Source organism: Chromohalobacter beijerinckii (assembly GCF_023061185.1).
Lineage (GTDB): Bacteria > Pseudomonadota > Gammaproteobacteria > Pseudomonadales > Halomonadaceae > Chromohalobacter > Chromohalobacter beijerinckii.
Window position 1 is genome coordinate 1 of sequence record NZ_JAKGAK010000002.1, and the last position, 57,671, is coordinate 57,671.

A 57,671-nucleotide genomic window follows, 5' to 3' on the forward strand; every position below is an offset into this window, starting at 1 on the left:
ATCCTTGATCCGGTTCTCCATGTCACCCCGGGCACAGTACTGCTCGTAGTAAAGCTTGAAGCCATCATCGTAACGGGAACTGATGATAAACCGGGGATTAGAGCCTAACTCGCCTTCTTCTAGGCGGGCCACCACCCAGCGTGAGTATTTCCAGGAGTGGGCTTGATACTGGAAGCGGAACGTCCCCGCTACTTTCCCTCCCACCTGCCATTGGGTCTTGCGCACCAGCATCATGGGGACGTCCACTTCCTTGAGCAGCCGGCTGTTCTTGGCGATTCCCACGATGTAGTCGACGTGATGCCGATCACACCAGTTCAGCATCCGGGGACGACAAAAGTGGCTATCACCTCGTAACACGATGCGCGTATCGGGCCAGTATTGACGGATAAAGCGTACCAGTAAGGCGAGGATCGCCCAGCTATGGCGGCTGTCGCTGCGGTCACTGGTGCGCAGATAGCTCACCAGTAAGTGGCGCCCACAGAAGACATACAGTGGGAAGTAGCAGTGGTGATCGTAATAACGGTTAAAGAACTTGCCGGGTTGCTCGCCATGCACGGGGATGTCGGTGCCATCAAAGTCCAGCACGATCTCCTTTGGTGGTTCGTCATGCTGTTCAATGAAGTGATGCCACAGCAACTCATGGGCCTTCACTATTGCTTGCCGATCGGCGTTCTGCTCCACCCGGCACAGCGTCGACTTGCCTGCCAGCGTATCCTCTTCACCGAGCGCTGTCTGAAGGGCCTGATCATAGCGCAGGGCCTCATGGTCGTTGAAATCTTCATAGCCAGCGGCGACACCGAACACCCGCTGACGAACCAAAGTGTCGAGCTTATGACGAACCTGTTCCGGTGCGCGGGGATCATGAAGCACGGCGGCCAAGCGGCGTGTCAGGCGATGCTGTTTATCGACTTCACGAAGCAGGAGTAATCCGGCGTCCGACGTAATGTGGCCCCCGGAGAAGTCGGCTTCAATTTGGCGGCGTGAGAGTGGCGAGAAGGTCAGCTTTTCAGGTACCATTTTGGAAGCGGCTGTTGGTGCTTGATGGATTGGTTAGGTTCTTGAAATCATAGCACTTTCAGCCGCTTTCTTTTATACCCTGTGAGAAATCCGGGCTAGCGTCAATGAACCAGTTTTCATGACAGAAGTTAAAGGTCTTGGCGTGCCCGCAATTGCTGCTCTACGATATCGACGAACGCACGTGTTCGTGTCGAAATGCTTTGCCTATTCGAATGGATCGCGACGATTTATAAACGGCTAGCTGTGGAAAGCGCGATGCGGGCCGAAGGTATAACTACAATTTAGTGATCGCTCAGTTTTGTACATAGCAAGCATTCGGCCGCATGTTTGTTGAAAAGCAAAACCTCAGTCGTTTAGTGTATCGATAATGCTTGACGGGGTGCCGGGCGACCGGCTGAGAGATGCAAGTCCGTGAGTCGGGCTAGCGCATTAACCCGTTGAACCTGATCCGGCGAATGCCTGCGCGTGCAGGCGGGTACTGGCGTAGGGAATCAAGCGGGCCTGTGGCAACACATCTGCCTGTCCCCTGTGGCCTGCCTCCGGATCCTACTTGCCAACGACCGGAGACGATCATGGCCTACAGTTTCGACGATCTAAAAAATACGTGTGCGGCCGATTGGCAGGCGTACATCCAGCACGAGTTCGTGCGCCGATTGGGCGCCGGTACGCTCGAGTCGGATGCTTTTCGCTATTATCTTCAGCAGGACTATCTGTTTATTCAGCATTTCGCGCGGGCGTATGCGCTGGCGATCTATAAAAGCCGCAACATGGCGGATCTGCGCCAAGCCTTTGATGGTCTCAAGGCCATCGTCGATACCGAGCTGACGCTGCATGTCGACTACTGCCGGCAATGGGGCATCAGTGACCATGACTTGGCTCGATTACCAGAAGACCGGGCCACCATGGCCTACACGCGCTATGTGCTCGATGCCGGCAATCGGGGCGATTTACTCGATATGCACGTGGCGCTTGCCCCGTGTCTGGTGGGCTACGGCGAAATCGCCAATATGCTAAACAGCGAGTCCACGACGGTACGCGCCGATAACCCCTACGATGCCTGGATCGCGATGTATGAAAGCGATGCATTCCAAAGCGCCATGCACAGTGAAATCGAATGGCTAGACGAACGACTGGCCGGTGTGACCGAGCAGCGCTTTGAAGAACTCGTGGGTATTTTTCGAGATGCAACCCGTCTTGAGATCGACTTCTGGCAAATGGGGCTCGATTGGCGATCTCGTAGTCACTAATTAGATCAACCCGTATTACGGCTCGTGTTGGCGATAGGTCTCTTGCGGTTGAAGATATAAGCGCTGTCGGCGCTGTTGGATCAGCATGATAGCCCCGATCAGGGCGGCGATGACGCCGGCACTGGCGCCGACGCTCATCGCCCAGCGTGGCCCAGCGTGGTCGGCGAGCCAGCCGACGATGGGGGCGCCAAGCGGCGTGCCACCCATGGTGATCGCCATGCGCAACGCCATTACTCGGCCACGCATCATCGGTTCCGTCGAGAGCTGAATCAGTGCGTTGGACGCGGTCATGAAGGTCAGCGCGGCCAAGCCCGTCAGCATCAGGGCGGAGGCGAAGAGGTATGCGTTGGGGGCAAGAGCTGCCAGGCCGCAGCAGACACCGAATCCCAGAGTAGAGAAGCACAGTAGCCGCATGTGTGGGCGCTCGCGCTTGGCTGCCAATAGCGCACCCGTGACCGAGCCGACGGCTAAGGATGAGGTTAGGAACCCGTACTGCCCCGCCTCGCCATGAAAGGCGCGTACCGACATGGTGGAAATATAGACCGCGAAGTTGAAGCCGAAGGTGCCGATCATGAAGAGCATCAGCAAAATGGCTTTCAACTCGGGGCGCTGCCAGACATAACGGAAACCTTCCGTCAGTCCGCCAGTGTTATGCCTTGGCCGGGCGACGGGGAGCAGTTCATCTAGCCGCAGTAAACATAGCGACCCGAGCACGGCGGCGAAAGACGCTGCGTTGATCATGAAGACCCAACCGCTGCCGAAGGCAGCGATCAACAACCCGGCAACGGCAGGGCCGATCATCCGTGCAGCGTTGAAGGAGGTCGAGTTGAGGGCCACTGCGTTGGAGAGATACTTTTCGCCGACCAGATCGTTGACGAAGGTCTGTCGTGCGGGGGCATCGAAGGCCGTGACGCAGCCGAGCCCCAAAGCGAAGAGGTAAACCTGCCAAAGTGTCACCACGCCGGTGAGGGTGACCAGTCCCAGCCCTACTGCCAATAGCCCCAGCAATGCCTGAGTGAGAAGGATTAGCCGGCGGCGGTCGAAATGGTCGGCGGCGTAGCCGGTCAGCGGAAGCAGCAGCAACTGTGGGCCGAACTGTAAGGCGATGGTAATGCCCACGGCGCTGGCATCGTGGTCGGTGAGCACGGTTAGTACCAACCAGTCCTGAGCGATGCGCTGCATCCAAGTGCCGATATTGGAGACCAGGGCGCCGATGGCCCATACGCGGTAATTGTAAAAACGTAGCGAGCGAAAAAGGCGGGTATCGCTCATGCCGTGCATAGCAGTTGACGGGAGAAGGAGGTCGTACGGTTTGAGTTGTTGTGCATAAGCGTTTTGGACTGGTTGAAGGATCGGAGTGACAGCGTTAATCCGCTAACGACCGTTGTACCACGGCCTGGCCTCGCGCATGATTCAGACCATGGTGGCAACGCCCCGATTCGATATTTCTGAGACGAGAGAACATCATGCCGCAATATGCCGTAGTGGCCTACGATTACACTGATGCCGAGGCGTTGGATCGCCGCCTGGCCAACCGCGAGGCGCATTTGGCGGGCGTGCGCGCGCTTGCCCAAGAGGGATGTTTCCTGAGTGGCGGGGCGATCCTGGATGACAACGGCAAGATGGTTGGCTCTAGCGCGCACTTCCAGTTCGCCGACCGCCAGGCGTTGGAAGCATGGCTTGAGATAGAACCCTACATGACCGGTCGCGTATGGGAGCGAGTCGATATTCGCGAAGTGAAACTGTTTGACCCGAGCACCTGAGCGAGACCATGTCCGATAGTCCGTTACCACTGGCAGCCACCGTGCGCGAAACGCTTGAAGCGGCGCCGCGAGAGAAGCTCCCCATGACCTACCAGGACGTCGCCGACGCGCTCGGCTTGCAGCCACCGCGTACCATCCAGCGTGTCGCCCAGGCGTTGGAGATTTTGATGCGTGAAGACGCCGCTCAAGGACGTTCCTTCATCGCCGCGCTGGTGGTTAGCCGCCGTGCGCCGCACATGCCGGCACGTGGCTTCTTCGAGTTAGCCGTCGAACTGGAGCGGTTTCCCGCCGATAGCTCCTTGCATGCTCAGGCATGGCGAGACGAGTACCAGCGAGCGATGACGCGGCGTGAATAAGTGCTTGCTTGTTCTGGCTTATACCAGGATCTACGTTTAGAGGGCTAAACACGTTTTGCCGTACAAGGACGTCTTACACACCACATGGAGGTGAGCATGGTTCGCAAGGTCGCGATTCACGCACAGTCCCAGACACTGCCGGGTAGCGAAGCCGAGATGGACCCGCCGGCCGAGATGATCCGTCCCGGCTACCGGGGGGCGTCGAAGCTGGAAGGCAAGATCGCCTTGATCACCGGCGGCGACAGCGGCATCGGTCGCTCGGTGGCGATCCACTTCGCGCGCGAGGGCGCCGATGTAGCGGTGGTCTACCTGAGCGAGCGCGAGGATGCCGCCGAGACGCAGCGCTTGGTGGAAGCCGAAGGGCGTCGCTGTCATCTGATCGAGGGCGACCTGGCGGAGGCCGAGTTCTGCCGTCGCTGCATCGACGAGACGGTGCAGGTCTACGGAGGGCTCAACATCTTGGTCAACAATGCCGGTACCCAGTGGGTGTGCCAGGACCTGACCGAGCTTTCCGACGAGCAATGGCGCTCGGTGTTCGAGACCAACATGCACAGTCAGTTCTATCTCGCCAAGGCAGCGCTGCCGCACCTGGGCGAGGACGATGCCATCATCAACAATGCCTCGGTCAATGCCTATATCGGGCCGGACTTCCTGGTCGACTACTCGGCCACCAAGGGGGCCATCGTCAGCTTCACGCGCAGCCTCTCGAACCAGGTGGTGGGGCGCGGCATTCGCGTCAACGCCGTGGCGCCCGGGCCGGTGTGGACGCCGTTGCAGCCGGCGACACTGGGCGCCCATGACCCGCAATGGCTGGAAGGCTTCGGTGAGGAAACCCCGATGGGGCGTGCCGGGCAACCCAGCGAACTCGGACCGGTATTCGTCTTCCTGGCGAGTCTCGATGCTTCCTTCATCAGCGGCCAGACGATTCATCCCAATGGTGGTACCGTCGTCAATGGCTAATGAAAGCCAACGTTTTCGTCACTCGAGGCGCGCAAGGCATGGCAGATAATACGCATTCACCGGCACGGCGCTGGCTGGACGCCGAAACGCATCACCACTGGCTGACCCGGGAAGGACTGAGACTGCTCGAGTTCCACCGTCAGGCACGGCTGCCGAGCGGTGGGTTCGCGCCGCTGGATGGCGATGGGCGAATTCCCGAGGGTGCGGGTGCGGACACCATGATCACCGGTCGCATGGCGCACAGTTACGGGTTGGCGGCGATGCAGGGTGTGCCCGGTGCAGCGTCGTTGGCCGAGCATGCCATACGCGCCTTGAGCGGTTTGCTGCGCGATGAAAAAGATGGCGGTTGGCTGGCGGGCGACCCCGCCATGACGGCGGACCGTACCAAGCAGTGTTACCTGCATCATTTCGTCGCCCTGGGCGCCGCCACGGCTCGTCAGTCGGGCATCCCCGGCTCAGCGGCGCTGCTCGACGAGGTGGTCGAGGTCATCGAGACGCGCTTCTGGTCGGAGGACGAGCAAGCCTTCGTCGAGAGTTATGCACAAGGCTGGCGCGAGTTGGCGGATTATCGTGGCGGCAACAGCAACATGCATGGCGTGGAGTTGTGCCTGGCATTGGCCGATGTACGCGATGAGCCACATTGGCTGGATCGGGCGTTGGCCATCGTCGAGCGGTTGATACATCGACACGCGGCGCCGCGCGACCATCGCATTCTCGAGCATTTTCACGGCGACTGGGCCGAGTGGCCGGACTACAACGTCGAGCAGCCGCATCACGACTTCTATCCGTATGGCGCCACGCCCGGACACGGTTTCGAATGGTCGCGCCTGATGTTGCATCTGGAGGCGGCGTTAGAGGCGCGTGGGCGTGATGCGCCCACCTGGCTGTTTGCGGATGCCGCTGCGCTGTTCGAGGCCAGCCTGCGTGACGGCTGGGCCAGTGACGGTGCGCCTGGGTTGGTATACACCGTGGATTGGCAGGGCCAGCCCAGCTCCAGGCGGCGCCGCCACTGGACGCATGCTGAAGCGTTGGCAGCGGCTGGGGCCTTCCTGCAGTGCACCGGCGAGGCGCACTACGAGCATTGGTATCGCCATGTGTGGGACTTCATCGACACCACCTTCATCGACCGGACGCGTGGCGGTTGGTATCAGGAACTGGATCATCGTCTCGCTACCGACCCGGCCGAAGGCGACGTCAAACCCGACCTTTATCACGCCTACCAAGCCACCTTGCTGCCGCGTCTACCGCTGGCGCCCGCGTTGGCCGTGGCGATCGAGCGCTTGTAAAAGCGTCTTGTTCTTTTGGCCGGCGGACACATGAGTTCGCCGGCCAGCTTGAACCACCCACCTCGCGTCCCAATGATTATCAGACTACCTTTTCAGGCGACTGGATACGTCCCGCCGCTTGGCGAGGCGTGATCCGACGCACAGACCAGGAGGCTTCATGAGCCAAGAGACCGAGTACACCCCACCCCGTGTTTGGATCTGGAAGAGTGAAAGCGGTGGCAAGTTCGCTAGCATCAACCGCCCGATTGCGGGGCCGACCCATGAGAAAGACCTGCCGGTGGGCGAGCATCCGTTCCAGCTTTATTCGCTGGCCACGCCCAATGGCGTCAAGGCAGGGATCATGTTCGAGGAGCTGCTGGCGCTGGGCCATCAGGGCGCCGAATACGATGCGTGGTTGATTAACATCGGAGAGGGCGATCAGTTCGGCAGTGGCTTCGTCGAGGCCAATCCCAATTCGAAGATACCGGCGCTGATGGACCACAGCACCGATACGCCGACGCGTGTCTTCGAATCGGGCTCGATTCTTCTGTATCTCGCCGAGAAGTTCGGGGAGTTCCTGCCCAAGGAGCATGTGGCGCGCACCGAGGCGCTCAACTGGCTGTTCTGGCAGATGGGCAGTGCGCCGTTCCTCGGCGGCGGTTTCGGGCATTTCTACAGCTATGCGCCGGTCAAGCTCGAGTACGCCATCGACCGCTATGCCATGGAGACCAAGCGTCAGCTCGATGTGTTGAACCGGCACCTGGCGGAGAACCGCTATCTGGCCGGCGACGCATACAGCATCGCCGATATCGCCACCTGGGCGTGGTACGGGCAGTTGGTGCTGGGGCGTCTCTACGATGCTGCCGAGTTCCTGCAAGTGCAGGAATACACCCATGTCGTGCGCTGGGCCGAGGAAATCGACGCACGCCCGGCGGTGCTGCGTGGGCGGATGGTCAATCGCACCTTCGGGGAGCCGGAACTCCAGCTCCACGAGCGCCACGATGCCAGTGATTTCGAGACTCGGACCGAGGACAAGCGTTAAGCTCTGCCTGACAAGTGTCTGCGCTCAGCCATACGGCGTTAAAAATTGGCTCAAAATACTCATTTACACCTCGTAAACTCCGTTTTTTCGCCAATTTTTGCCTTGTCTGGCTATCGCTCGCCGACTTTTCAGAAGAGCTTAGGCATAACGCTCGCGCCGTCAACGAGCGCTACTTCTCCAGCAGTTCCGCGACCGAGTTGAGCACTTCGCGGGGGCGGAAGGGGTAGCGCTCGATTTCCTCCCGCGTGGCGATGCCGGTCATTACCAGCACCGTGTGCAGACCGGCCTCGATGCCGGCGATGACGTCGGTATCCATTCGGTCGCCGATCATGCCGGTGCGCTCGGAATGCGTGCCGAGTTTGTTCATGGCCGAGCGAAACATCATCGGGTTGGGCTTGCCGACGTAATAAGGTTCGCGCTTGGTGGCGGCGGTGATCAAAGCCGCGACCGCGCCTGTAGCGGGCAACGGCCCTTCGGGACTGGGGCCGGTGACATCGGGGTTGGTGGCGATGAAACGTGCACCGCCGTTGATCAAACGAATCGCGCGGGTGATCGCTTCGAACGAATAGCTGCGGGTTTCACCGAGCACGACGAAGTCGGGCGCGATATCGGTCATCACGAACCCAGCTTCGTGAAGGGCGGTGGTCAGGCCGGCTTCGCCGATCACGAAGGCCGAACCGCCAGGGGCTTGGTCGCGCAAGAAAGCGGCAGTCGCCAGGGCGGATGTCCACAGCCGGTCTTCGGGGACATCGATGCCTAGGCGTGTCAGCCGGGCGCTGAGGTCGCGCGGCGTGTAGATGGAGTTATTGGTGAGTACAAGAAAGGGCGTGCCATTGGCGCGCCATTGGTCGATTAGCTCGACCGCGCCGGGTAGGGCCCGATCTTCGCCGATCAGTACGCCATCCATGTCCGTTAACCAGCAGTCGATCGCGCGTTCGCTCATCGCTTTGATGTCCTGTTGCTGAATCGATGCGACCAGCATAATGGTAATGTAGCGCCGCCGCAGCCTCCATGTCGGGTATTTTGCCTAACATGAGGCGAAACGCGGTGTCGGCCAAACAAGGAGGAGCGGGAGCGGTGAAAGCAATGTGGCAGGCCTATACGAAGAGCTCATTGATCCTGAGGGTCACGATTGCGCTGGTGCTTGGCGTCGCCGTGGGCCTAGTGGGTGGCCAGGATGTCGCGGATTGGCTGGCGCCATTCGGTGATTTGCTACTGAGGCTGTTGAGGTTTCTGATCGTGCCCATCGTGCTGTTCACGCTGATGGTGGGCATCAACCAAGCCAGCGCCGGCAGCATGGGGCGCGTCGGACGCAAAGTGTTCGTCTACTATATCGGCACCTCGGCGCTGGCGATCGCCGTGGGGTTGACGGTGGCTTCGCTGTTTTCCCCGGGTAGCGGGATGACGCTGGATAGCAGTGCCGAGGTGTCGGTGCCGGAGAACCCCGGTATTGCCCAGGTACTGCTTGGCGTGGTGCCGGATAACATCATTGGGGCGTTCGCCGAGTTGAACTTGCTGGGTATCATCTTTACCGCCATTGTCTTCGGCATCGCCCTGTTGAAGCTGCGGACGTCCGAATCGCATGGAGCGCTGGCCGAGCAACTGTACCGTATTATCGAGGCGCTCAACGAACTCACGCTCAAGGTGATGTCGGGCGTTTTGCATTACGTGCCGATCGGCGTGTTTGCCATCGTTGCCGGCACGGTGGCTGAGCAGGGGATGGAAACATTGCTGTCGCTGGGCGACATGGTGCTAGTGCTTTATATCGCACTTGGTGTGCATTTGCTGCTCTATTGCGCCTTGATGGGGGCCTTCGGAGTCAAACTGCGGCATTTTTTCCGCGAGGCCCGCACGCCGATGGCGACCGCCTTCGCCACCCAGAGTAGTTCCGGGACGTTGCCACTGACGTTGGATGCCGCGCGCCGCATGGGGCTGTCGCGGAGCACTTACGGCTTCAGTCTGCCGCTGGGGGCGACCATCAACATGGATGGTGCGGCGATTCGCATCGCGATTTCTGCGGTGTTCGCGGCCAATGTGATCGGCGCGCCGCTAGACTTCATCAGCATGCTGGAGATCGTGCTGATCGGCACGCTGGTGTCCATCGGCACGGCGGGCGTGCCGGGCGCCGGCATCATCATGATCGCCACGGTGTTCTCTCAGGTAGGATTGCCCATCGAGACGGTGGCGTTGCTGACCGCCATCGATGCCCTGGTGGGCATGGGCTGCACGGCGCTCAACGTCACCGGAGATATGGTCGGTGCTTCGATCATCTCCCGCAGCGAAGAAGACGAACAGCGCAGCACCTGCGTCGATGCGTCGCGCTCGTGAAAGCGCGCGGCGATGACATTGCCCGCTATGCTGGGCATCTGAATTCGTCCTGCGCGCCTGATCGAATGGCATGCGACGGTGTAATTTGTCACGGGAGATGTCATGCAGTGTGAAGCACAATCCGACGCTTCGGCTCTTGAGATGCGCGACGTGGTGGTCGTCGGCGGTGGCGCCAGCGGCTTGACGGCCGCACGCGCGGCGGCCAGGCGAGGGCTAAACGTCACCTTGCTTGAACGCACGCCACAGGTCGGCGGTAATCTGCGTACCCGCCGCGACGGCGACTGGCAGATCGAGCTCGGCCCCAACACCCTGATGATGAAACCGCCGCTGCATGCGTTGCTCGATGAGCTCGGCCTGCTCGACGAGGCGCAGCCTGCCAATCCGACTGCGCGGCGGCGTTACATTGCCTATCGAGGCGCACCGGTGGCGCTGCCGTCCCATTGGCTCAAGGCGCCGATCAATTCGCTGATCGGTCCGCGAGGCGTGGGCGCGTTGCTGCGCGAACCGTTTCAACGGCGTGCACCGCAGGCCGAGGAAAGTCTGGCCGATTTCGTCACGCGTCGCTTGGGGCGTCGCGCGCTCGATCATCTGGTCGATCCTTTCGTTTCCGGTGTTTACGCCGGTGATCCCGAGCGGCTCTCGGCGCAGGCGGCGATGCCCCGGCTGGTGGCGTTGGAGCGCGAGTATGGCTCACTGGTTCGCGGGGGGTTGGTGCGGCTGCGCCAAGCGCGCCGTGCGGCACCCGCCTTGCCGCGCGAGTGGCGTGGCCAGTTGGTGAGCTTTCCCTCTGGTCTGCAACGCCTCGCCGAGCGTTTGGCCGAGGACATCACCGCTCAGTCCAGCGCGGCGATCCACTGCGAGTGTGAGGTTAGTGCCGTGTATCGCGAGGGTGAATACTGGCGTGTGGAGACGGCCTCGGGGCAGGGTTTTCGTGCGCGAGAGCTGGTGCTGGCGGTCCCGGCGCCCACGGCCGCCGCGCTACTGGCACCGCTCGACCAGGACATGGCCGCGCCACTGGAGGCGATCGCCTATCCGCCGGTCAACGCCGTGTCAGTAGGGTTTCGTCGTGCCGATATCGCCCATCCGCTGGATGGTTTCGGCATGCTGATTCCCGGTGTCGAGCATCGCCAGACCCTGGGCGCGCTATTTTCTTCGACGCTATTTCCCGGGCGCGCGCCTTCCGAGCATGTATTGCTCACCGCGTTTCTCGGTGGCCGTCGCCAGCCTGAAGCTGCCGAAAGCGATGATGACGCTCAGGTGGCGCAGGTCGTCGCCGATCTTCGTGACCTACTGGGTATCAGCGGCGAGCCGGTGTGGCAGAGCGTAAGCCGCTGGCCACAGGCGATTCCTCAGTACGAGCTGGGGCATTTTGAGCGTATCGCCGCCCTCGAAACGGCACTCGAGCGTCATCCAGGCCTCTCGCTCATTGGCAACTGGCGCGATGGTATCGCGGTGGGAGATTGCTTGGAGAACGGGCGGCGTCTCGGCGAGCGGATCGCCGAGACGCTCGGCACCTAGCCGACGGCGTTTTACAGCCGGACCAGCATCTTGCCGGTGTTGCCGCCTTCGAAGAGCTTGAGGAACGCGTCGGGTGTGCGTTCGAGGCCTTCCTCGACGGTTTCCCGATAGTCGATCTCGCCACGCGCTACGAGCGGGCCGATCTCTTGCAGGAACTCGGGGTAGTGTTCCCAGTTTTCGGCGTCGAGGATGATGAAGCCTTCCATCCGTGCGCGACGGATCAGCAACCGGGACAGATTGCTGGGGCCGGGCGTGGGCGTTTCCGCGTTATAGCTGTCGATCAAGCCACATACCGCGATACGCGCTCCGACGCGAATGTTGTCTAGCGCGGCTTCGAGACAATCGCCGCCGACGTTTTCGTAGTAGACATCGAACCCATCGGGGCTGGCAGCCTTGAGGTCGGCGCTGAGCTGTTGCGCGTCTTTGCCGCGATAGGTGACCGCGCTCACGCCGAGCGATTCCAGCCATTCGAGTTTTTCTGGTGCGCCGGCGATACCCACGACATGACAGCCCTTGGCCTTGGCCAATTGCACGGCCAGGGAGCCGACGGCACCGCTCGCTGCGCTGACCAGCACGCGCTCGCCTTCCTTGAGCTGGGCAATGCGGTTGAGCCCCGTCCAGGCGGTCATGCCCGGCATGCCGAGCACGCCGAGAAAGGCTTGTGGTGGCACGTCGAGATCGGGCAATGCCTGCAAGCTATCGCCGGGGACCTGGGCGATATCGCGCCAGCCGCCCATGTGCACGACGCGGTCTCCGGGGGTGAAGCGTTCGTCGCGCGATTCGAGCACCTCGCCGATGGCGGCGCCTTCGAGCGGCTCGCCCAAGGTGAAAGGCGGTACGTAAGTCGTTACGCCGTCCATTCGCCCGCGCATGTAGGGATCGACCGACAACCAGAGGTTTCTCAAGCGAACCTCGCCTGCCGCAAGCTCGGGCAGTTCTTGGGATTCCAAAGTGAAAAAATCCCGAGACGGCAGGCCTTGCGGATGGGAATGAATGGTGAAGTAGCGTGATTCCATGATGTCTCCCGCTGTGATGACAGGCACGTTGGATGTTGCACACTCGGATGTGTGTGCACGTATTCATGAGATGGGCATGATGGTGGCCGTACGCAAGGGACGTTTCAGGGTGACAGTCTGATAGTCTGTCGATGATGCTCTTCATTTAAGGATATTGCATGAAACGAGTAGTTGCTGGCTTGAGTGTGTTGCTCGCCGTTATCGTCATTGCCGGTTGCGCCATGCAGAAAGAACCCGACTCCGCACGACCGGACGAGCCTCTGGTGAACACGTATTGGAAGCTGACGGAGCTGGAGGGCGCGCCGGTCGAGGTCGTTGCCAATCAGCGTGAGCCGCATTTCGTCTTGCATGCCGATCCGGCTCGCGTCATGGGATCGACGGGATGCAATCGCATGATGGGCAATTATCGTGTAGAGGAAGACAGGCTGTATTTTTCATCTCTGGCCACTACACGTATGGCATGTGAGCAGGGCGTCCACACCGAGCAGCGCTTTCTCGATGTGTTGAACGCTACCGACGAATGGCGCGTCACGGGCGAGCATTTGACACTGTTGGATGCGCAGCACGAGACGCTCGCGCGCTTCAAGGCAGTGCATTTGCAGTAGTGTGTCAACAGAGGAACAAACGATGAATCGACGTTGGTCTAGCATGGGGCGCCGCGGCCGGTAGCGAGAGCGCTGCCAATAGCGTGGCCTGCGTTGTGGCGATATCCATTAGGACATGAGGATGTCGTCACTCGGTTATTGGTGAGGGAGGATCGGCCCGGCTAGCGTGAAATGGTGAAGCGTCGCATTGGGTGGCGCTGAGATGCGTTATCGAGGGGCCGAGGATGACACGATTTCAGACGATTCCGCGATTGGCGTTGGGCATGGGAATGACATGCTTGGCATTAAGTGCGGCACAGGCAGACGAGATGACTACACAGACTCTTTCCGTCGAAAAACAGAGTTTCGGCCAACTTCCCGATGGCCGTGAGGTCGAGGCGTATCACCTAAGCAACGGCAATGGCATCGACATGCAGGTGATTACCTACGGCGGCATCATTACCTCTCTGAGCACCCCGGACGCGCAGGGCAATGTCGACGACATCGTGCTGGGGTTCGATTCCCTGGAAGATTATCGTTCCGAGGCATACCGTAAATCCAATCCCTACTTTGGCGCCCTGATCGGTCGTTACGGCAATCGTATTGCCGAGGGGCGCTTCACGCTCGATGGCACGACCTACGAGCTGGCAACCAACGATGGCCCCAATCATCTCCACGGGGGCGATAAAGGGTTCGATAAGCGACTTTGGCAGGCGCATTCCTTCGAGAACGACACTGGCGTCGGCGTCGAGTTGCGCTATACCAGCGAAGATGGCGAGGAAGGCTATCCCGGCACGTTGGAAACTCGCGTGCGGTATACGCTGACCCCTGACGACAAAATGATCATCGACTATCACGCCACCACCGACAAGGCGACGCCGGTCAATTTGACCCAGCACAGCTACTTCAATCTCGAGGGCGAAGGCAGCGGGCCGATCACCGACCATCGGTTGATGCTCAATGCCGATGCTTTTACCCCGATTGGGGACACGTTGATTCCGACGGGGGAGATTCGAGACGTGGCGGGTACGCCGTTCGATTTCCGCGAGGCCACGGCGATCGGGGCACGCTTAGGCGATGACAATACCCAGCTCGAATACGGCCAGGGCTACGATCACAATTTCGTTTTAGTGCGTGACGAAGCGGCTGCAGGAGAACTGGTAACGGCTGCCCGCGTCGTAGCGCCGGACAGTGGCCGCGTGCTGGAGATCGCCACTACCGAGCCAGGGATTCAATTCTATTCGGGGAATTTTCTCGATGGCACGCTGACCGGCAAGGGGGGCGAAGCCTACGAAAAGCGTGGCGGTTTCGCACTGGAAACTCAGCACTTTCCGGATTCTCCCAACCAGGCGGATTTTCCGTCGACGATCCTCAAGCCTGGCGATACGTATGAGTCGCGCACGGTATGGCGCTTTGCCACGCAGGGCGACGACAGCTGAACGAGGTCAGGGGTGCGCGTAGCACGCCGCCCAGTCCAAGGCTTCACCGAGGGGCAAGGCAGGGCTGTAAAGAAAGCCTTGCCCCATGTCGCAACCCATGGCGATGAGTTTTTCCTCGGTGGCGCGATGCTCGACGCCCTCGGCGATCACGCGGCGGTTGAAACTTCTGGAAAGCGCGATGATCGCCTCGACGATCATTTCATCCTCTGGGTCATCCAACATGCCGAGGATGAACGAGCGATCGATCTTGATCTCGTTGGTGGAGAATTTGCGCAGGTAACTCAATGAGGCGAAACCGGTGCCGAAGTCATCGAGAGAGAGCTGCACACCCAGTGCCTGACATGCCTTGATGTTCGATGCTGCAAGACCAGCGTCATCGAGTGCCGTGCTTTCGAGAATTTCGAGCGTCAGGCGTTTGCGAAACGCCATGTCATATCGGCTTAGTGTGTTGTTCAGATGGTCGAGAAACTCGTCGTTGAGAAAATGGGACGGGCTCAAGTTGATGCTGATGGTGTAAGGCAGGCCTTGTGCCTGGAACGTTTCGAGGGTCGATACTGCCTGGTTGATGACATGCTTGCCGAGTTCGATGTCAAGCTTAGTATGTTCGATATAGGGCAGGAAACGCCCCGGATATACGAGCTTGCCGGATGGATGATGCCAGCGTATCAAGCACTCGAACCCCGAGACGACCCCGGTCTTGTAATGTAACTTGGGTTGATAGAAAAGTTCGAGTTGATCGTTGTCCAGGGCATGCTGCACTTGCTCTCCGATGGCGAAGCGCTCTTGCTGGGAATGATGACTCTCAAGGTCGAAGAAGTGATAACGGTTCTTGCCCGTTTCCTTGGCGGTATACATGGCTTGGTCGGCATGACGTAGCAGTAAATCGCTATCCGAGTCATCGCTTGGAAAGCGTGTTATCCCCATGCTGGCGGACAACTCGATAACGTGCCCTTGAAGATGCATGGGGTGGCGCAGTTGATCGAGGATATGCCGGTAGGTTGTTGGGTGGTCTACATCACGGAGAATGATCACGAACTCGTCACCACTCAGTCGGGCGATGACATCGTGATGGCGTACGGCGCCGCGGAGTCGATCTGCAACGCATCTGAGCACCTCGTCGCCGACGGCGTGGCCTTGGCGGTCGTTGATCGCCTTGAAGTCATCCAGGTCGAGAAAACACACTGAAATCGAACCGCGCCGGTGTCTTGCAGCAGTGAGCTCATCCTGGAACAGTTCATTGAGAAGATAACGGTTGGGCAGGCCCGTGAGGCCATCGATATTGACGGCTTCATGCAACCATTGCTTTTTCTCCTGATTGATAGCGTTGAGACGCTCGCGCTCGAACAGGGTTTCCACGGTCTGTAAGAGCGGTGACAGCAAGGCAATCAATGACGGTGGATATCCCTCGCTGCGGTTGGCAATGCCGATCAGTCCTATCTGTTCGTTCCCGGTATGTAAGGGAATGCCCATGTAAGTGTGGATGTCGGGATAATGGCCTGGAAAAAGAAAGGGCAATTTTAGAGGCGACTCGAATGTCCGACTGACGGTATATCGAGTGCGGATGGGAAGGCCTAGAAGTTCATCGAGTCCGTCGATAGGTACGTACGTATCGGCGTCGATTCTCGCGCTGACGTTGGCCGATTGGCACCGTACAATACCGGATTGGGCCGTAATACGAAGATGAGATTTCTCATGCGCTTTATCGTCAATCTCCCCGACGAAGCCCACTTGACTACCCGTTAAATGCAATAACTCTGAGAGTAACGCTTCATGAGCCGTCGTTTTCTCTTCGCTGGATAAGAAAGCGTCTTGTACACGTTGAATGGCGTACGCCATTTTTTGTGTGTAAACGTCATAGTATGTGTCGGTATCAGTGCATACGCGCTCGATTTCCTCCTCCAATATCGCTGCCAGACTGCGCAGGATGCTGAAGTCCATGCGAGATGCATCACGTGGAGTAGAGTCAATAAGGCATAAGGTTCCGATCTTGAAGCCTGTGGGGTCGCGCACGGGTATGCCGGCATAGAATCGAATGAAGGGCGTGCCGGTAACGAGTGGGTTTTTACAGAAAAGAGGATCGTTGGCTGCATTTTCAACGACATAAATACTATTTTGTTGGATAGTATGATCGCAAAAGGCATGTCGTCGAGGGGTCGTTTCTATGCCAAGATTTTGCTTGGACTTGAACCATTGACGCTTGGCATCGACGAGCGTGAAGAGCGTGGTATTGACTTGATAGTGCTGCTTTGCAATACGCGTCAGACGGTCGAAGCGTTCCTCCGGGAGGGTGTCCAGAAGCCCGGTTTCATGCAGTGCATGAAGTCGACGTTGCTCATGTCGTTTTAGCGCCACAATGCCATCTCCCGATGTCTAGAATGCGCAACCGTTTGTTTGAATTCAGTGAGACGTCGTACGAGACGCTTAGCCGATCCACCTTCCCCCTGTATCATGGTTGGTCCACCCGGAAGCACCAGGGCATATAGGGGCTGAATCATGAACCGTCCAATCAGCGCACTGAATGGATAATTCAATATTAAAGTGAACAACGATTCAACGCGAATTGAATCATTGATTCAAATTCAGCGTATGAATGAAAAAACCATGTTCGCCGAACGCCTTCAAAAGGCCCTTGTTGCCGCAGGCTATGAGCCTCGCCCCTCGGTACTTGAACGCGAGTTCAATCTCCGCTACTGGGGAAAGCCGATTACATTCCAAGCGGTACGGCGTTGGCTTCGTGGTGACTCCATTCCTGCCCAGGATAAACTTCAGGTGCTTGCCGAGTGGCTGCGTATCGAACCGCATGTGTTGCGCTATGGAGATGAGAGTGAGCGAACGCTTTACGCTACGCCCAATGAATTGGATGTCGTGCCGGTCTGCGGAGACGAAGCTGAAGTGCTGAAAATTTATCGTAGCTTGCCTAGCGAGCAACGTAAGGTGCTTCGCCATGTCATCGCCACATTCGGTAAGGCGAATACGTCCAACGATAACGAGGAGACGTCGTGAGTGAAACCGTCAAGGTGTCTAGCCTCATTCTCCACGGTGGAGGCAGGGGCGCTTTGAGGGTGTCAGTGAAATCGCAAGTTTTGGACCGCGCCGTGTGTTAAGCGCTATGAAACTTCTTGATGACGAAGATACTTGCAGGCTATCGAGCGGGGCGGTGTGATTGAGTGTTGCCCATGGCGATCCCTTGCCATGCGGGGCTTGGCGGGCTTCTTTGCCACGTTCTAGATGGCTGAGAAGAGGCTGGCAATGGCCTTTCTAGCCGTCTGGGCAACTCGGTGTAGGTAGACAGTCACTGCGGTTATTTCCTATACATGAAGCGGGGGACGGGAGGTCCTCCAGCCAGATTGCACTATCGCGCCAGCGGTTCGATCCCAAGGCCAGCGGTTCGATTCCAGGGAAAGGGCGTAGCGGCATGCTGTGCCACATACGAAAATGATGGGGAGATATTATCGTGACGCAAGACAATCGCAAGCCGACGACGACAGATGCCGGAATTCCAGTGGCCAGTGATGAGCATTCGCTGTCCGTGGGGCCTGACGGTCCGCTCGTTCTGCACGATCACTATCTCATCGAGCAGATGGCGAACTTCAATCGCGAACGGATTCCCGAGCGCCAGCCGCACGCCAAGGGCAGTGGGGCATTCGGTCATTTCGAGGTGACCGACGATGTCAGCAAGTACACCAAGGCGGCCGTCTTCCAGCCTGGCACCAAGACCGACGTACTGATCCGTTTCTCCACGGTAGCCGGTGAGCGCGGGAGCCCCGATACGTGGCGCGATCCGCGCGGGTTCTCGATCAAGTTCTACACCAGTGAAGCGATGACTGTCAAGCTTGTTGGAACCTGGAATCAGGCGGCTTCTAATCGCTGATCCTGTTGAACCAGCGGGTCTTCCTGGTCGGGGTTCAGCCAGACTGTCCGGCGCGGTGTCCAGTTGCGGGTGGCACTGCTCCACCGCCCGGGATGTTGCCGTTTCGCCTCGGCATAGATGGCGCCTCGCCTTGCCAGCACCTCGTTATCCAGGCCGGCATGCCGCTCACCCGGGGTGACGAACCGTATGGCGCTGTGGCGGTGTTCGTGGTTGTACCAGTGCACGAAGCGCGTCACCCACTGCTGCGCCGCTAACAGGCTCTCGTAGCCGTCCATCGGGTAGTCGGGCCGGTACTTGCAGGTCCTGAACAGCGACTCCGAGAAGGCGTTGTCATTGGAGACCCGAGGGCGGCTGTACGATGGGGTGATGTTTAACCGCTGCAGCGTCGCCTGAAGCGTCGAGCCTTTCATGGCGGAGCCATTATCGGCGTGCAATACCAGTGGCTGGTTGATGCAGCCTTCCCGCAGTACGGCACGCTGGATTACCTCGCTGCTGTTGGCCATGGATTCCTGGTCGAAGACCTCGGCATCGACGATTTTGCGGCTGTAGATGTCGATGATCATGTACAGGTAGTAGAACTGCCCACGCACCTGGGTCGGTAAGTAGGTCACGTCCCAGCTCCAGCAAGCATTGGGGCGTGTCACCCGGTGTCGCTGTGGGTCGCCCTTGGGACGTGGAGCGCGAGCGCGGCCACGGTGGTGCTGCTCACCATGCTCCCGGAGGATGCGGTAGTAGCTGGACTCTGACGCCACGTAGCGGCCTTCTTCGTCCAGCAGCCGCGGCACGATCTGTCCGGGCGGCAGGCTGGCGAACTCAGGACGATGGCAAATCTCCAGCACCTGCTGACGTTCCTCCGGCGATAGGGCATGGCGCGGGACAGGCCTCACCGCTTTAGGCCGGCGATCCTGATCACCCCGCACCCAGCGGCGATACGTGTTGGTACCGATGCCGAGCTCTGCACACGCGGCTTGCAGGCGGGCTCCTTCGGCGAGGGCCTCATCGATCAGCTGTATGGCGTCCTGGCGATCTGAAGTGCTGATCATTCGTCCTCGTCCCCCCAGATCGCTCGTGCCTTTTTTCGCAATGTCAGTAGTGCAGCGGTTTCCGCCAGCGCGGCCTCCTTGCGGCGGAGCTCGCGCTTGAGTGCTTTGTTCTCCTGGCGCTCCGCCTTGCGTGCCTCACTCTGCTGCTTGGTGGCGGCATCGCTTCGGTCGTTAGCGCCTTCACAGCTCGCACGCCAGCGCTGGACCTGCTCGGGATAGAGGCCACGCTGCCGGCAGTATTCGGCACGCTCAGCCTCGCTGAGGGCCGCCGTCTCCAGAACGGCGTGGAACTTGTCCTGCGAGCTCCAGCCTTCGGGATCATCGCTCTGGTCAGGTAGCAAACGGCCTGCTTGTCGAGCCTTCTTGCGCCAGTTGTACAGTGTCGCAGCGGAGATGCCTTCTTCCTGGGCCACTTCTGCCACCGTGCGGTTGTGCGGTGGGAGCAGCTTCTTGAGGATGGCTTCCCGGCGCTCGTCGGAGTACTTCATCGGAACCTCATCACGCCCCATATGGTTCAGAGTCTAACAGCCGCTGAAACTCCAACTAGCGTGACAGTGGGGGGAAGGCAACTACGACATGGTGGGGAACAACACGCCGGTGTTCTTCATCCGTGACCCGATGAAGTTTCAGCACTTCATCCGCTCCCAGAAGCGTCGCGCCGACAACAATCTGCGCGACCACGACATGCAATGGGATTTCTGGACGCTGTCGCCGGAGTCCGCGCACCAGGTCACCTGGTTGATGGGTGATCGAGGCATTCCCAAGACATGGCGGCACATGAACGGCTATTCCAGCCACACTTACATGTGGGCCAATGCTCAGGGCGAGAAGTTCTGGGTCAAGTACCACTTCAAGACCGATCAGGGCATCGAGTGCCTGACCCAGGAAGAAGCCGATCGCCTGGCCGGTGAAGACGGTGACTATCACACCCGCGATCTGTACGACGCCATCGGGCGCGGCGATTACCCGAGCTGGACGCTCTACATGCAGATCATGCCGTTCGCGGATGCCGATACCTATCGCATCAATCCGTTCGACCTGACCAAGGTCTGGCCGCATGACGATTATCCGCTGATCAAGGTCGGCAAGCTTCAGCTGAATCGCAACCCGACCGACAACCATGCCGAAATCGAGCAGGCCGCCTTCGAGCCCAACAACCTCGTGCCCGGCATCGGCATCAGCCCGGACAAGATGCTCATCGGTCGCGTGTTCTCCTATGCCGATGCGCACCGCGCACGTCTCGGGGTCAACTACAAGCAGATCCCGGTCAACGCGCCCCAGGCGCCCGTGCATAGCTACAGCAAGGACGGGGCGATGCGCATCAACAAGGTATCCGATCCGGTGTATGCGCCCAACTCCAAGGGCGGTCCGGCGGCGGATGGCGAGCGTTATCCCACCGATTCCACCTGGGAAGCCAATGGGCAGATGGTGCGCGCACCCTATGCCTTGCGCAAGGATGACGATGACTACAGCCAGGCCAACGACCTGATCAACAAGGTCATGGACGATGCCGCTCGCGATCGTCTGGTCAACAACGTGGTCGGCCATGTCTCCGACGGCGTCGAGGAACCGGTGCTGTCGCGCGTGTTCGAGTACTGGAAGAACATCGATGCCGAGATCGGTCGCCGCATCGAAGCAGGGGTGAAAGCGAACAAGGCCGGATAACGACGTACCGCGCCTGATTCGTTGGATCGACCGCACGGCCCGCTTCTTTTCAGGGAAGCGGGCCGTGCTTTTGTTAAGCTCGTGGTTAGTGCCGGGATTGGCTCGTAATGGCGTGGGGTGTCGTGTCAGCGCTTGGCATCGGCCAGCTGTTGACGGCGATAGTCGCCCTGACGTTCGAACATCCAGCCTGGATACTCGGCGGGGAGCGCGCTGACGGCATCGAGCTCGGCGAGTTCCTCGGTGCTCAGTGTGACCTGTGTGGCGGCGATGTTGTCGTCGAGTTGGTCGACGCGCTTGGCGCCCACGATGACACTCGTCACCGCTGACTGATGCAGCAACCAGGCTAGCGCGACCTGGGCCACGGATACGCTGTGTACCTTGGCGATCTTGGCCATGACATCGATGCAGTCAAAGGCACGCTCTTTATCGACTGGGGGGAAGTCGAAGTTAAGGCGACGGCTGCCCGCTTCGCCCTGGCTGTCGCGCGTGTACTTGCCACTCAAGAAGCCACCCGCGAGTGGGCTCCAGACCATCAGCCCGAGGTTTTCGCTCTGCAGCATGGGGATCAGCTCACGCTCGAGATCACGCCCGGCAAGGGTGTAATACGCCTGCAGCGACTCGAAGCGAGCCAGGCCGTGACGTTCGGCGATGCCGAGTGCCTTCATGATCTGCCAGGCCGCCCAGTTGGAGACCCCGACGTAACGCACGTGACCGTGCTGCACGAGGGTATCGAGTGCGCGAACGGCTTCCTCGATGGGGGTGGCGGGATCGAAGCCGTGGATCTGATAAACGTCGAGGTGGTCGAGCTGCAGGCGTTTCAGGCTGGCTTTGATACCTTCCATGATGTGATAACGCGACATGCCACGTGCGTTGACGCCCTTGCCGGTTTCGCCGAACACCTTGGACGCGACGACGATCTCATCGCGCGGGACATCCAGATTCTTGAGCGCCTGGCCGATGATGATTTCAGACTGGCCCTGGGAATATACATCGGCGGTGTCGATGAAGTTGATGCCAGCATCCAGCGCGCGGCCGATCAAGCGCTCGGCATCGCTTTGCTGCAAGTCGCCGATCTGACTCCAGAGCTCACCCTGGCCACCGAAGGTCATGGTGCCGAGGCACAGTTCTGAGACGAACAAACCGGTATTGCCAAATGGTTGATAACGCATGAAAAACTCCTGACGGTGGTGAAATCGACCCTCGTAGGTAACCGCCGTTGTAGCCCGTGGCGCTGATAAGCGGCATGGGACAAGACGACTTCCCTCAGTATGGACGCTATGAAGACAGACAAAATGCGCGATTCTGTCGAGTTCATGCCCGATTCTGTAATCGGCTCATCGGCCCTTTCATCATGTTTTCCCGCCCGAGAGGGTAAGAGCGTCCAGCGCAGACCCACGCTTCCATTACTGGTTATCGTCTATAGTGGGTCATGCGCAACACGATGGAATCGTGTCAGGAAGGACAGCCGGGCTAACCTCGGCCTATCAGGGAGGAAGGATCTTGTTCTGTGAGGCGAATGTATCGATCGCACGCCGTCTGGCGGGCGGTGGCGTCATGTTGGGCGTTCTGGCGGTGCTTGGCGGTTGCCAAGCATGGTCGCCGGCGCCGGAAGGGCTGGATGTCGAGCGCGTGGAGAAAAGCTTCGTCGAGGGTGATTGCCCGGCAGGACGTTGTGCGACCATCGAGATCGAATCGCTGCGTTTACCCGGAGCACTGGGCCTGAGCGAGCGGCTGCGAGATGCGCTGCTGAGCATGGGCTCGGGTATCACTAATGGTGAAAGCGAAGTGGTGGCTGCGTCCTGGGAAGAGTATGCGCAGACGTTCTTCGACGAGGCCAAGGCGGCGCGGAAACGCGTGCCTGAATTGCCCGGCTACCAGGCGGTCTTCAAGGCGGAGGTCTATGACCGGCATGCCGATCTGACTACCATCAAGCTCGATAGCTACGTGTTCACCGGCGGGGCGCACGGTATGCCGCTGACGCAGTTCATGGTCATCGACGAACGCGAGCGACGCGTGGTGACACTCGATGACATGCTGCGCGAGGGCCAGACGTCCGCGTATCGCAAGGCACTGTCGCGCGCGCATCTACGTTGGCTGGAAGAACAACAGGCGGGTGCCGACTTTGTCGAATCCTGGCCGCTGAGCATGAACCGCAACGTGGCACCGTTTGCCGATGAATGGCGGGTGCGTTACAACGCCTATGACATCGCGCCTTATTCTTATGGGCAGCCGGAGCTACGCATTCCTGCCCAGGCGCTCGAAGGAATCGTCAAGCCGCGCTATCTGGAGCGCTGACGGCATGCGTTAACCGGGAGGGTGTCGCTGACGGTCGTGTCTCGTGAGGGCGATCGTCGCAGGCGGTGATCGTACGATCAGGCGTTCGAGTCGTGCTCGGGCTTGCCTTTTTGCTGGGCCGAGGCCATGGCTTCCAGCTCCTCTTCGCTCATCGAGTCGTACATCGACTTCGCGGCTCCCTCTAGCTCACTGGCCTTTTTCTCGCCGCGTTTGGCGGCGAGCGCGGCACCGGCAGCCATTTGTTGGGCCTGAGACTTGGCGGGCATATCGTCACCTCTTCCGTGATGGCGCTTCAATAAGCGTGGCTATCTTAAGCCAAGATAGACGCTGCCACGGGCATCGCAATATCACGATGGTGACCGTATGTGTCCCGACCGACACGAGCCAGGCATCTAGTGCTCTTTTATTATTCCTTGCGCTGCTTGAGCTGTTCCTTCAGGGGGCCAGGCACCTTCTTGATGATCAAGCGATCATGCTCGGCGTCGAATTCGATACTGTTGCCGAGCAAGTGAGAGTCGAAGCTGATCGAGACACCGCTGGCGCGCCCTGTGAAGCGCCGGAATTGATTGAGCGCACGCTTGTCTGGCGGGATCTCTTCGGAGAGCCCGTAATCCTGATGGCGAATGTAGTCATAAAACGCCTTGGGATGTTGCTCGTCGATGAGTTCGGACAGCTCGTCGAGGGTTACCTTTTCGCCGTGCTTGGCCTGGGTGCTGGCGTAGTCGATCACGGCATCGGTCTTCTCGCGGCTGGCGTCGTCGGGCAAGTCCTCGCGCTCGACATAGTCACTGAAGGCCTTGAGCAGGGTCCGGGTTTCACCGCTGGCATCCACGCCTTCCTCGACGCCGAGTAGTTCGCGGAAGCCTTCGGCGAACTTCTTGCCGCCACGATCCTTGATGAAAGATACATACTGCTGTGAATGGCCGCCTTGCCATTGGGCGAGGTCGATGCGCACGGCGAGCATCAATTGGCCAAGATTGAGCTGAGGCGTTTCGGTCACTTCGAGGGCATTGTCGATGGCAAAGCCCTGGCGATGATGGAGAAGCGCTACGCTGACGTACTGCGTTTCGCCGTGCTGATAATGCACGAATAGCAGATGGCCACCCACCGAGAGGTGGGCGTCGATCAAGGCATTGATGCGCTCCGCCATCCGCGCGCTCCAGGTGACGAAATCGATCGATCCGGCTAGATACTCCGAGAGTCCCGCGGCGAAGGCGCTGCTGCCGGTCTCGCCGAAGTGACCCCACGCCTTGGGCTTGGCATGAAAGCTGTCATTGACACTCGTCAGCAGTGCCTCGAGAGATGCCGTCGATGACGGTGCGTGCTCGGCGCAGGTCAGCATGGCGGGCGTCTCGGTATCGGGCTTGTCGATGCGATGGATGGTGCTGGTCAGAATCGGCATGGTGGCATCTTGGTGAAAACGAAAACGGGCATGATAACGCGCAGCACGGGCCAGCTTCTAAGGCCTGTCTAGGGCTTGATGTTGTAACCGGTCTTGAAGATCCAGCCGACCAGCGCCAGGCACAGGCCCAGAAACACCAGGATCATGAGCAGGCTGGCGCCGACACTCACATCACTGATGCCATAGAAGCTCCAGCGAAAGCCACTGACCAAATAAACGACTGGGTTGAACAGCGTCACCGTCTGCCACACAGGGGGCAGCATGTCGATGGAGTAGAAGCTTCCTCCCAAGAAGGTCAGCGGCGTAATGATCAACAACGGCACCAGTTGTAGTTTCTCGAAGCCCTCCGCCCAGATACCGATGATAAAGCCCAGCAGGCTGAAGGTAAGGGCGGTGAGCGCCAGGAACAGCAACATCCAGAATGGGTGGTCGATACGCAAGGGCACGAAGAAGCTGGCGGTGACGAGAATGATCAAGCCCAGAATGAGCGACTTGGTGGCCGCCGCGCCCACGTACCCGAGAACGATTTCGAGATAAGAGACCGGCGCCGAGAGTACCTCGTAGATGGTGCCGGTGAACTTGGGAAAGAAGATCCCGAACGAGGCGTTGGAGACGCTCTGCGTGAGAAGCATCAACATGATCAGCCCGGGCACGATGAAGGCGCCGTAGCTGACGCCTTCGACTTCCTGAATGCGCGAGCCGATGGCGGCGCCGAAGACCACGAAATAAAGCGATGTGGAGATCACTGGCGAGACCAGGCTTTGCAGCAACGTGCGCCACGCGCGTGCCAATTCGAAATGGTAAATGGTGCCGACCGCGCGGAAATTCATGCGTCCTTCCTCACCAGATTGACGAAAATTTCCTCCAGCGAACTTTGCTCGGTGTGGAGGTCCTTGAATCGAACGCCCGCCGCTTCGATATCGTTGAGCAGGGCGCTGATGCTTGCTGGCGTCGAGTGTTCGTCAGGTGACGCGGCGTAGGTATAGACCAGTACGTGGCCGTCGTCGGCGAGGCTCAGAGGATAGTGCGCCAGCGTCTCGGGAATGGACGCCAGTGGCGTCTGCAGATCGAGCCGCAGCTGCTTGCGGCCCAACTGGCGCATCAGGGCGGCTTTCTCTTCGACGAGCACGATCTCCCCATCGTTGATCACGCCGATGCGGTCGGCCATCTCCTCGGCCTCTTCGATGTAGTGCGTAGTCAGGATGACGGTGACGCCTTGGTCGCGTAGCGACCGCACCACGTCCCACATGTCGCGACGCAGCTCGACATCGACCCCGGCGGTAGGCTCGTCGAGAAACAGGATCTGCGGCTCGTGCGCCAGCGCCTTGGCGATCAGTACCCGGCGTTTCATGCCGCCCGAGAGCGTGATCATCTTGTTGCGACGCTTGTCCCACAACGACAACGACCTGAGCACACGCTCGATGTGCGCAGAGTCGGCGCGCTTGCCGAACAGGCCACGGCTGAAGCTGACCGTGTTCCAGACCGTGGCAAAGGCGTCGCTGGTCAATTCCTGCGGGACTAAGCCGATCTGCGCGCGCGCGGCACGGTAGTCGGTGACGATGTCGTGGCCGTTGACACGGACCTGACCGTCGCTGGCATTGACCAGCCCGCAGATGATGCTGATCAGGGTGGTCTTGCCGGCACCATTGGGCCCCAGCAGAGCGAAGATTTCGCCATGCTGGATATCCAGGTCGATGCGTTTGAGCGCCTCGAAGCCCGAGGCGTAACGCTTGGTCAGCCCCTGAACGGCGATCACCGAGGGCGTGGCTTGCAGGGTGTGGGCGCGTTCGGCGGGGCGAGTTTCGGTGGCAGTGGCGTCTGCGATGTCATGACTCATGCGATACCGGGCTCCCGTGGAGAATGGGACGATCAGTATAGGCGTGCGCCGGCATGCCGTGGCCGGCGCTCACCTGATCGGTAAGTACGTCGTCGGCGAGTGCATCGTCGACGAGGCCGGGTCAGTCTTGCCGCTCGGCGCTGTGGTAGATGTTCTGAACGTCATCGAGATCGTTGAGGGTAGCGAGCAGCTTGTCGAGCATGGCCACGTCATCGCCGACGACGGGGGTCGTGGTCTGCGGCAGGAACTGGATCTCGTCGGCTTCGAAATCGAGCTCACCGAAGGCCTCGGCGAGGGCCTGCTTGGTCTTGGCATATTCGGTATGAGGCGCGAACACGGTAATACGATCGGTTTCGCTCTCGATGTCGGTGACATCGACATCGGCCTCCATCAAGGCTTCCAACACCGCTTCCTCGTCGCTACCCTCGAAGGCGAGGATCGCGCAGTGATCGAACATGTGGCTGACGCTGCCCGGGGTGCCGAGTTTGCTCTTGGCCTTGTTGAAGCAGGCGCGTACGTCGCCGAAGGTGCGATTGGGGTTGTCGGTCAGGCATTCGACGATGACCATGCAACTGCCCGGACCGAAGCCTTCGTAGCGCGCGAGGGAGTAGTCCTCGCCGCCACCGCCCTTGGCCTTGTCCAGTGCCTTGTCGATGACGTGCGACGGGACTTGGTCTTTCTTGGCGCGTTCGATCAAGCCACGCAGGGCGAGATTGCCTTCGGGGTCGATTCCGCCGGCTTTGGCGCAGACGTAAATCTCGCGCCCGTATTTGCTGTACACCTTGGTCTTGGCGTCGGCCGTCTTGGCCATGGATTCCTTGCGGTTCTGGAAAGCCCTACCCATGTCATGCCCTATCAAATGATTCGCAACGCACAAGATTCTACGCAACATCGCCGGTCGAGGCAGGTTTAATTTTGCGTAGCCTGCGTTTGGCCTTCGACGATACGCCGTCCCCTACAGTCGACGCTATGCTTAATGCGCGCTCACCTGTAGCTTAGGGAGTCTCTATTTGCCACCTTCATCGGAAATGCGTATGTCGATGCGATCCTTGCCAATGCCGTTTACCGCTCGCTCCGTCTGGCACGTCATGCTGTTGCTGTGCCTTGCCGTCTCACTGACGGGCTGCGGTATCAACAATATTCCCACGCTCGACGAGCAGGTGAAGTCGGCCTGGTCGCAGGTCGAGAACCAATATCAGCGGCGTGCGGACCTGGTGCCCAATTTGGTGGAAACCGTCAAAGGCTTCGCCGATCAGGAACAGGAAACGCTGACGGCCGTGATCGAAGCGCGCTCCAAGGCGACCTCGATCAACATCGACGCCGACTCGTTGGACGATCCCGAGAAGCTGAAGCAATTCCAGCAAGCTCAGGGCCAACTGACCGGGGCACTGAGTCGCCTGATGGCGGTTTCCGAACGCTATCCGGAGTTGAAGTCGAACCAGAACTTCCTGGCGCTGCAATCACAACTGGAAGGCACCGAGAATCGCATCGCCGTGGCGCGTCGCGATTTCATCCAGGCGGTCGAGCAATACAATACCGAAATTCGTACTTTCCCCGGGCGACTCTGGCATGGCCTTTTGTATAGCGACATGCCGATTCGCGAAAACTTCGAAGCGACTGCCGAGAACGCCGATCAGGCGCCTGAGGTGGAGTTCTAATGAGGCATTGCATCCGTCTGACATGCTTGATGCTGCTGTGGGCCTGTGCCCTCAGCGTTCAGGCGCAGGACATCGAGTTTCCCGAGCTGACCGGGCGCGTGGTCGATCAGGCCGATCTGCTGGATGCGTCGACTCGAGATGAGTTGAGCGGCATGCTCGCGGCGCACGAGGAAGACACCGGCGAACAGGTCGTCGTGGTCACGCTGCCTGATTTACAGGGTGCGCCGATCGAGGAATACGGTTACCAGCTGGGCCGTCACTGGGGCATCGGCCAGGAGGGCGAGGACAACGGCGCTCTGCTGATCGTCTCCATGGAAGAGCAGGCCATCCGCATCGAGGTTGGGTATGGCCTCGAGGGTCGCCTGACCGACGCACAGTCCTCGGCAATCATCACACAGCAGATCGCCCCGGCGTTTCGTGAGGGCGATTACGCGACCGGTATTACCCAAGGTACGGAAGCGATCATTCAGGTCCTGGGCGGCGACCCGATGGCCGATGCGCCTCCTGCCGGATCGGCTTCCGGGCAAGATAAATCGCGCGATGTCGGCGGCGCATCCGTGGCGTTTTTCGTCATGTTGATGATCGTCATGGGTATCGTACGCGGCATCGGTGGTGGCGGACGCGGCGGGCGTCGTCGCGGACGCGGCGGTGGCTTGCTCGGCGGTCTTCTGCTTGGCGGCGCCATGGGCGGCGGTTTCGGAGGCGGCGGTGGCGGCCTCGGAGGCGGCGGCTTCGGCGGCGGCGGTGGTGGTTTCGGCGGGGGCGGTGCCTCCGGTGGCTGGTAGATCAACGCAAGGGACATCACCATGGCATTATTGAGCGACAGCGAGCAGCAGCAGGTGCGTGATGCGATTACGCACATCGAGCGCGATACCGACGCCGAACTAGTCACCGTACTCGCGCCGCAGGCCGACGATTACACTTACATCCCATTGCTCTGGGCAGGGATTCTGTCCCTGTTGATCCCGGGGGCGATCAATTATTTCCCCCAATGGCTGGGTACTTCGGAGCTGTTGATCGTGCAGTGGGCGTGTTTCGCGGTGCTCGCGATTGTGTTTCGGCTGCCGGCGGTGACGACGCGTCTGATCCCGCGACGTGTGCGCTTCTGGCGGGCCGCCAATCTGGCAAGGCGGCAGTTTCTCGAACAGAACCTGCATCACACCCAAGCCGGCACCGGCATGCTGATCTTCGTCTCCGAGGCTGAGCGCTACGTGGAGATCCTGGTCGATCGCGGGATTTCCAGCCGCCTCGACGACGAAACCTGGCAGGGCATTGTCTCGACCTTCACCCAGCAGGTAAAGCAAGGCCAGACGCTGCAGGGCTTTCTCTCCTGTATCGAAGCATGCGGTGAGCACCTCCGAGAGCATGTGCCCGCCACGCACGAGCGCAACGAACTTCCCAATCGTCTGGTCGTTCTGGAGTAAACGCCCCTTGCCTCGCGGCGATTCGTCACCATCATCTAAGTAGGACGCTTGCGGGGCGCCTCATGTCGGATGCGTCCCGCAAGCACAGGATGACAGCATAGGAGAGCACGATGAACGTCGTCACATTGCGTAGTCCGGGTGGGCTGGATCAGCTCGATGTTCACGAACGCGAAGCGCCGGGCGAGCCGGGGCCGGGCGAGGTGCGCGTGCGAGTGCATGCCAGCTCGCTCAACTACCATGATTACGGGGTTGTCGCCGGGGCCATGCCCACCGAAGACGGCCGTATTCCCATGTCGGATGGGGCCGGTGTCGTCGAAGCCGTGGGTGAAGGCGTTGAGGAATTCACCGTGGGTGACCGCGTGGTATCGACGTTCTTCCCAGGTTGGCTCGAAGGGCCGGCACGGATCGGCGACTTCACCACCACGCCTGGCGATGGCGTCGATGGCTACGCCCGTGAGCAGGTCGTGCGTCCGACGACGTGGTTTACCCACGCACCGCGCGATTACGACCACGCCGAAGCGGCTACCTTGACTACAGCCGGATTGACCGCATGGCGCGCACTCGTGGTGGATGGCAAGCTCAAGGCGGGTGACACGGTGCTGGTGCTGGGCACCGGCGGTGTCTCGATCTTTGCCTTGCAGTTCGCCAAGCTGATGGGCGCCACGGTGATAGCGACCTCGTCCTCGGACGAGAAGATCGCACGGCTTAAGGAACTGGGTGCCGATCACACGCTCAACTACAAGACCGAGCCGGAGTGGGGCAAGCGCGTTAAGGCACTTACCGGTGGCCGGGGCGTCGACCATGTCATCGAAGTCGGTGGCCCTGGCACGCTGCCGCAATCCATCGACGCCGTGCGCATCGGCGGACACATCTCATTGATTGGCGTGCTCACCGGACGCGGCGGCGAAATTCCTACCGCCAAGCTGATGGCCAAGCAGGCGCGTCTGCAGGGCTTGATCGTAGGTAGCCGGCGCGATCAGATTGAGATGATCCGTGCCATCGACGCCAGCGATCTACATCCGGTCATCGACCGCCGGTTCGCCCTCGACGAGATCGCCGAGGCGTTTCGTCACCAAGAGGCAGGGCGTCACTTCGGCAAGATCTGCTTGGAGTTCTGATCTTTGCTACCCGAGCAGCAGCGCGCCGTAGCCGAGCCCGAAACACACGACGAACGCCGGGTGAACCCGGGTCGCCAGGAGTAATACGCCGGCCACGCCGCCGATGATCGCGGTGTGCACCGCGCCGGCGGTCTCCAGCCCTTCGGCGAGAAAGCGCCACGTCAGATAGGCCATTAGCGTCATCACCACAGGGCGGACCCACTGGCTCATCGACTTGACCTTGATCGAGTCGCGGTAGCGATACAGCGTGCCCAGCGCGATTAGCATCAGCAGCAGCGACGGCGCGACGGTGGCGAAGGTGGCGATCAGAGATCCGGGTACGCCGGCGACATCGTAGCCGATGTAGCCGGCCATCTTGGTAGCGATCGGGCTGGGCAGCGCGTTGCCTAGCGCCAAGGTCTCGGCGAAAGCCTGTGAACTCATCCACCCATAGCGGCCGACCACCTCGTTCTCGATCAGCGGGATGATCGCCGGGCCGCCGCCGTAACCGACGATGTTGGGGATGAAGAACGCCAGGAACAGGTGCCAATAGATCATTTGTTCGTCTCGCTGGTCGCTTGCTGCGATTCGGGGCGCAGTAACGCTGCGATCAAGATCGCGCCGATGACCAGCCCCGGGTGCACATCGAGCCAGTAGATCAGCCCACCGGCGATGGCCCCCATCACCAGCGTCACAAGCCAGCCAAGGCTGGCCCGCGACTTGGTGAAAAAATCCCAGGTCAACTTGGCCATCATCACCATGACGACGGGGACCACGCCCTGGCCCATGCCCTGCACCCAGCGCTGGTCGCCGTGACGGGCGTAGAGTCCGAGTAGCGCGATCATTGCAATGATTATTGGCCCGATTACCGCGATGACGGCATTGAGCGCGCCCAGACTGCCTCCGACTCGGTAACCGATGTAGCCGGCCATCTTGGTGGCGATTGGGCCGGGCAGTGTATTGCCGATTGCCAGCACGTCGGCGAATGCCTCGTCGTCCATCCAGGCGTGGCGTTTGACTACTTCTTGATGAACGAGAGGGATCATCGACGGACCGCCACCGAAGCCGAACAGGCCGATGCGCAGGAAGGCCATGAATAGCTGGGCTTGAGTACGCAGCATGATCACAGCACCGCGATGCTGGCGTCGGTGCGCGGCTCGGTGCCGCCGCAGTAGATGCCGCTGTCTGGGTCGCGGATGATCATCTGCCCGCGGCCGAAGCCGCGTGGATCGTGGTCGATCTGCATGTCGTGACCGCGCTCAGCCATGGCTCGTATGAGTGGGGCCGGGTAGTCGTGCTCGATGCCGATGCGCTTGCCACCCATCCACTGCCAGCGTGGTGCGTCCAACGCGGCTTGAGGGTTGAGGCCGAAGTCGATCAGGTTCATCACTACCTGGACGTGGCCCTGGGGCTGCATGAAGCCGCCCATCACGCCGAACGGCCCGAGCGGCGTGCCGTCGTCGCGGGTCAAAAAGCCGGGAATGATGGTGTGGAAGGTCTTCTTGCCCGGCGCGAGCACGTTGTCGTGGTTCGGGTCGAGGCTGAAGTTGTGGCCGCGGTTCTGCAGCGCGATGCCGGTACCCGGTACCACTACACCGGAGCCGAAGCCGTGGTAGTTGCTCTGTATGAACGAGACCATATTGCCGTCGCTGTCGGCGGTCGCCAGGTAGACGGTGCCGCCGGCCTGCGGGGTGCCTGGGGTCGGGTCCAGCGCCGATTCGCCAATCAGTGCGCGGCGCTCTCGCGTATAGGCGTCGCCGAGTAGCGATTCGACGCTATGGGTCATGTGCTCGGGTTGGGTGATATAGGCCTGCCCATCGCTGAAGGCCAGCTTCATCGCCTCGAGTTGGCGGTGCATTACTTCGGGATTGTCGCGGCTGTCGATCTTGAAGCCCTCGAGTATGCGCAGCGCCATCAGCGCGACCAGCCCCTGGCCGTTGGGCGGAATCTCCCAGACTTTATGACCACGGTAGTCTGCCGCGATCGGCTTGACCCATTCCGGCTGATAACCGGCAAGATCTTCTGCACGCAGATAGCCACCGGTCTCGCGGGAGAAGGCGTCGATGCGCTCGGCCAGCTCGCCGCGATAAAAACTCTCGCTGTGGCTTGCGGCGATGGCTTCCAGGGTTTTCGCCTGCTCCTCGCAGCGGTGCCACTCGCCGGCGCGCGGGGCATGCCCGGTCGGCGCGAAGGTCTCGAACCAGCCTGAGGTAGCGGTATCCGTTAGATGTTTGCGGAAGGTCTCCTCGGCGCGTTGCCAGAGACTGGCGATGACCGGCGAGACTGGAAAGCCCTCTCGGGCTAGGCGGATCGCCGGGGCGAGCAGCGCCTGAAAATCGAGCTTGCCGAAGCGCTGCGATAGTTCGGCCCATGCGGCGGGAATGCCGGGCACAGTCACCGGCGTCCATCCGTAAAGCGGCATGGACTCGAATCCGGCCTCGGCGACCGCCTGTGGGGTCAATGCGGCGGGGGCGGTGCCGCTGGCGTTTAGACCGTGAAGTTCCCCGTTGCCTGCATTGTCATCGGCTATCCAGACCAGCGCGAAAGCGTCACCGCCGATCCCGCAACCGGTGGGTTCGACCACGGTGAGCGCCGCTGCGGTGGCGATGGCGGCGTCCACTGCGTTGCCGCCCTGAGCGAGAATGTCACGGCCAACCTGGCTGGCTTGTGGTTGGGACGCGGCGACCATTCCGTGTTTGGCATAGGTAGCGCTGCGCTGGGAAGTGTAGGGCGTTGCCTGGGAAAAGGGCGTCAACATGCCGTCTCCGATCGATTGTTATGTTATAAATCGTTTTGAATGAAAAAATCGATTTTGTTGAGATGACTATGGCGCGCAATTTAATTAACGTCAATATGGGATTTTGGCAAAGGGCTTACTGCACTGAGGCAAATCCTTGCTCGCCGAACGGAAACACATATCGCCAGCCATTACCTTTGAACTTGATAAGAGAACCACGCCATGACCGCATCGCCATCGACTAGTCGCGACATGGCCTCGAGCCGAATCTTCGAGACACTCAAGCAGGACTTGATTCGCGGACGTTTCGCGGCGGGTGAGAAGCTCGCCATCAGCGCCCTCAAGGACCATTACCGAGTGGGGCTCAGCCCGCTGCGTGAGGCTCTCAACCGACTGGCGGCCTACGGCCTGCTCGAGCAGGTCAACCAGCGGGGGTTTCGAGTCCCAGCAATGGAGCTTGAGGAGCTAGATGACATCGCGGGGCTGCGCGCTCAGCTTGAATGCATGGCGTTGACGCAGGCTTTTCAGGCGGGAGATTCAGAATGGGAGTCACAGGTATTGGCGGCGCATCATCGGTTGCGCCGTGCCGACGAGCATCCTGAGCAAGTGGAGGAATGGGAGCAAGCACACCTGCGCTTTCATCGGGCGTTGCTAGCGTCGTGTGGTTCGCACTGGTTGTTACGCTTCATCAAACAATTACACGACCAGTTCGACCGCTACCGGCGCCTGGCGCCGCCCAATCCGGCGGTGCGAAAGGCGCTTGATCGCCAACATGGCGAGCTGGTCGAACTGGCACTGAGTCGAGACATTCGCGCCGCGCGGGCATTGCTCGATGATCACATCCGGCTGTCTCACAGTGTTGCCCGCGGTTGTTGCGAGTTACCGGCATCCGACGACGATACGTGAGCCGTTGGCGCCGGTAGCGCCACGACTCACGATTGACGTGACTTATGCCCCGCCTTGGGTGCCGTTACCGCGACCCCGTCCGCCACGACGACGGCGCGGGCGGTTTTCGCCGCCATTGCGATCGCGGGATGCATTGCTGTTGCGTGAGTCGTTACCGCCTGAGTTGCCACCGCGACGTTGGCCGTTGTCGCGTCCGTTACCGTTGCGCTGGCCTCCACCGTTGCCACCGCGCGGCGGGCTGGTGCCCTGGCCGCTGACGAGTGCTTCGCTGGGCTCGAAGCCGGCGATGGTTTGGCGTTCCAGCGTCTGGCGAATCAGCCGCTCGATTCCCGCGAGCTCCTTGCCTTCTTCGGGGCTGACCAGCGACACCGCGTGGCCGCTAGCACCTGCGCGTCCGGTACGTCCGATACGGTGGACGTAGTCCTCGGCGACATTGGGTAGCTCGAAGTTGACCACTTGCGGGAGCTGATCGATGTCGAGGCCGCGCGCGGCGATATCGGTTGCCACCAGTACACGAATATCGCCGCTCTTGAAGCCGTCGAGGGCCTTGGTGCGCGCATTCTGGCTCTTGTTGCCGTGAATCGCAGCCGCCTCGATACCGGCGTCTTCGAGCTGGCGACTCAGGCGGTTAGCGCCATGCTTGGTACGCATGAAGACCAGCACTTGCTGCCATTGATTCTCGTGGATCAAGTGTGTGAGCAGCGCCGGCTTGCGGGTCTTGTCCACCGGGTGGATCCACTGCGTGACCGTCTCGGCGGTGGTGTTACGCGGCGTGACCGAGATTTCCACGGGGTCATTGACCATGCCCTTGGCGAGCGCACGGATCTCCTGCGAGAAAGTCGCCGAGAACATCAGGCTCTGACGCTTGGCGGGCAGGGTCTTGAGGATCCGACGGATATCGTGGATGAAGCCCATGTCGAGCATGCGGTCGGCTTCGTCCATCACCAGTACTTCCAGCGCATCGAAACTGACGGCCTTCTGGCTATACAGATCCAGTAGTCGACCCGGCGTTGCCACCAGGATATCGACCCCGCCGCGTAGCTTGGCGATCTGCGGGTTGACCTTCACGCCACCGAAGACCACTGCGCTGCGTAGCGGCAGGTTCTTGCCGTATGCCTCGATATTGGCGCCGATTTGAGCAGCCAGCTCGCGGGTCGGCGTGAGAATCAGCGCGCGGACCTGCTTGGCGGGTGCGCGCGTGCCGGCGGAGAGGCGTTCGAGGATCGGCAGCGTGAATCCGGCGGTTTTGCCGGTGCCGGTCTGGGCGGCAGCCATCACGTCGCGTCCCTCGAGAACGGCGGGGATCGCCTTGGCTTGAATCGGCGAGGGTGTCTCGTAGCCTTGCTCGGCCACGGCATCCAGAATCGGAGCGGAAAGCCCCAAGGAGGTAAAGCTCATGAAGTCGTCTCGGTGGCTGCGAAGTGGGCCAGAGTAGGCGGGCAGCGGGCGTGCAGCTTACCGGATATGAGCTAGGCATGCCACTTTAGGCGTATGAGCGTAGGCACTGCTCAAGCCGTGTTCAGTACCCAGGCGCGAAATGCACGCATGGGCTCGGTCAGGTGGCGATGTTGCGGGGTGAGCAGTGACAGGCATCCCCGACTGGGCAGCGTATGCGGCAGTGCTTGCACCAAGTTGCGCTGTGCCAGGTCCGCCTCGAGCAGGCGGGTCCAGCCCAAAGTGACGCCTTGCCCGGCCAGGGTGGCATTCATCAGCAATTGGAAGCTGTTGGCACGCAGGCTATGTTCTGGGGCGTGCCAGCGCAGCCCTTGCGCCTGGTACCAGCCTTCCCAGGTCAGCCAGTCGTGATAATGATCTTCGACGACCATCAACGTGTGACGAGCGAGCAGGTCATCGGCATCGCGGATGTCCCCATGACGAGCCAGGTAGGCCGGACTGCATACGGCGGCGACATCCTCGTGGGAGAAGATCGCCTCGGCGTCGAGGCCGGTAGGGTCGACCTCGTGAGGAACGTGATAGTAGATGCCCAGATCGAACTCGGCGAGGTCCAGGCGGTGAGGGTCCTCGACCGTCAGGATGCGGATCTCGATATGCGGATGCGCACGCTGGAAGTCGGGAAGCTGCCGCGCCAGCCAGATCGAGGCAATGGTGGGGCTGGAGGCCAACGTGAGCTGACGGTCGTCGCCGCGACGCCGCAGGCGCGCCGTTTCGTCGCGCAGGTCACGCAACAGGCGCTGCACCACGCGAAAGTAGTGTTCGCCGGCGGGCGTTAAACGTAGGCCTTCGTAATGACGTTCGAACAGTGGCCGGCCCAGGTCGTCCTCGAGCCGCTTGATCTGGCGGCTGACCGCGCTCTGGGTCAGGTGCAGTTCGCTGCCGGCCTGCGTGAAACTGGCATGCCGCGCGGCCGCCTCGAAGGCACGCAAGCATGCCAACGGCGGTAACGCATCACGGGAAGACATAGACGTATCCGGGGCCATGAAACGACCCCGGAGCATAACATGCACGCCGCCGGTCAGATGGCCGTGCGTGGAATCTCGCGCTGCCATGACTTCTCGCTGACCAGTGTCTCGCCCTCGTGGGCGATTTGCTCGGCGCTGAGGTAGAAGGTGTCTGCGTCGCAATGCAGGTGATAGCGACTGGTCACCTCGACGGCGAACTGACCGTCGCCTTCATCGCGGCTGGCACGATAGACCCATTCGATATCGGCACGTGTCCGTGTGGCGTCGGTCGGGTGACTGCTGTAGACCTCTTTTGCTTTTTGCTCGATACGTAAGCCGTGATCCTCGAAGCGAATGTCGCCCATGTCGTCTTCCACGGTGACGGTTACCTCGCCACTGCCGACGTCTTCGCTGAGAGTGCGCTTGGGCTGCCCGCCGCGAAGTGTTTCGACGCGACACGGCGCGGCGCTCTCCGGTGCTTCGAATGGCATCGGGATGTAAGCCGCTTTTGAACATGGCAGCTCGAGTGTCGGCATGCCCGACTGAAGCGTCAGGTCCGAGCGCTTTTGGGGCGACCACACAAGCGGAAAACTGGCGCTGGAGAGTGCCACGCGCAGTCGGTGTCCCTCGGGCAGGCGATAGCCGATCAGATCCAGCGGCACGCGAACGTCCATCGGCTTGCCCGGTACCGGTGGCGTAATCGTGCCCGGGTCATCGCGCAGATTGAGATTGAGCGTACCGTAGGTGATCAACGCGCTTTCGCCGCTGGGGGCCACGTCGCACAAGCGCACGTGCAGTTGGCCGCACGCTTCGGTGCTGGTGACCGACACCGCAAGCCTCGGTTGGCCGAGAATATCGAGCCCTTCGATGTAGGGCGCCGAGTCGAAGGTCAACGACAGGCCGTCGTCGCGACGCTGGTCGGGGGGAAAGTCGGCGCCGAACCACAGCGGAATGTACTCGCCCTGCAGCGAGCCTGTGGTCAGCGGGGAGGCGATTTGTCGATCATTGCTCAACCGACCATTGCTCCCCAGGCCGTAATCGCCGAGTACCAAGGACTGCATCTCGACCTCGTCGCTGGGCGCTGGCCAGGCTGAGGTCCGCACCCACTTCCCCGGGCGCTCGAGGTACTTCGGCGCGGGTGGCACGCCATCCTGCAGATAGAAGGTGCACGCGGGCTCGTCCATGATGCCGGTGTCGGTATCCTTGAGCCAGTAGTCCCACCAGCGCAGCGCCTCCTGCAGAAAGCCGATGGCCGGGTCGGGGATCGCAAAGTGTGGATACTTGTGCATCCACGGCCCGATCAGCGCCTTCTTCGGGCATGAGAGATTGTCCATCATCCGCGGGATTGTGTTGATGTACGAATCCGCCCAGCCGCTGATCATATAGACAGCCGCTTCGATGCCGCCTAGCTCTTGGTGATAGCCCTCGCAGATCGAACCATGTTTCCAGTAGTCGTCACGATGCTGATGCTCGAGCCAGGTTTCCGCCAGCAGCGGCATGTTGTCGAGGCGATGCTTCCACATCTCGCGCCATCGATCGCCGACCAGCGCCGGATCGGGCACGGCGGCGGAGAAGCTCAGCATGGTCGCCGCCCAGCCGAGGTTCTCGAGCAGCATGTTGCCGCCCTTGTAATGGATGTCGTCGGCGTAGCGGTCGTCGGTGGAGCACAGCGTGATGATCGCTTTGAGTGGCTCGGGGCGTAGCGCGGCGAGTTGCAGGCTGTTGAAGCCGCCCCAGGAGATGCCCATCATGCCGAGCTTGCCGTCGCACCAGGGTTGATTGGTAATCCAATCGATCACTTCCAGCGCATCACGTTGCTCCTGCGGGGCATATTCGTCTTCCATCAACCCGTCGGACTCGCCGTTGCCGCGCATATCGACCCGAATGCAGGCGTAACCGTGGCCGGCGAAATAGGGATGAGTCAGCTCGTCGCGCACCGCCGTGCCGTCGCGTTTGCGATAGGGCAGGTATTCGAGGATCGCCGGCACTGGCTTCGACTCGGCATCCTCGGGCAACCAGATACGGGCCGCTAGCCGCGTGCCATCGGCGAGCACGATCCATTGGTTCTCGATCTCGCGCACGCGGTGTGGAAAGTCGTGCTTGATGTTCATGCGTCGTCCTTGGAAGCGTGAGAAGAAGAAGGCGGTGTGGCGAGGCGCTCGGGGTGTTTCAGCCAACGCCATAGCGAACCCGTGGCGAGCAGTACGATGATCAGCGCCGGCAGACCGCCGAGATTGGAGAGCATCTTGATGCCGTCGATTCCCACGAAGCTGACCATGACCCAGGACACGATGCCGACGATGACGCCCCACAAGACCTTCATCGACACGCCGGTGTTGAGATCCGAGTCGGCGGTCAGCCCGCGTGTGCAAAGATTGCCGATGGCATCGGTCTGCGAGTCCGCCGCCGTGACGTAGGAGATGTAGGCAATGAACAGCAGCAAGGGAATCCAGACACCGGCGAAAGGCATCTGTCGAAACAGCTCGTAGAGCACGTTTTCCACGCCGCGATCATTAAGAATGGCATGCAGGTCGACACCGGTATGGGCCTGAAAATAAAGCGCCGCGCCGGAGAAGATGATGACCCAAGCCGAGGCGAAAAGTGCTGGATAAAACAGATTGACGCGCAGAAACTCGCGTACCGTGTAGCCGCGTGAAATCTTGCCCAGGAACAGCGCCGCCATGGGCGCCCAGGCGAACCATACCGCCCAATAGAAGATCGACCACCACTGTGGCCACTGGTCCTCGCCGGCGGTCCCGGTGAACAGGCTCTTGGTGAAGAAGCCATCGAGATAGACGCCGAAGGATTCCACGCCCAGCGAGAGCATGAAGCTCGTCGGCCCCACCACGAAGATGAACACGCCCAGAATCAACAGCAATATAGCGTTCAGCGACGATAGCCGCGCGATGCCTTTCTGCAGGCCGCTGGCCGCCGAAATCACGAAGGTCACTACGATCAGGGCAATGACCACGCCCAAGCGCAGGGGGCTGGCCTCGCCGCCCAGGTACTGGCCTGCGCCGCCGGCCAGCGTCAGCGCGCCGGTGCCCAGCGACGATGCCATGCCGGCCACCAGGGCGTAGAGCGACACGGCATCGATCAGACCGCCGAAACGCTTGACCTTGGGGCCGAAGACAGGCTCCAACATGCTCGAGATCGAGAAGCGCAGGCGCAGGTTGTAGAAGGCCAGGGCGAAGATCAGCGCCGGGACGGCATAGATGGCGTAGGGCGTGAACGACCAGTGCAGGAACATGGTCGACATCGCGAACAGCATGGCATCGCCCGAGCCGGCCTCCAGGCCCAGCGACTCGGGCGGCGACATGAAGTGATACAGCGGCTCGGCGGTGGTCCAGAACAACACTCCCACGGCCAGGGTGGTGCACAAGGTGATCGAGAACCAGCGCAGCCGCGACAGCATGGGCGTTGCCTGCTCGCCGCCGATACGAAGTTGACCCAGCGGCGAGAAATAAACGATGACGGCCAGCACCAGCAGGTACAGGCTCCCCAGGCTGAATAGCCACGCAAAGTTATCCAGGATGGCATCGTTGAGGGCGCTGGCGGTGGCCAGGAAGGCATCGAGATTGACGTAGCTGGCGATCACCGCCGCCAGTAGCACCAGGAAGGTTGGCCAGAAAACCAAGGGCCGTAGCGATGTTTGCATCACCCAGTCTCCGTTTGTCGTTATCGTATGGCGCCATGCGCCGATAGCATGGCATGCCACTCTACCGGCACACGGGACGCTACGCTCAAACGCTACTTGGTAATGGGGGTATGCATATGACGCATGGCATGCGCGCCATGGCGACGTGCGCCGACGCGTCCGCTAGCATGGTCACTTACGACCGTTATGCGAGAAGCGCCTCGATGAACCCTGAAGACTTGCAAAAGCTCGCCACGCGACAGATGCCTTTCGGCAAATACGCAGGCCGGCTGATCGCCGATCTTCCCGGCCCCTATCTTGCCTGGTTTGCCCGGCAGGGCTTCCCGCAAGGGGAAATCGGGCGACTGCTCGCCCTGATGCATGAAATCGACCACAACGGCCTCAACGCGCTGCTCGAACCGCTGCGTGCGTCATCACGGCGTCATGAATAGCCGTCGAGCGTAAGGTGAGGCGCCTACATCACGCCGGTGGCAGATTCTCCGGCCCGAAGGAGTCAGGCAGTAACTGCTCCATGGTGTAGTGCTTCAGCGGATTGCCGTCGCCGTCGAGGACGACGATGACGGTGTCCGGCGTGGCAAATTCGCGAATGCGCTGGCGGCAATCGCCACAGGGCGTGCAGAGATGCTCGCCGGGGCCGATGACGTACAGCGTGACGATCTCGCGCTCGCCCTGGGCGATCATCGCGCCGATGGCACCGGCTTCGGCGCAGAGGCCCTTGTAGTTGGCGCTTTCCACGTTACAGCCCAGGTAATGCCGGCCGCTTTCGGCAATCAACAAGGCCCCCACCGGATGGCGGGAATAGGGCGCATAAGCGCGCTCGCGCGTCTCGATCAACGCTTGGCGCAGCGCATCGGAAAGCGGCGCGGGGGACGTCTCAGCCATGGGTGGTTTCTCCCGCGTCGCGGAGCAGGCCCTCGAGGGTGATCGCCATCATCTCGTGAAAGCCGGTTTGGCGCGTCTGCGCGTCGAGGGCCTCACCCTTCAGGATATGATCGGACACCGTGCACACGGTCAGCGCACGAGCTTGGAGCTCGGCGGCGACGCCGTACAGGCCGGCGGCTTCCATCTCGACGCCGAGAATGCCGTGGCGCTTCATGACGTCGAACATGGCGTCGTCGGGCGAATAGAAAAGATCCGCCGAGAACAGGTTGCCGACCTTGGCCTGGATGCCACGCGCGCGTGCAGCGTCGACGGCGTGACGTGTCAAGTCGAAGTCGGCGATGGCGGCGAAATCGTGGCCCTTGAAGCGCGTACGGTTGACCCCGGAATCGGTACACGCGCCCATGCCCACGACGATGTCGTTGACGGCCACGTCGTCGCGCACCGCGCCGCAGGAACCCACACGCACCAGGCGCTTGACGCCGTACTCGGTGATCAGCTCCTTGGCATAGATCGAGATCGAGGGAATGCCCATGCCGCTGCCCATCACCGAGATGCGCTGGCCTTGGTAGGTGCCGGTGAAACCGAGCATGTTGCGCACCTGATTGACGCACTCGACGTCGTCGAGAAAGGTCTCGGCAATGAATTGGGCGCGCAGCGGATCACCGGGCATGAGCACGGTATCGGCGAAGGCGCCTGCGGGGGCATCGATATGCGGCGTCGACATGGCATCAGTCTCCTGTTGTCGTCGTGGTGGAGGCGGCGGGCGCCGCGCCCAGGAAGTCGCTGCCGTGGGCCATGGGCGCGAGACCGAAATGCGTCGCCAGACTCTGGCCGATATCGGCGAAGGTCGCCAGACGACCGGCCTCGTCGCCCAACGGTCCCGGCGCCAAGTTCGCGCCACTGGCAAGCACGGGGACTTGTTCGCGGGTGTGGTCGGTCCCCGTCCAGGTCGGATCGTTGCCGTGATCGGCGGTGAGGATCAGCAGGTCGTCGGGACGCAGCTTGGCGAGTATTTCCGGCAAGCGCCGGTCGAAGGCCTCCAGGGCTGCGGCGTAGCCATCCGGGTCGCGCCGGTGGCCGTAGAGCGTGTCGAAGTCGACGAAGTTGGTCATCACCAGCGTCTGCTTATTCTCCAGTGAACGCTCGCCGGCCTCATCGATGGCCTTGAGCGTCGCGTCGAACAGCGCGTCATGGCCGTGGGCCTTGAGCACTTTCGAAACGCCGCAATGGGCATAGATATCGCCGATCTTGCCTACGCCGAGTACCGTGCCGTCGTCGTGCAGCTTTTGGAGTACGGTCGGCGTGGGGGCTCGATGGCGTAGTCGCGGCGGTTGCCGGTGCGCTCGAAGGCGTCCAGCGTTTCGCCGACGAAGGGGCGGGCGATGACGCGACCGATGTTGTAGGGCATCAACAGCTCGCGGGCAATCTCGCACAGCGCATACAAGCGCTCCAACCCGAAATGGGTCTCGTGGGCGGCGATCTGGAACACCGAGTCCGCTGAGGTATAGACGATGGGCTTGCCAGTGGCGATATGTTCTTCGCCAAGTGCCTCGAGGATCGGCATGCCGGACGCATGGCAGTTGCCCAAAACGCCGGGCAGGTCGGCGCGCTCGATCAGCGCTTCCAAAAGATCGGGCGGGAAGCTCTGCGTCTTGTCGAGAAAGTAACCCCATTCGAACAGCGCCGGGACGCCGGCGATTTCCCAATGCCCTGAGGGCGTGTCCTTGCCCGAGGATATTTCGGCCGCTGCCGCGTAGGCGCCGTCGAGCGTATCGGGTGGGGTGATGCCTGCTGCCCACTCGCCGGTGGCGAGATGATGCGCGTGATAGAGGCCGAGGCTTGCCAGGTTGGGCAGGGCGAGCGGTCGGCCGGCAGCGGCACGGTGACGCGCGATATGGCCTAGCGTATCCGCCCCTGCATCGCCGAAGGCGGCAGCATCCGGGGCGTTGCCGATGCCGAAGGAATCAAGTACCAACAGGATGGCGCGTGTCATGACAGATCCTCCTTACGCAGGGTGGCGTGGATCGGCGCCGCCGGCGTGACGCTACCTGCCTCGCCGAGGGTGAAGGCTGCGCCTAATTGGCGTGTGACGGCCTCGGCATCGGCTTGGCTGGCGGCGTGGAGGCGCAACAGTGGTTGGCCGGGCTCGACGCGCTGGCCGAGTGCGGCGATTCGCGAAAGCCCGACGCGATGGTCGATGGCATCCCCGGCGTTGCGGCGACCGCCGCCCAATTCGACGACGCCGAGCCCCAGTGCGCGGGTGTCGATGGCGTTGACGGTGCCGGCCCGAGGCGCGACGACATCGGTCGTGAAGGGCGCTGGCGCTAAATAGTGCTCGGCGCGTTCTGCCAGATCGCTCGGGCCGCCGAGGCCATGCACCATGCGCGAAAAGCGCTCCAGTGCCTCGCCGGAGGCCAGGGCGGTTTCCAGGCGCGTTGCGGCGTCGGCGGCATTGGTGGCGAGACCGGCTTGCACGAGCATTTCCGTGGCCAAGGCATGGGTGACCTGATAGAGGCGGCTATCGCGACCTTCCCCTCTCAGCAGACGCAGCGCTTCGTGCACTTCCAGGGCATTGCCGGCGCAGTCGGCGAGCGGCTGATTCATGTCGGTCAGCAGCACGCTGGTGGGCGTGCCGGCGCCGCTGCCGATGGCGACGATGGCTTCGGCCAGTTCTCGGGAGGCCTCGGCGGTGGGCATGAAGGCGCCGTTGCCGACCTTGACGTCCATGACCAGGGTGTCGAGCCCGCAGGCCAGCTTCTTGCCCAGAATCGAGGCCACGATCAGCGGCAGCGACTCGACCGTGGCGGTCACGTCGCGCACGCCGTACAGGCGCTTGTCGGCGGGGGCGAGGGTGCCGGTTTGACCGATGATCGCCACGCCGACGTTTTTCACCAACTGGCGAAAGAGATCGTCGTCGGGTGTGACGTTATAGCCAGGAATCGCTTCGAGTTTGTCCAGCGTGCCGCCGGTGTGGCCGAGCCCACGCCCCGAAATCATGGGTACGTGGCCGCCGCAGGCAGCGATCCACGGGCCCAGTACCAGTGACACGAGATCGCCCACGCCGCCGGTGGAGTGCTTGTCGAGCACCGGCCCGTCGAGGCCCAGATCGTGCCAGCGCAGGACTTGTCCAGAGTCGCGGGTGGCCTCGGTCAGCGCGATGGCCTCCTCGCGGTTCATGCCATTGAGCACGACCGCCATGGCGAAGGCACCGATCTGAGCATCGCCCACGCTGCCATCGGCGACGCCGCGCATGAAGGTGTGGATGGCGTCGGCGTCGAGGGGTTCGGCGTCACGCTTACGGCGGATGATGTCTTGAATCAGCATGGCGATAACCGTGTTGTTGTTTGTCGTTGCGATGTCTGCCGTTGAATGTCGATATCTGCCGAGGCGCGTTCAGTAACCGTCGCCGGGCGCCTTGGCCTCATCGCCATCCAGCGTGGCGAGCAGGGCATCGAGCAGCCCCGAGGCGCCGAAGCGGAAGTGCGCGGGGCTGATCCATGCCTCGCCCATGATCCGTGCGGCCAGGTCGAGATAGGCCTTGGCATCCTCGGTGGTACGAATTCCGCCAGCGGCCTTGAAGCCCACGTCGCGGCCGCTGTCACGAATCGTTTCGAGCATGATCTCGGCGGATTCGAGGGTGGCGTTGACGGCAACCTTGCCGGTGGAGGTCTTGATGAAGTCGGCACCGGCGGTAATAGCGATCTCCGCGGCCTGACGGATCAGAGCGGGATCCTTGAGCTCGCCGCTCTCGAGGATGACCTTCAAGGTCGCGCCGCCGCAGGCTTCGCGGCAAGCCTCGACGAGTAAGCGGCCGACATCGGGTGCGCCGTCGAGCAGGGCCCGGTAGGGAAAAACCACGTCGACTTCGTCGGCGCCCGCGGCCACGGCGAGACGTGTCTCGCGCGCGGCGCGTTCAGCGTTGGGGGCACCCTCGGGGAAATTGGTTACCGTGGCGATGCGAACATGCCGGGTCAGGCCAAGGGCGTCGAGTTCGCGTTGGGCGTCCTCGATGAACGCTGGATACAGGCACAACGCGGCAGGGCGACCGGCGGGCGTGTCGGCACGGCGACATAGTGCCTGGATACGGGCACTGTCGTCATCGTCATTGAGCGAGGTGAGGTCCATCAGGGCCAGGGCCTGACGGGCAACGGGCTTGAGATCGGTCATGGGCGTGGGTCCCCGAGTGGCATGCGTCCGGGCAGAGCCGGGGCATGGGGCGATGAGTCGGTCGTGCTGCCGACCGTTGAGCCGGGCGGCGCGAAAGAAGTCACAGACATGGTAATGTCCTTGTATTTATCGTCGAGCCATCTTTGTTAATTTTCTAACAGAAATTTTGTGGCTAAGCTAACAAAATGTGCCGGAGAAGGGCGAGCGATCTCGTCGACCGGTATGCCGAGGGAGATGTGCAAATGAATAGCCGCAGTGCGGCGCGCCTTCAATGGCTACAGGACACCCTGCGCGCGGAAGGCATGTTGCCGATTGCCGAGGCCGCCCAGCGCTGTCAGGTATCGGAGATGACCATACGCCGCGACATCGCCGCCAGCCAGGACACCATCGTCTCGCTGGGCGGGCGCTTGCTGCTGGCCGAGCATCCACAGGTTGCCACCGGATACGACTTCGCCACTCAGCAGGACAGTTTCGCCCAGGCCAAGCAGCGCATGTGCGACGAGGCGGCGCGTATGGTCGAGGCCGATGACACGATCTTCGTGGATTGTGGCACAACGCTGATCCCGTTGTTCGCCCAGCTAGACCCCAACATGCCGCTGACGGTGGTGACATACGCGCTCAACGTCGCCAATGCCATCGAGCAAATGGCATTACCTCACGTGCGTCTGGTATTGCTCGGCGGGCTCTACTATCCCGTGTCGCAATCCTTCGGGGGCGAGGAGCTGGTCACTGCGATTCGTCGCTTGGGTATCAACAAGGCGTTTATTTCCGCCGCTGGCGTGCACGTCGATAAGGGGGTGAGCTGCTTTCACTTCCACGAGGTGGTGCCCAAGCAGGTGGCCTTGGAAACCGCCGTGCAACGCATCCTCATCGCCGACGAGAGCAAGCTCGATCGGGTGCGCCCGGCGTTTTTCGCTGACCTCGAGACCTTCGATGTGATGCTGACCAGCGGTGCGGCGGGCGAGGCATTGCGTGACACCCTGGTGGCGCGGCCGGGGCACGCTTGGCCGACGCTCAAAGTGGTGTGAGGGTGCGCGAATGTGTGCGGATCAATAGGCGCGGGGGCTGTTCGGGACAGGCATGACGTTTTCTCTTTCTCTGGTGTTTCTCGGCGTGGTGTTTTTTGCCTCGGCGTTGTCCGGCGTTTTCGGTATGGCGGGCGGCTTGATCCTGATGGGCTTTCTGCTGGCGTGGATGCCGGCCACGACGGCCATCGCCGTGCACGGTATCATTCAGATGGGCTCCAATGCCTCGCGTGCCTGGCTGTCGAGACGTTACATCGATTGGCACATCGTGGCGTGGATCGTGCTGGGCGTGGTGATCGCGGCGCTGTTGCTGGCCAGCGTGCGTTATACCCCCAGCGAGAATGTAGTGCTGCTTTTGATCGGGATCATGCCGATTCTGGTGTGGTTGCCGCGTCGCTGGTTCCGGTTCGATGTCTCGCGGCCTGTCGATGCCATCCTGTGCGGCCTGGTAGCCGGCGGTTTAACCATCGCCGCTGGAGTATCGGGGCCGACCATCGATATCGGCTTCGTGCGCACGCGGCTCGACCGGCGCACGGTGGTGGCCTCCAAGGCGGCGATTCAAGTCATCGCGCATACCATCAAGGTGGTGTTTTATTTTCAGGCGGTATTGGCACTGGAGCGGGGGCAGTGGGGCTGGATCGTGTTGGCGATTCCCTTGAGTTTCCTGGGGACGCGTTCGGGAAACGCCATCCTGAAGCAGCTCACCGATGCCAGCTTTCGTGGCTGGACGCGCTGGTTGGTTACCCTGGTAGGTGGTTACTACGCCGTGCGTGGCGTGATAGGGCTTATCTGAGTGTCGTGTGCTGTACGGGAGGTGGCGTGACGAGCGCCTCGAAGGCCTCGGCCGGGGCGGGGCGTCCGTAATAATAGCCCTGATAATGATGACAGCCGAGCTGCGCGAGAAAATCGCGTTGGGGCAGGGTTTCCACGCCTTCGGCCACGGTTTTTAGTTGCAGGCTGTCGGCCAGGGCGATGATTGTCTTGACGATAGCGGCATCGTTGGCCTCGACCAGGACATCTTGCACGAAGGAAACATCGATCTTCAAAGCATTGAAAGGCAGACGCTTTAAATAGGCCAGCGACGAATAGCCAGTGCCGAAGTCATCCAGAGAAAAACTCACGCCGTGGTGCTTGAGCTGCATCATCTTCTCTATGACGCCCTCGACGTTGGCGAGTAGCAGGCTCTCGGTGAGTTCCAGGGTCAGGCGTTCGGGCGGCGCTTTATGATCGGTGAGCGTGGCCAGCACCTGGGCGACGAAGTCGTGCTTCTGAAACTGGTGCACGCTGACATTGACGGACAGCTGCAAGTGGGCCAGGGCCGGATCGGTGGACCAGCGAGCCAGCCGCTCGCATGCCTTTGCCAGCACCCATTGTCCGATGGGCACGATCAAACCAGTTTCTTCGGCGAGGGGAATGAATGCGCCCGGGGAGATCATTCCACGTTCGGGATGCTGCCAGCGTATCAACGTTTCAGCCCCGATGATGGTGCCTTCGGCATTGACCTGAGGTTGGTAGTACAAGCGCATCTGCTCGTCATGGATAGCCTGGCGCAGTTCGGTTTCCATCCATACGCGATCATGCAGGGCGGCTTCCATCTCGGGATGGAAGACATGACATGCGTTGCCACCGTCCTGTTTGGCCCGCGAGAGTGCCAGACTGGCGCGTTTGACCAGCTCGTCCGTTGCCACGTCGTCGTCACCGAACCACACCCCGCCCAGGCTATGCGTCGTAGTGTGTGAATGATCGTCGAGATCGTACACGCCGCCGATGACCTGTCGCACGGTGGTCATGTGGTGTTGCAGTTCGGCAAGGGCGGCGTCGGGATCGGATGGCAAGCCGCTCACCACCAGAGCGAATTCGTTGCCGCCCAAGCGTGCCAGGTCGTGTTCGTGACGAGCGAAACGCTTGAGACGGCGCGTCACATGGCGCAGCAGCATATCGCCGGCGGCATTGCCCCGGGAGTCGTTGAGCGCCTTGAAGTTGTCGACGTCGAGCATGATCAGCGCACCGCTTTGTTCCCGCGTGTGGCTTGCGGCTTGCACGGCGTTGAGGCGCGCATAAAGGGTCTGGCGATTGGGCAGGCCGGTCAGCGTCGAGAACGTACGGTTGCTGAGCACGATCCGGCCTTGCTCATCGAAGAGTAAGAAGGCGTCGTTGATGGCGGCTATCACCTCCATTAGTTGCTCCCGCGACATGACGGACTGGCGCTGATGGCGCTGCAGCCGCCGAGCGATGAACACCCAGAGACCGGCAATCATCAACAATAGGGTGACGATACCGCTGACGCTTACACCCAGCCAGGATGCAGGCGCCACCGCTTGTTGAGGAACAGGCGTCGCCGTGGGCAGATAATAGGTGGCCGACATGGCGGTATAGTGCATGCCGCTAATGGCCAACGAGATGCAGGCGGCGACCCCGAAAAGACGCCGGTCGAGGTGTGTCAGGCGTCGCTGGCGAACGCAGTAACGATGGACGAGCATCGCTACTACGCCGAGCGTCAACGCGACGCCGAGCGACATGAAGAAAAGGGTCGCGTCATAGCGCACTGTGACGGGCATGAGCATGGCCTCCATGCCCAAATAGTGCATGGTGCCGATACCCGCCCCCAACATCAGTCCACCCAGTACCGAGTAGCGCAGCGTCGCGACAGGGCGGGCCATGATGCGTAACGCGTAGCCGCTGCCGAGAACGGCGGGAAGCAGTGATAAGAACGTCAGACCCACATCGTATTGCATGGGCAACGGCAGGCGCAGGGCCAGCATGCCGGTGAAATGCATACTCCACACGCCAAGCCCCATCATGCAGGCGCCGGCGATCAACCAGACTCCGCGGCGTAGGCGGCTATCGGCTTCTTGCATACGCTCGCCGATCAGCAGGCCGAGCCCTGCGGCGAGCCACGCCACCAGACAGGACAACACGATCAATCCCGGCTCCCATTGGCCCTGGATGACGTTGTCGAAGGAGGCAGAAGCGGTGAGTTGGATCATGCGGTCAGCGCTTTCCAGGTCAGGCATCGTACGACCACGAGCGGTACCGTGCCGTGATGCATCGATGAATGGCGTGCAGTAGCAAGCAAGCGCCGTGCAGGCCCCCTCAGAATAACGTTATCGGCTGTTGGCGTCGCCACTTGAGATATCAAGATGCGGCGGGGGTGGCGCGTTGTCGGTCCTCAAGCGGACTGCGACCGAAATAGCGTTTGTAATCGCGGCTGAACTGCGACGCACTTTGATAACCCACCTGAGTGGCCGCCTGCGCGACCTGGTGCCCCTGCTGGGTGAGCAGAGCGCGCGCCTTGAGCAGGCGCAGGCGCTTGAGGTACTGCATCGGCGCGAGTTGTGTGGTGCGTTTGAAGTGATGATGGAAATGCGAGGCGCTCATGTTGACGCGTTGCGCGAGGGCGTCAACGTTCAGGGTCCGGGTGTAGTGACGGTGCAGGAATGTTAGCGCCTCGGCGATGCGCGAATATTGGCCATGATAGGCAACCAGTTGACGCAATGAGGCGCCCTGCGGCCCACGCAGCGCGGTGAACAGGACTTCACGAATGCGCCCATCGCCAAGCGCGGCGGCTCGATCGGGATCGTCGAGGCAATCGATGAGCCGTGACACGTTTTCTTCCATGTCGGCGTCCATGGATACGGCGGCCATGGGAGCGGGCATGCGCGTGGACATCGTCGATGGCAGGCGCGCCACCAAGTCGCTGAGCATGGCCATATCGAGGCTCACCGATAAGCCCAGCAAAGGCTTGGTATCGGAAGCGTGCGTCTCGCACTCGAACGGCAGTGGCATGGCCTGGATCAGATAGTGGCCGGCGCCGTAGTGAATGATGCGTTCGCCGAGATACCCGGTCTTGTTGCCCTGGACGATGATCACCAGGCTCGGCTCGTACATGAGAGGCGTGCGCGGGTGGCCACAATGCGAGGCGATCAGTTGTACGCCGGGCAGTGTGGTGGACGTGAAGCCATCCCGAGTAGTCAGCGGCGCCAAGCGCGCAGCCAGCCGAGTCTCCGGGGGAGACGCGGGGTCCGCCTCGACAGTGGTCAAATGAGAGGGCAGTGGCTGGGTCATGAGGTGGCTCCTCGGCTATGGCGAACACGCATAAGGATAACATCGTGCATGAAAAATGCCGTCTATACGGCGATTCAGAGGGTAATGTAAGAGCTCTGGGCAAATATCACACAGAATTGGGCATGGAGGAAATCGCCGGCGGCGCCCACACTATTGGCGTTCGCGACCCAGGCTGGGTAACTCTCCTAGCCGGTACGCGGTTGCACTCACCCTTCATAGGATATTCGCTATGCCACAAGCTACGGGCTATGCAATGCACTCTGCGGAGTCGGCACTCGAGCCGTTTTCCTTCGAGCGCCGCACGCCGCGCCCCGACGATGTCGCCATCGAGATTCTCTACTGTGGCGTTTGCCACAGCGATCTGCACTTCGCGCGCGACGACTGGGGGATGGCGCAGTATCCGATCGTGCCGGGCCACGAGATCGTCGGCCGGGTCACGTCCGTCGGCAGCGATGTCACCAAATTCCAGGAAGGTGACGTGGTCGGCGTGGGTTGCATGGTCGATTCTTGCCGTCATTGCCAGGCGTGCGGCGATGGTTTGGAGCAGTACTGTGCCGAAGGTTTCACCATGACCTACGGCAGCCCCGACCGCCATGACGGCAGCCTTACTCAGGGCGGCTATTCCGACCGGGTCACTGTCAGCGAGCGTTTCGTGCTGCGCATGCCGGAAGGTATCGACCTTAAATCCGCCGCGCCGCTACTGTGCGCCGGTATCACCACCTATTCGCCGCTCAAGCATTATGGCGTCAAGCCGGGCCATAAGGTTGGCGTCATCGGCATGGGCGGCCTTGGCCACATGGGCGTCAAGCTGGCCCAGGCGCTGGGCGCCGAGGTCACACTTTTCACGCGCTCCGAGAGCAAGGTCGCCGAGGCCAAGTCCAACGGCGCCGATCACGTGGTGGTCTCCACCGACGAGGAGCAGATGGCGGCGGTCACCGAGACCTTCGACTTCATGCTCGATACCGTGCCTAATGAGCACGACCTGAATCCGTACCTGCAAGCCTTGAAGTACGACGGTACGCACATTCTGGTCGGGCAGATGCAACCATTGGAGCCCGGAGTGGCGGGCGCCAACCTGATCTTCCGGCGCCGTGTGCTGGCCGGTTCACTGATCGGTGGGATTCCCGAGACTCAGGAACTGCTGGATTTCTGTGCCGAGAAAGGCATCACCTGCGATGTCGAGATGATCGATATCCAGAACATCAATGAAGCCTGGGACCGCATGCAGAAAGGCGACGTGCGTTATCGCTTCGTCATCGATATGGCATCGATGCAGAACGGCTGAGCAAGTCGCGACGGCTTACCCAGTGATCGTGTCAGGCGCGGGCTATGTCCCGCGCCTTTTTTATGGATGCGCTCAGTCCCGCTGACGCGTCAGCCCTTCCTGGGCCACCGATGCGACCAGCCGTCCGGTTCGGTCATAGACGCTGCCGCGTGCAAATCCGCGTGCCCCACCGGCCCACGGGCTCTCCATGTCATACAGCAGCCAGTCGTTGATGGTCACCTCATCGTGGAACCACAGGGCGTGATCGAGACTCGCGATCTGCAGCCGTGGGTCGCCGAAAAAAGTGTCGTGCGAGACGAGGCTGGTGGTCAGCAGATTGAAATCTGAGCTATAGGCAAGAAGATAGCGATGCAGGGAGCCGTCCTCGGGCAGTTCGCCCGCGAGGCGGAACCACAGGCGCTTGCGCGGCATGTCGGTGATGGTATCCGGGAAATGCAGAAACTCGATGGGATGGCCGTCGAAGCGCTGTACCTCGGCGCCGGCTTCGATCAGCGCCTGGGGTGACTCGAGGTCGGGCATCTCGCGCTGATGGCCAAAGCCCGGTTCCTCGCCCTGGAACGAGGCGCTGCAGAAGAAAATGGTCTTGCCGTTCTGGATAGCGCTGATACGCCGGGTGGTGAAACTCCCACCGTCGCGTACGCGATCGACCTGATACACTACCGGGCGCTTGGCGTCGCCAGGGCGTAGGAAGTAGCCGTGCAACGAGTGGGCGCGGCGCGTCGCATCGACCGTACGGGTGGCGGCGGAAAGCGCTTGGCCGAGCACCTGACCGCCGAACAATTGAGGAAGGCCGAGATCCTGGCTACGACCGCGAAACAGGTTTTCCTCCAGGGTTTCAAGGCCCAATAGGTCGACGAGGGTGGCGAGTGGTTGCGTCATGCCGGCATCCTTATGATGGCTCGTTTTCATACGACTGTTCCAATTCTACCAGCATACCGGAGTGCCCCTGTGATGCGCAGCGATACCTTCTACATGCACCGTGCTTTGGATCAAGCGCGGATGGGATTGGAGGCAGGCGAGGTGCCGGTGGGCGCAGTGGTGGTCGAGCCCAGTGGCGAGATCGTGGGGGCGAGTTTCAATGCTCCGGTGTCGTGTCATGACCCGAGTGGGCATGCCGAGGTGCGCGCCTTGCGCGATGCCGCTACGCATCTGGGCAATTACCGGCTGGATAGCTGCACGCTCTTCGTTACCTTGGAGCCTTGCATGATGTGCGCTGGGGCGATCATCCATGCGCGCGTGGCCAGGGTCGTGTACGGTGCCGCCGAACCCAAGAGCGGCATGGTCGAGTCACGGGCCAACTTGTTTGCCCAGCCTTGGTTCAATCATCGTGTCCAAGTGGAAGGCGGGCTGTTGGCCACGCGTGCGACGCGACTCTTGCAGGCCTTTTTCGCCGCCCGGCGCGACTGAACTAGGCACTGGCCGAAAAGTGCCTGCGCTCGACCATGCTGCGTTAAAAATTGGCTCAAAGTACTCATTTAGCATTGTAAACTCCGTCTTTTCGCCGATTTTTGCCTTGCCTGATCATCGCTCGTCGACTTTTCAGACAAGTCCTAGAGCACTGGGGGAACGGTGTCGAAAGGCGTTCCCTGTAGCATCGAATCGTCGCGTTCGCCGAGCTGGTGAAACTGGCGCCGGCTGCGATCCACGTAGTTGAGGATTTCGTAATAGCGACGAATGTTGCGCACGTAAATCACTGGCTCGCCGCCACGTGCGTAGCCGTGATGGACCTTGCTGTACCACTGGCGCTTCTGTAGCAGGGGTAATGCCTTGCGTACGTCTGCCCAGTTGTAAGGGTCGCCGCCCTGCATTTCGGCGATCTTTTGAGCATCGTAAAGGTGTCCCAAGCCCACATTGTAGGCGGCAAGCGCCATCCAGGTACGGTCCGGCTCGGTGATCTCTTCCTGCAGGCGCTCCTTCACATGGCCGAGGTAGATGGCGCCGCCTTCGATGCTCTGCTCGGGGTCGAGTCGGTTGCTCACCCCGACCTCGGCGGCGGTGGCGTTGGTCAGCATCATCAGGCCGCGCACGCCGGTCGGTGAGGTCGCGCGCGGCTTCCAGTGCGATTCCTGGTAGCCCAGTGCCGCCAACAGTTTCCAGTCGAAGCCGGAATCGCGCGCCGCTTGCTTGAAAGCGTCTTCATAGCGGGGCAGGCGGTTCTGGGCATGACGGATGAAAAGGCTCGCACCCACGTATTCTAGGTAGTTGTCGTGACCGAAGTAGCGTGCGGCCAAATCCGCCAAGTCACCGTGCTCTCTAAGACGCGCGATAAACTGGTTGGCGGCACGCAGAAGTGCCACGCCACTGTTCTTGGGTAGAGCCCACACGAGGCTTTGCGGCTCGCCCAGAGGAAAGCCGCTCTCGACGTCGGGAAAGAACAACCGATTGAGCTTGAATTGGTGGGCATAGACGACGGCGGCATCGAGTTCGCCATTCTCGACCATTTCGATGAGGTCGGTGACTTCCAGTTCGTCGGTTTCTCGCCACGTCAACTCGGGGAGGGATGCCTGCAGGTCACGTAACGCGTGGCCAGTGCCCGAGCCGCGCAGCGCGGCAATATCTAGTCCCAGGAGGTCTTCCGGTGCCTTGGGAGGGATGATGCCATGGTGATAGATGACCATGGGCTGCATCGACATGATCGGGCGGGTGTAATTCACGCCAGGTTCGGCGGGATCGAGTGCCAGGGTGGCGGCACCGACGTCGGCACGGCCATCGCGCACGGCACTGAGCACCTCGCCGATACTGCCCTGACTATCGATCGACAGACTGACGTCCAACGCCTCGGCGAATTGCCGTGCCAACTCGTATTCGAACCCCGTCGGGCCGTGGCGCCCCTCGTAGTAGGTCGACGGCGTATTGCGGGTGAATACCTGGATAAAATCACGCGAGAAAACCTCCGACAACGCGGCGTCCCGAACTGGGAGCGTACGGCCGTCAGGAATCAGCAGCGCCAGTAGGGCGACGAGTGCGGTCGCAGCTGGACGCATATAGCGTAAGAGAGCATCAAGCATGCCAGTTCTAGTCAGCGATGAGAGGGGCCACCTTAGCGGGCGTTGTGCCTTGTGTCACCTGGCGGCGATTCCACGCAATGGATGGGGGCGTGAAGGCGTCTTCGCCCGTGAGCGGCTTTTCCATTATCATGGGGGCTCATTGGCCGCCGCCCGCGGCATCGTCTACTTGCTGTCCCAGAGGCCCATTCGACATGCTCGAACTGCGAGGAGCGCCCGCCCTTTCCGCCTTCCGTCATGCCAAACTGTTAGCCGCGTTGCGTGATGCCGTGCCCGAGGTCGAGGCGCTGCATGCCGATTACGTTCATTTCGTCGATCATCAGGATGCGCTCGATGACGCGGCGCAAGAGGTACTGGCGCAACTGCTGAGCTACGGCCCCGTCCGTGATGGCGGAGATGCCGATCACGAAGGACATCTGTTGTTGGTCGTGCCACGCCTGGGCACGCTATCGCCGTGGTCATCGAAGGCCACCGATATCGCCCACAACTGCGGTTTGACGCAGATTCGCCGAATCGAACGCGGCATTGCCTACCGTGTGACGCTCAAAGGTTCGCTCGACGAGGCGGCCTTCGCGAGTTTGGTAGCGGCGCTTCACGATCCGATGACGGAAACGGTGCTGTCCAATTCGAGTGATGCGGCCAAGCTCTTCGAGCGCCATGAGCCGGCGCCGCTGGGCCGCGTCGACGTGCTCGGTGGTGGGCGTGCCGCGCTGGCCGAGGCCAATGATGCCTTGGGGCTGGCGCTGGCCGACGATGAGATCGACTATCTGCTCGATGCTTTCCAGGGGCTCGATCGCAATCCCACCGATGTCGAACTGATGATGTTCGCGCAGGCTAATTCCGAGCATTGCCGGCATAAGATCTTCAATGCCGATTGGCATGTCGACGGCGAGGCGCAGCCGCATTCGCTGTTCAAGATGATCAAGAACACCTATGCGTGTTCCAGCGACGGTATCCTTTCCGCCTATAGCGATAACGCCGCCGTGATTCGAGGCACCGAGGCCGGACGCTTCTTCGCCGCGCCCTGGCTGCCGGGTCGCGAGCAGGAAGCGCGCTACGCGGCGACGCAGGAGCCCATCCACATCTTGATGAAGGTGGAAACCCACAACCACCCGACGGCTATAGCGCCGCATCCCGGTGCAGCGACCGGCGCCGGCGGCGAGATCCGTGATGAAGGCGCCACGGGCGTTGGCGGCAAGCCCAAGGCCGGGTTGACCGGGTTTGCGGTCTCCAATTTGCGTATCCCCGAGTTCGTACAGCCCTGGGAAGCGTTCGACTACGGCAAGCCCACGCGCATTCAGTCGGCGCTAGACATCATGTTGAAGGCGCCCATCGGTGGCGCGTCGTTCAACAACGAATTCGGCCGCCCCAACCTGACCGGCTTCTTCCGCACTTTCGAGCAGGACGCAGAGGGGGCCGGGGGCATCGAGCGGCGCGGCTATCACAAGCCGGTGATGCTGGCCGGTGGCTACGGCAATATTCGCGAAGGCCATGTCGCTAAAGGTGAGATCCCGGTCGGCGCCAAGCTGATCGTGATGGGTGGCCCGGCGATGCTGATCGGCCTTGGCGGTGGCGCGGCCTCGAGCATGGCCTCGGGTGCCTCTAGTGAGGATCTCGACTTCGCCTCCGTGCAGCGAGACAACCCGGAAATGGAGCGCCGCGCCCAGGAAGTCATCGACCGCTGCTGGGCGCTAGGCGATGACAACCCCCTCTGCTTCATTCACGACGTGGGCGCCGGCGGACTCTCCAACGCCTTGCCGGAACTGGTCAAGGATGGCGGTCGCGGCGGACGTTTCGAATTGCGTGACGTGCCCAATGCCGAGCCTGGCATGAGCCCGTTGGCCATCTGGTGCAGCGAGGCCCAGGAACGCTATGTGCTGGCGGTAGCGCCGGACGACCTCGAGGCGTTCGATACGCTGTGTGCGCGTGAACGCTGCCTGTACGCTGTGGTCGGCGAGGCCACCGAGGCGCACCATTTGGACGTCCGCGACGGCCATTTCGACACGCGTCCCGTCGACCTCCCCATGAGCGTGCTGTTCGGCAAGCCGCCCAAGATGTCGCGTTCCTTTGAACGTCAGTCGCTGACCCTGCCGGGACTGGGGCTCGACAACCTCGACCTGCGCGAGGCGCTGGATCGCGTTCTGCGTCTGCCGACGGTGGCCTCCAAGAGCTTCTTGATCACCATCGGCGATCGCTCGATCACGGGCATGGTGGCGCGCGATCAGATGGTCGGCCCCTGGCAGGTGCCGGTGGCCGACTGCGCGGTGACCACGGCGAGTTTCGACACCTACGCCGGTGAAGCCATGGCGCTCGGCGAGCGGCCGCCGGTAGCACTGGTCGATCCGGCAGCCAGCGCCCGCCTGGCGGTGGCCGAAGCGATCACCAACCTGGCAGCGGCGCCAATCGCCAAGCTTTCCGACATCAAGCTCTCCGCCAACTGGATGAGTGCCGCCGAGCACGTTGGCGAGAATCAGGCATTGTTCGATGCCGTACATGCCGTGGGCATGGAACTCTGCCCGGCGCTGGGCATTGCCATTCCAGTGGGCAAGGACTCGATGTCCATGCGTACTGCGTGGCAATCCGATGATGAGGAGAAAAGCGTCACCGCGCCGCTGACGCTCGATATCACTGGTTTCGCGCCGGTCACTGATGCCCGGCGTACCGTGACGCCGCAGTTGCGCCTGGATCAGGACGAAAGCGACCTGATTCTCATCG

Annotated in this window: 49 protein-coding genes, 4 pseudogenes and 1 riboswitch (1 of these 54 running past the window's edge); of the genes and pseudogenes, 25 read left to right on the forward strand and 28 right to left on the reverse strand. The window is 61.3% G+C overall.

The features are described from left to right. On the reverse strand, positions 1–1,017 hold a 1,017-nt coding region (locus L1075_RS02065; RefSeq protein WP_246939524.1), incomplete at its 3' end, for an IS1380 family transposase. A gap of 365 nt (positions 1,018–1,382) precedes the next feature. Next, positions 1,383–1,525: riboswitch (TPP riboswitch) on the forward strand. Positions 1,526–1,589: 64 nt separating this feature from the next. On the opposite strand from L1075_RS02065, the gene tenA reads away from it, so the two are divergent. Beyond that, positions 1,590–2,264, forward strand: a complete 675-nt coding sequence (tenA, locus tag L1075_RS02070) for a thiaminase II (RefSeq protein ID WP_246939526.1) — start codon at positions 1,590–1,592, stop codon at positions 2,262–2,264. Between the two features lie 15 nt (positions 2,265–2,279). On the opposite strand, the gene L1075_RS02075 is transcribed toward tenA, so the two are convergent. After that, positions 2,280–3,536: an MFS transporter gene (locus tag L1075_RS02075; protein WP_246939528.1), complete on the reverse strand. Its 1,257-nt coding sequence runs from the start codon at positions 3,534–3,536 to the stop codon at positions 2,280–2,282. Between the two features lie 194 nt (positions 3,537–3,730). Here L1075_RS02075 and L1075_RS02080 point away from each other — a divergent pair, with 194 nt between their 5' ends. The 5 genes from L1075_RS02080 (at position 3,731) to yghU (ending at position 7,650) form a co-directional block, all read left to right on the forward strand. Beyond that, positions 3,731–4,027 carry a YciI family protein gene (locus L1075_RS02080; protein WP_040245025.1) on the forward strand — a complete coding sequence of 99 codons (297 nt, stop codon included), beginning with the start codon at positions 3,731–3,733 and terminating at the stop codon, positions 4,025–4,027. A gap of 8 nt (positions 4,028–4,035) precedes the next feature. Further along, positions 4,036–4,383: a hypothetical protein gene (locus L1075_RS02085; protein ID WP_040245023.1), complete on the forward strand. Its 348-nt coding sequence runs from the start codon at positions 4,036–4,038 to the stop codon at positions 4,381–4,383. Between the two features lie 96 nt (positions 4,384–4,479). Then, positions 4,480–5,343 (forward strand): SDR family oxidoreductase, encoded by an 864-nt coding sequence (locus L1075_RS02090; RefSeq protein WP_040245094.1) that lies wholly within the window; start codon positions 4,480–4,482, stop codon positions 5,341–5,343. Between the two features lie 38 nt (positions 5,344–5,381). After that, positions 5,382–6,629, forward strand: coding sequence for an AGE family epimerase/isomerase (locus L1075_RS02095; protein ID WP_246939530.1), 1,248 nt, complete (start codon positions 5,382–5,384; stop codon positions 6,627–6,629). A gap of 157 nt (positions 6,630–6,786) precedes the next feature. Beyond that, positions 6,787–7,650, forward strand: coding sequence for a glutathione-dependent disulfide-bond oxidoreductase (yghU, locus tag L1075_RS02100; protein WP_246939532.1), 864 nt, complete (start codon positions 6,787–6,789; stop codon positions 7,648–7,650). A gap of 169 nt (positions 7,651–7,819) precedes the next feature. Here yghU and L1075_RS02105 read toward each other — a convergent pair whose 3' ends face one another. Beyond that, on the reverse strand, positions 7,820–8,593 hold the full coding sequence (locus tag L1075_RS02105) for an HAD-IIA family hydrolase (RefSeq protein ID WP_179000268.1): 774 nt from the start codon (positions 8,591–8,593) through the stop codon (positions 7,820–7,822). Between the two features lie 143 nt (positions 8,594–8,736). On the opposite strand from L1075_RS02105, the gene L1075_RS02110 reads away from it, so the two are divergent. Both L1075_RS02110 and hemG read left to right on the forward strand, forming a co-directional pair. After that, a complete protein-coding gene (locus L1075_RS02110) occupies positions 8,737–9,978 on the forward strand; it encodes a dicarboxylate/amino acid:cation symporter (protein WP_246939925.1) in 1,242 nt (413 codons plus the stop codon). A 102-nt stretch (positions 9,979–10,080) separates the two neighbouring features. Further along, positions 10,081–11,496: a protoporphyrinogen oxidase gene (gene hemG, locus L1075_RS02115; protein WP_246939534.1), complete on the forward strand. Its 1,416-nt coding sequence runs from the start codon at positions 10,081–10,083 to the stop codon at positions 11,494–11,496. 11 nt (positions 11,497–11,507) lie between these two features. Here hemG and L1075_RS02120 read toward each other — a convergent pair whose 3' ends face one another. Continuing rightward, positions 11,508–12,512 carry an NADP-dependent oxidoreductase gene (locus L1075_RS02120; protein ID WP_246939537.1) on the reverse strand — a complete coding sequence of 335 codons (1,005 nt, stop codon included), beginning with the start codon at positions 12,510–12,512 and terminating at the stop codon, positions 11,508–11,510. A 158-nt stretch (positions 12,513–12,670) separates the two neighbouring features. Between L1075_RS02120 and L1075_RS02125 the strand changes: the two genes are divergently transcribed. Next, positions 12,671–13,117 (forward strand): META domain-containing protein, encoded by a 447-nt coding sequence (locus tag L1075_RS02125; protein ID WP_040245014.1) that lies wholly within the window; start codon positions 12,671–12,673, stop codon positions 13,115–13,117. A gap of 308 nt (positions 13,118–13,425) precedes the next feature. Then, the gene (locus L1075_RS02130) at positions 13,426–14,535 is read left to right on the forward strand and encodes an aldose epimerase family protein (RefSeq protein ID WP_246939540.1); all 1,110 of its coding nucleotides are present in this window, start codon (positions 13,426–13,428) and stop codon (positions 14,533–14,535) included. Between the two features lie 6 nt (positions 14,536–14,541). Here L1075_RS02130 and L1075_RS02135 read toward each other — a convergent pair whose 3' ends face one another. Next, on the reverse strand, positions 14,542–16,887 hold the full coding sequence (locus L1075_RS02135; RefSeq protein WP_246939542.1) for a sensor domain-containing phosphodiesterase: 2,346 nt from the start codon (positions 16,885–16,887) through the stop codon (positions 14,542–14,544). Between the two features lie 186 nt (positions 16,888–17,073). Between L1075_RS02135 and L1075_RS02140 the strand changes: the two genes are divergently transcribed. Both L1075_RS02140 and L1075_RS02145 read left to right on the forward strand, forming a co-directional pair. Then, the gene (locus tag L1075_RS02140; protein ID WP_318278943.1) at positions 17,074–17,538 is read left to right on the forward strand and encodes a transcriptional regulator; all 465 of its coding nucleotides are present in this window, start codon (positions 17,074–17,076) and stop codon (positions 17,536–17,538) included. Positions 17,539–17,989: 451 nt separating this feature from the next. Continuing rightward, positions 17,990–18,352: pseudogene (locus tag L1075_RS02145) on the forward strand (catalase); the annotation flags it as partial. 32 nt (positions 18,353–18,384) lie between these two features. On the opposite strand, the pseudogene L1075_RS02150 reads toward L1075_RS02145, so the two are convergent. Next, positions 18,385–19,937, reverse strand: a pseudogene (locus tag L1075_RS02150) (IS3 family transposase). A 73-nt stretch (positions 19,938–20,010) separates the two neighbouring features. On the opposite strand from L1075_RS02150, the pseudogene L1075_RS02155 reads away from it, so the two are divergent. Continuing rightward, positions 20,011–21,114: pseudogene (locus L1075_RS02155) on the forward strand (catalase); the annotation flags it as partial. Positions 21,115–21,239: 125 nt separating this feature from the next. Here L1075_RS02155 and L1075_RS02160 read toward each other — a convergent pair. Then, entirely contained in the window at positions 21,240–22,283 is a 1,044-nt protein-coding gene (locus L1075_RS02160; RefSeq protein ID WP_246939546.1) for an aldo/keto reductase, read from the reverse strand. Between the two features lie 280 nt (positions 22,284–22,563). Here L1075_RS02160 and L1075_RS02165 point away from each other — a divergent pair, with 280 nt between their 5' ends. Beyond that, positions 22,564–23,409, forward strand: a complete 846-nt coding sequence (locus L1075_RS02165; protein WP_246939549.1) for a DUF3298 and DUF4163 domain-containing protein — start codon at positions 22,564–22,566, stop codon at positions 23,407–23,409. Positions 23,410–23,486: 77 nt separating this feature from the next. Here L1075_RS02165 and L1075_RS02170 read toward each other — a convergent pair whose 3' ends face one another. From L1075_RS02170 to L1075_RS02190, 5 genes are all read right to left on the reverse strand, one after another. Continuing rightward, complete coding sequence (locus L1075_RS02170) at positions 23,487–23,675, reverse strand: DUF3008 family protein (protein WP_075370445.1); 189 nt, start codon at positions 23,673–23,675, stop codon at positions 23,487–23,489. 140 nt (positions 23,676–23,815) lie between these two features. Further along, positions 23,816–24,811: a nucleoid-associated protein YejK gene (yejK, locus tag L1075_RS02175; RefSeq protein ID WP_246939553.1), complete on the reverse strand. Its 996-nt coding sequence runs from the start codon at positions 24,809–24,811 to the stop codon at positions 23,816–23,818. Between the two features lie 68 nt (positions 24,812–24,879). Continuing rightward, complete coding sequence (locus tag L1075_RS02180; protein ID WP_246939556.1) at positions 24,880–25,641, reverse strand: ABC transporter permease; 762 nt, start codon at positions 25,639–25,641, stop codon at positions 24,880–24,882. Then, positions 25,638–26,648, reverse strand: coding sequence for an ABC transporter ATP-binding protein (locus L1075_RS02185; RefSeq protein WP_246939558.1), 1,011 nt, complete (start codon positions 26,646–26,648; stop codon positions 25,638–25,640). The genes L1075_RS02180 and L1075_RS02185 overlap by 4 nt, the downstream gene beginning before the upstream one ends. Positions 26,649–26,769: 121 nt before the next feature. Continuing rightward, entirely contained in the window at positions 26,770–27,492 is a 723-nt protein-coding gene (locus tag L1075_RS02190) for a YebC/PmpR family DNA-binding transcriptional regulator (RefSeq protein ID WP_246939561.1), read from the reverse strand. A 184-nt stretch (positions 27,493–27,676) separates the two neighbouring features. Between L1075_RS02190 and L1075_RS02195 the strand changes: the two genes are divergently transcribed. The 4 genes from L1075_RS02195 (at position 27,677) to L1075_RS02210 (ending at position 30,848) form a co-directional block, all read left to right on the forward strand. Continuing rightward, positions 27,677–28,306, forward strand: coding sequence for a LemA family protein (locus tag L1075_RS02195; RefSeq protein ID WP_425531257.1), 630 nt, complete (start codon positions 27,677–27,679; stop codon positions 28,304–28,306). After that, on the forward strand, positions 28,306–29,091 hold the full coding sequence (locus tag L1075_RS02200; protein WP_246895474.1) for a TPM domain-containing protein: 786 nt from the start codon (positions 28,306–28,308) through the stop codon (positions 29,089–29,091). Before L1075_RS02195 ends, L1075_RS02200 begins: the two co-directional genes overlap by 1 nt. A gap of 21 nt (positions 29,092–29,112) precedes the next feature. Then, a complete protein-coding gene (locus L1075_RS02205) occupies positions 29,113–29,730 on the forward strand; it encodes a TPM domain-containing protein (RefSeq protein WP_246939567.1) in 618 nt (205 codons plus the stop codon). A 110-nt stretch (positions 29,731–29,840) separates the two neighbouring features. Further along, positions 29,841–30,848, forward strand: coding sequence for a zinc-dependent alcohol dehydrogenase family protein (locus tag L1075_RS02210; RefSeq protein ID WP_246939569.1), 1,008 nt, complete (start codon positions 29,841–29,843; stop codon positions 30,846–30,848). A 6-nt stretch (positions 30,849–30,854) separates the two neighbouring features. Here L1075_RS02210 and L1075_RS02215 read toward each other — a convergent pair whose 3' ends face one another. Genes L1075_RS02215 through L1075_RS02225 form a run of 3 tightly spaced genes read right to left on the reverse strand, consistent with a single transcriptional unit; the run spans position 30,855 to position 33,585 of the window. Next, complete coding sequence (locus L1075_RS02215) at positions 30,855–31,385, reverse strand: chromate transporter (RefSeq protein ID WP_246939571.1); 531 nt, start codon at positions 31,383–31,385, stop codon at positions 30,855–30,857. Further along, positions 31,382–31,948, reverse strand: a complete 567-nt coding sequence (locus L1075_RS02220) for a chromate transporter (protein WP_040244987.1) — start codon at positions 31,946–31,948, stop codon at positions 31,382–31,384. The genes L1075_RS02215 and L1075_RS02220 overlap by 4 nt, the downstream gene beginning before the upstream one ends. A 2-nt stretch (positions 31,949–31,950) precedes the next feature. Continuing rightward, on the reverse strand, positions 31,951–33,585 hold the full coding sequence (locus L1075_RS02225) for a gamma-glutamyltransferase family protein (RefSeq protein ID WP_246939573.1): 1,635 nt from the start codon (positions 33,583–33,585) through the stop codon (positions 31,951–31,953). Between the two features lie 201 nt (positions 33,586–33,786). On the opposite strand from L1075_RS02225, the gene L1075_RS02230 reads away from it, so the two are divergent. Then, on the forward strand, positions 33,787–34,470 hold the full coding sequence (locus tag L1075_RS02230; RefSeq protein WP_246939575.1) for a GntR family transcriptional regulator: 684 nt from the start codon (positions 33,787–33,789) through the stop codon (positions 34,468–34,470). 42 nt (positions 34,471–34,512) lie between these two features. Here the strand turns inward: L1075_RS02230 and L1075_RS02235 are convergent, their stop codons facing one another. From L1075_RS02235 to L1075_RS02250, 4 genes are all read right to left on the reverse strand, one after another. Then, entirely contained in the window at positions 34,513–35,868 is a 1,356-nt protein-coding gene (locus tag L1075_RS02235) for a DEAD/DEAH box helicase (RefSeq protein WP_246939577.1), read from the reverse strand. Between the two features lie 110 nt (positions 35,869–35,978). Continuing rightward, positions 35,979–36,890 (reverse strand): LysR substrate-binding domain-containing protein, encoded by a 912-nt coding sequence (locus tag L1075_RS02240; RefSeq protein WP_246939579.1) that lies wholly within the window; start codon positions 36,888–36,890, stop codon positions 35,979–35,981. Positions 36,891–36,943: 53 nt separating this feature from the next. Next, positions 36,944–38,980, reverse strand: a complete 2,037-nt coding sequence (locus tag L1075_RS02245; RefSeq protein ID WP_246939582.1) for a CocE/NonD family hydrolase — start codon at positions 38,978–38,980, stop codon at positions 36,944–36,946. Further along, the gene (locus L1075_RS02250) at positions 38,977–40,527 is read right to left on the reverse strand and encodes a BCCT family transporter (RefSeq protein WP_246939585.1); all 1,551 of its coding nucleotides are present in this window, start codon (positions 40,525–40,527) and stop codon (positions 38,977–38,979) included. Before L1075_RS02250 ends, L1075_RS02245 begins: the two co-directional genes overlap by 4 nt. 203 nt (positions 40,528–40,730) lie before the next feature. Here L1075_RS02250 and L1075_RS02255 point away from each other — a divergent pair, with 203 nt between their 5' ends. Next, positions 40,731–40,958, forward strand: a complete 228-nt coding sequence (locus L1075_RS02255; RefSeq protein ID WP_246939928.1) for a DUF3820 family protein — start codon at positions 40,731–40,733, stop codon at positions 40,956–40,958. A gap of 28 nt (positions 40,959–40,986) precedes the next feature. Here the strand turns inward: L1075_RS02255 and cdd are convergent, their stop codons facing one another. The 5 genes and pseudogenes from cdd to deoC all read right to left on the reverse strand — a co-directional run bounded on the left by cdd (position 40,987) and on the right by deoC (position 45,576). Beyond that, entirely contained in the window at positions 40,987–41,409 is a 423-nt protein-coding gene (gene cdd, locus L1075_RS02260) for a cytidine deaminase (RefSeq protein WP_246939588.1), read from the reverse strand. After that, on the reverse strand, positions 41,402–42,133 hold the full coding sequence (gene deoD, locus L1075_RS02265; protein WP_040244665.1) for a purine-nucleoside phosphorylase: 732 nt from the start codon (positions 42,131–42,133) through the stop codon (positions 41,402–41,404). Before deoD ends, cdd begins: the two co-directional genes overlap by 8 nt. Before the next feature lie 4 nt (positions 42,134–42,137). Beyond that, positions 42,138–43,402, reverse strand: a pseudogene (locus L1075_RS02270) (phosphopentomutase). Then, complete coding sequence (gene deoA, locus L1075_RS02275) at positions 43,399–44,733, reverse strand: thymidine phosphorylase (RefSeq protein ID WP_246939591.1); 1,335 nt, start codon at positions 44,731–44,733, stop codon at positions 43,399–43,401. Before deoA ends, L1075_RS02270 begins: the two are co-directional and overlap by 4 nt. A 69-nt stretch (positions 44,734–44,802) precedes the next feature. Next, positions 44,803–45,576 (reverse strand): deoxyribose-phosphate aldolase, encoded by a 774-nt coding sequence (gene deoC, locus L1075_RS02280; RefSeq protein ID WP_246939594.1) that lies wholly within the window; start codon positions 45,574–45,576, stop codon positions 44,803–44,805. A gap of 242 nt (positions 45,577–45,818) precedes the next feature. Here deoC and L1075_RS02285 point away from each other — a divergent pair, with 242 nt between their 5' ends. Together L1075_RS02285 and L1075_RS02290 are read left to right on the forward strand one after the other, a co-directional pair. Beyond that, the gene (locus L1075_RS02285; protein ID WP_246939596.1) at positions 45,819–46,604 is read left to right on the forward strand and encodes a DeoR/GlpR family DNA-binding transcription regulator; all 786 of its coding nucleotides are present in this window, start codon (positions 45,819–45,821) and stop codon (positions 46,602–46,604) included. Positions 46,605–46,656: 52 nt separating this feature from the next. Beyond that, a complete protein-coding gene (locus tag L1075_RS02290) occupies positions 46,657–47,394 on the forward strand; it encodes a sulfite exporter TauE/SafE family protein (RefSeq protein WP_246939599.1) in 738 nt (245 codons plus the stop codon). Here the strand turns inward: L1075_RS02290 and L1075_RS02295 are convergent. Continuing rightward, complete coding sequence (locus L1075_RS02295) at positions 47,387–49,588, reverse strand: putative bifunctional diguanylate cyclase/phosphodiesterase (protein ID WP_246939601.1); 2,202 nt, start codon at positions 49,586–49,588, stop codon at positions 47,387–47,389. The two genes, L1075_RS02290 and L1075_RS02295, sit on opposite strands and share 8 nt — an antisense overlap. A 148-nt stretch (positions 49,589–49,736) precedes the next feature. Continuing rightward, positions 49,737–50,666 carry an AraC family transcriptional regulator gene (locus L1075_RS02300; RefSeq protein WP_246939604.1) on the reverse strand — a complete coding sequence of 310 codons (930 nt, stop codon included), beginning with the start codon at positions 50,664–50,666 and terminating at the stop codon, positions 49,737–49,739. Between the two features lie 229 nt (positions 50,667–50,895). On the opposite strand from L1075_RS02300, the gene L1075_RS02305 reads away from it, so the two are divergent. Continuing rightward, on the forward strand, positions 50,896–51,951 hold the full coding sequence (locus L1075_RS02305) for an NAD(P)-dependent alcohol dehydrogenase (protein ID WP_075370078.1): 1,056 nt from the start codon (positions 50,896–50,898) through the stop codon (positions 51,949–51,951). 72 nt (positions 51,952–52,023) lie between these two features. Here the strand turns inward: L1075_RS02305 and L1075_RS02310 are convergent, their stop codons facing one another. Continuing rightward, complete coding sequence (locus L1075_RS02310) at positions 52,024–52,830, reverse strand: acyl-CoA thioesterase (protein WP_246939607.1); 807 nt, start codon at positions 52,828–52,830, stop codon at positions 52,024–52,026. 72 nt (positions 52,831–52,902) lie between these two features. Here L1075_RS02310 and tadA point away from each other — a divergent pair, with 72 nt between their 5' ends. Beyond that, positions 52,903–53,358: a tRNA adenosine(34) deaminase TadA gene (gene tadA, locus L1075_RS02315; protein ID WP_075370080.1), complete on the forward strand. Its 456-nt coding sequence runs from the start codon at positions 52,903–52,905 to the stop codon at positions 53,356–53,358. A 143-nt stretch (positions 53,359–53,501) separates the two neighbouring features. Here the strand turns inward: tadA and mltF are convergent, their stop codons facing one another. Beyond that, complete coding sequence (gene mltF / locus L1075_RS02320; protein WP_246939610.1) at positions 53,502–54,959, reverse strand: membrane-bound lytic murein transglycosylase MltF; 1,458 nt, start codon at positions 54,957–54,959, stop codon at positions 53,502–53,504. Between the two features lie 191 nt (positions 54,960–55,150). Here mltF and purL point away from each other — a divergent pair, with 191 nt between their 5' ends. Then, positions 55,151–57,671, forward strand: the 5' portion of a protein-coding gene (gene purL, locus L1075_RS02325; RefSeq protein ID WP_246939613.1) for a phosphoribosylformylglycinamidine synthase. 1,406 nt of this gene lie beyond the right edge of the window; the window shows 2,521 of its 3,927 coding nt (coding positions 1–2,521); the start codon lies at positions 55,151–55,153; its stop codon lies beyond the right edge, outside the window.

Coding starts and splice junctions, on each gene's coding strand:
- L1075_RS02130 (WP_246939540.1), top strand. CDS start 13,426: ATGACTACACAGACTCTTTCCGTCGAAAAACAGAGTTTCGGCCAACTT.
- L1075_RS02245 (WP_246939582.1), bottom strand. CDS start 38,980: ATGAACATCAAGCACGACTTTCCACACCGCGTGCGCGAGATCGAGAAC.
- L1075_RS02300 (WP_246939604.1), bottom strand. CDS start 50,666: ATGACCCAGCCACTGCCCTCTCATTTGACCACTGTCGAGGCGGACCCC.
- L1075_RS02310 (WP_246939607.1), bottom strand. CDS start 52,830: ATGACGCAACCACTCGCCACCCTCGTCGACCTATTGGGCCTTGAAACC.
- deoA (WP_246939591.1), bottom strand. CDS start 44,733: ATGCTGATTCAAGACATCATCCGCCGTAAGCGTGACGCCGAACCCCTC.
- L1075_RS02200 (WP_246895474.1), top strand. CDS start 28,306: ATGAGGCATTGCATCCGTCTGACATGCTTGATGCTGCTGTGGGCCTGT.
- tenA (WP_246939526.1), top strand. CDS start 1,590: ATGGCCTACAGTTTCGACGATCTAAAAAATACGTGTGCGGCCGATTGG.
- L1075_RS02215 (WP_246939571.1), bottom strand. CDS start 31,385: ATGATCTATTGGCACCTGTTCCTGGCGTTCTTCATCCCCAACATCGTC.
- L1075_RS02160 (WP_246939546.1), bottom strand. CDS start 22,283: ATGCGTTATCAACCATTTGGCAATACCGGTTTGTTCGTCTCAGAACTG.
- L1075_RS02080 (WP_040245025.1), top strand. CDS start 3,731: ATGCCGCAATATGCCGTAGTGGCCTACGATTACACTGATGCCGAGGCG.
- deoD (WP_040244665.1), bottom strand. CDS start 42,133: ATGTCGACGCCGCATATCGATGCCCCCGCAGGCGCCTTCGCCGATACC.
- L1075_RS02185 (WP_246939558.1), bottom strand. CDS start 26,648: ATGAGTCATGACATCGCAGACGCCACTGCCACCGAAACTCGCCCCGCC.
- L1075_RS02120 (WP_246939537.1), bottom strand. CDS start 12,512: ATGGAATCACGCTACTTCACCATTCATTCCCATCCGCAAGGCCTGCCG.
- L1075_RS02205 (WP_246939567.1), top strand. CDS start 29,113: ATGGCATTATTGAGCGACAGCGAGCAGCAGCAGGTGCGTGATGCGATT.
- cdd (WP_246939588.1), bottom strand. CDS start 41,409: ATGGCTGAGACGTCCCCCGCGCCGCTTTCCGATGCGCTGCGCCAAGCG.
- L1075_RS02305 (WP_075370078.1), top strand. CDS start 50,896: ATGCCACAAGCTACGGGCTATGCAATGCACTCTGCGGAGTCGGCACTC.
- L1075_RS02095 (WP_246939530.1), top strand. CDS start 5,382: ATGGCAGATAATACGCATTCACCGGCACGGCGCTGGCTGGACGCCGAA.
- L1075_RS02190 (WP_246939561.1), bottom strand. CDS start 27,492: ATGGGTAGGGCTTTCCAGAACCGCAAGGAATCCATGGCCAAGACGGCC.
- L1075_RS02240 (WP_246939579.1), bottom strand. CDS start 36,890: ATGTCTTCCCGTGATGCGTTACCGCCGTTGGCATGCTTGCGTGCCTTC.
- L1075_RS02255 (WP_246939928.1), top strand. CDS start 40,731: ATGAACCCTGAAGACTTGCAAAAGCTCGCCACGCGACAGATGCCTTTC.
- L1075_RS02105 (WP_179000268.1), bottom strand. CDS start 8,593: ATGAGCGAACGCGCGATCGACTGCTGGTTAACGGACATGGATGGCGTA.
- L1075_RS02230 (WP_246939575.1), top strand. CDS start 33,787: ATGACCGCATCGCCATCGACTAGTCGCGACATGGCCTCGAGCCGAATC.
- deoC (WP_246939594.1), bottom strand. CDS start 45,576: ATGACCGATCTCAAGCCCGTTGCCCGTCAGGCCCTGGCCCTGATGGAC.
- L1075_RS02110 (WP_246939925.1), top strand. CDS start 8,737: ATGTGGCAGGCCTATACGAAGAGCTCATTGATCCTGAGGGTCACGATT.
- L1075_RS02170 (WP_075370445.1), bottom strand. CDS start 23,675: ATGCCCGCCAAGTCTCAGGCCCAACAAATGGCTGCCGGTGCCGCGCTC.
- yejK (WP_246939553.1), bottom strand. CDS start 24,811: ATGCCGATTCTGACCAGCACCATCCATCGCATCGACAAGCCCGATACC.
- L1075_RS02285 (WP_246939596.1), top strand. CDS start 45,819: ATGAATAGCCGCAGTGCGGCGCGCCTTCAATGGCTACAGGACACCCTG.
- hemG (WP_246939534.1), top strand. CDS start 10,081: ATGCAGTGTGAAGCACAATCCGACGCTTCGGCTCTTGAGATGCGCGAC.
- L1075_RS02075 (WP_246939528.1), bottom strand. CDS start 3,536: ATGAGCGATACCCGCCTTTTTCGCTCGCTACGTTTTTACAATTACCGC.
- L1075_RS02090 (WP_040245094.1), top strand. CDS start 4,480: ATGGTTCGCAAGGTCGCGATTCACGCACAGTCCCAGACACTGCCGGGT.
- L1075_RS02210 (WP_246939569.1), top strand. CDS start 29,841: ATGAACGTCGTCACATTGCGTAGTCCGGGTGGGCTGGATCAGCTCGAT.
- yghU (WP_246939532.1), top strand. CDS start 6,787: ATGAGCCAAGAGACCGAGTACACCCCACCCCGTGTTTGGATCTGGAAG.
- L1075_RS02180 (WP_246939556.1), bottom strand. CDS start 25,641: ATGAATTTCCGCGCGGTCGGCACCATTTACCATTTCGAATTGGCACGC.
- L1075_RS02085 (WP_040245023.1), top strand. CDS start 4,036: ATGTCCGATAGTCCGTTACCACTGGCAGCCACCGTGCGCGAAACGCTT.
- L1075_RS02125 (WP_040245014.1), top strand. CDS start 12,671: ATGAAACGAGTAGTTGCTGGCTTGAGTGTGTTGCTCGCCGTTATCGTC.
- L1075_RS02235 (WP_246939577.1), bottom strand. CDS start 35,868: ATGAGCTTTACCTCCTTGGGGCTTTCCGCTCCGATTCTGGATGCCGTG.
- L1075_RS02290 (WP_246939599.1), top strand. CDS start 46,657: ATGACGTTTTCTCTTTCTCTGGTGTTTCTCGGCGTGGTGTTTTTTGCC.
- L1075_RS02195 (WP_425531257.1), top strand. CDS start 27,677: ATGCGTATGTCGATGCGATCCTTGCCAATGCCGTTTACCGCTCGCTCC.
- L1075_RS02295 (WP_246939601.1), bottom strand. CDS start 49,588: ATGATCCAACTCACCGCTTCTGCCTCCTTCGACAACGTCATCCAGGGC.
- L1075_RS02250 (WP_246939585.1), bottom strand. CDS start 40,527: ATGCAAACATCGCTACGGCCCTTGGTTTTCTGGCCAACCTTCCTGGTG.
- tadA (WP_075370080.1), top strand. CDS start 52,903: ATGCGCAGCGATACCTTCTACATGCACCGTGCTTTGGATCAAGCGCGG.
- L1075_RS02220 (WP_040244987.1), bottom strand. CDS start 31,948: ATGCTGCGTACTCAAGCCCAGCTATTCATGGCCTTCCTGCGCATCGGC.
- mltF (WP_246939610.1), bottom strand. CDS start 54,959: ATGCTTGATGCTCTCTTACGCTATATGCGTCCAGCTGCGACCGCACTC.
- L1075_RS02225 (WP_246939573.1), bottom strand. CDS start 33,585: ATGTTGACGCCCTTTTCCCAGGCAACGCCCTACACTTCCCAGCGCAGC.